Origin of the sequence: Enterobacter cloacae complex sp. I2, assembly GCF_014896205.1 — a bacterium.
Classification (GTDB): domain Bacteria; phylum Pseudomonadota; class Gammaproteobacteria; order Enterobacterales; family Enterobacteriaceae; genus Enterobacter; species Enterobacter quasihormaechei.
Map to the genome: position 1 here is coordinate 113,435 of NZ_JADBRA010000003.1, position 55,705 is coordinate 169,139.

At 55.7% G+C, this 55,705-nt stretch carries 60 protein-coding genes and 1 pseudogene (2 of these 61 cut by a window edge); 41 read left to right on the forward strand and 20 right to left on the reverse strand.

The features are described from left to right. The 6 genes and pseudogenes from IM300_RS03530 to ymdB all read left to right on the forward strand — a co-directional run. On the forward strand, positions 1-448 hold the 3' portion of the coding sequence (locus IM300_RS03530) for a phosphatase (RefSeq protein WP_193035338.1). It extends 290 nt beyond the left edge of the window; 448 of the gene's 738 nt are visible here — the last part of the coding sequence; its start codon lies beyond the left edge, outside the window; the stop codon is at positions 446-448. Positions 449-467: 19 nt separating this feature from the next. Then, positions 468-1,022, forward strand: a complete 555-nt coding sequence (locus tag IM300_RS03535; protein ID WP_063449098.1) for a molecular chaperone — start codon at positions 468-470, stop codon at positions 1,020-1,022. Positions 1,023-1,118: 96 nt separating this feature from the next. Continuing rightward, positions 1,119-1,601, forward strand: coding sequence for a DUF1097 domain-containing protein (locus tag IM300_RS03540; RefSeq protein WP_074177697.1), 483 nt, complete (start codon positions 1,119-1,121; stop codon positions 1,599-1,601). Positions 1,602-1,671: 70 nt separating this feature from the next. Next, positions 1,672-1,836, forward strand: a pseudogene (locus IM300_RS03545) (curli assembly protein CsgC); the annotation flags it as partial. A gap of 160 nt (positions 1,837-1,996) precedes the next feature. Beyond that, positions 1,997-2,317, forward strand: coding sequence for a type 1 fimbrial protein (locus tag IM300_RS03550; protein WP_063449096.1), 321 nt, complete (start codon positions 1,997-1,999; stop codon positions 2,315-2,317). Between the two features lie 80 nt (positions 2,318-2,397). After that, positions 2,398-2,934 (forward strand): O-acetyl-ADP-ribose deacetylase, encoded by a 537-nt coding sequence (ymdB, locus tag IM300_RS03555; RefSeq protein ID WP_107535098.1) that lies wholly within the window; start codon positions 2,398-2,400, stop codon positions 2,932-2,934. Between the two features lie 41 nt (positions 2,935-2,975). Here the strand turns inward: ymdB and mdoC are convergent, their stop codons facing one another. Then, positions 2,976-4,115, reverse strand: a complete 1,140-nt coding sequence (mdoC, locus tag IM300_RS03560; RefSeq protein ID WP_193035340.1) for a glucans biosynthesis protein MdoC — start codon at positions 4,113-4,115, stop codon at positions 2,976-2,978. 255 nt (positions 4,116-4,370) lie between these two features. Here mdoC and mdoG point away from each other — a divergent pair, with 255 nt between their 5' ends. From mdoG to IM300_RS03575, 3 genes are all read left to right on the forward strand, one after another. Continuing rightward, entirely contained in the window at positions 4,371-5,924 is a 1,554-nt protein-coding gene (mdoG, locus tag IM300_RS03565; RefSeq protein ID WP_193035342.1) for a glucans biosynthesis protein MdoG, read from the forward strand. Beyond that, entirely contained in the window at positions 5,917-8,445 is a 2,529-nt protein-coding gene (gene mdoH / locus IM300_RS03570; protein ID WP_193035344.1) for a glucans biosynthesis glucosyltransferase MdoH, read from the forward strand. Before mdoG ends, mdoH begins: the two co-directional genes overlap by 8 nt. A gap of 84 nt (positions 8,446-8,529) precedes the next feature. Further along, a complete protein-coding gene (locus IM300_RS03575) occupies positions 8,530-8,757 on the forward strand; it encodes a YceK/YidQ family lipoprotein (RefSeq protein ID WP_063866343.1) in 228 nt (75 codons plus the stop codon). Between the two features lie 7 nt (positions 8,758-8,764). Here IM300_RS03575 and IM300_RS03580 read toward each other — a convergent pair whose 3' ends face one another. The 3 genes from IM300_RS03580 to IM300_RS03590 all read right to left on the reverse strand — a co-directional run bounded on the left by IM300_RS03580 (position 8,765) and on the right by IM300_RS03590 (position 11,521). Continuing rightward, positions 8,765-9,139, reverse strand: coding sequence for a MysB family protein (locus IM300_RS03580; protein WP_107535100.1), 375 nt, complete (start codon positions 9,137-9,139; stop codon positions 8,765-8,767). A gap of 79 nt (positions 9,140-9,218) precedes the next feature. Then, the gene (mdtG, locus tag IM300_RS03585; protein ID WP_064910749.1) at positions 9,219-10,454 is read right to left on the reverse strand and encodes a multidrug efflux MFS transporter MdtG; all 1,236 of its coding nucleotides are present in this window, start codon (positions 10,452-10,454) and stop codon (positions 9,219-9,221) included. 140 nt (positions 10,455-10,594) lie between these two features. Continuing rightward, positions 10,595-11,521 carry a Kdo(2)-lipid IV(A) acyltransferase gene (locus IM300_RS03590; protein ID WP_193035346.1) on the reverse strand — a complete coding sequence of 309 codons (927 nt, stop codon included), beginning with the start codon at positions 11,519-11,521 and terminating at the stop codon, positions 10,595-10,597. 218 nt (positions 11,522-11,739) lie between these two features. Here IM300_RS03590 and IM300_RS03595 point away from each other — a divergent pair, with 218 nt between their 5' ends. Beyond that, complete coding sequence (locus IM300_RS03595; protein ID WP_063866346.1) at positions 11,740-12,789, forward strand: rhodanese-related sulfurtransferase; 1,050 nt, start codon at positions 11,740-11,742, stop codon at positions 12,787-12,789. A 39-nt stretch (positions 12,790-12,828) separates the two neighbouring features. Here the strand turns inward: IM300_RS03595 and IM300_RS03600 are convergent, their stop codons facing one another. The 9 genes from IM300_RS03600 to mdtH all read right to left on the reverse strand — a co-directional run bounded on the left by IM300_RS03600 (position 12,829) and on the right by mdtH (position 19,509). Then, on the reverse strand, positions 12,829-13,407 hold the full coding sequence (locus tag IM300_RS03600) for a YceI family protein (RefSeq protein ID WP_063449087.1): 579 nt from the start codon (positions 13,405-13,407) through the stop codon (positions 12,829-12,831). Position 13,408: 1 nt separating this feature from the next. After that, positions 13,409-13,975, reverse strand: coding sequence for a cytochrome b (locus IM300_RS03605; protein ID WP_193032940.1), 567 nt, complete (start codon positions 13,973-13,975; stop codon positions 13,409-13,411). Positions 13,976-14,200: 225 nt separating this feature from the next. Further along, on the reverse strand, positions 14,201-14,314 hold the full coding sequence (locus IM300_RS03610) for a YceO family protein (RefSeq protein WP_063449457.1): 114 nt from the start codon (positions 14,312-14,314) through the stop codon (positions 14,201-14,203). A 50-nt stretch (positions 14,315-14,364) separates the two neighbouring features. Beyond that, complete coding sequence (solA, locus tag IM300_RS03615) at positions 14,365-15,483, reverse strand: N-methyl-L-tryptophan oxidase (protein ID WP_193035348.1); 1,119 nt, start codon at positions 15,481-15,483, stop codon at positions 14,365-14,367. A gap of 111 nt (positions 15,484-15,594) precedes the next feature. Beyond that, complete coding sequence (bssS, locus tag IM300_RS03620) at positions 15,595-15,849, reverse strand: biofilm formation regulator BssS (protein WP_015570838.1); 255 nt, start codon at positions 15,847-15,849, stop codon at positions 15,595-15,597. Between the two features lie 274 nt (positions 15,850-16,123). Then, positions 16,124-16,369 (reverse strand): DNA damage-inducible protein I, encoded by a 246-nt coding sequence (dinI, locus tag IM300_RS03625; RefSeq protein WP_193035350.1) that lies wholly within the window; start codon positions 16,367-16,369, stop codon positions 16,124-16,126. Positions 16,370-16,443: 74 nt separating this feature from the next. Further along, positions 16,444-17,490 (reverse strand): dihydroorotase, encoded by a 1,047-nt coding sequence (pyrC, locus tag IM300_RS03630; RefSeq protein WP_193035352.1) that lies wholly within the window; start codon positions 17,488-17,490, stop codon positions 16,444-16,446. Between the two features lie 128 nt (positions 17,491-17,618). Then, the gene (locus tag IM300_RS03635) at positions 17,619-18,179 is read right to left on the reverse strand and encodes a lipoprotein (protein ID WP_063866351.1); all 561 of its coding nucleotides are present in this window, start codon (positions 18,177-18,179) and stop codon (positions 17,619-17,621) included. 121 nt (positions 18,180-18,300) lie between these two features. Continuing rightward, a complete protein-coding gene (gene mdtH / locus IM300_RS03640) occupies positions 18,301-19,509 on the reverse strand; it encodes a multidrug efflux MFS transporter MdtH (protein WP_193035354.1) in 1,209 nt (402 codons plus the stop codon). 236 nt (positions 19,510-19,745) lie between these two features. On the opposite strand from mdtH, the gene rimJ reads away from it, so the two are divergent. From rimJ to murJ, 4 genes are all read left to right on the forward strand, one after another. Continuing rightward, positions 19,746-20,330, forward strand: coding sequence for a ribosomal protein S5-alanine N-acetyltransferase (gene rimJ / locus IM300_RS03645; protein WP_003858007.1), 585 nt, complete (start codon positions 19,746-19,748; stop codon positions 20,328-20,330). A gap of 9 nt (positions 20,331-20,339) precedes the next feature. Beyond that, the gene (locus tag IM300_RS03650) at positions 20,340-20,990 is read left to right on the forward strand and encodes a YceH family protein (protein WP_193032938.1); all 651 of its coding nucleotides are present in this window, start codon (positions 20,340-20,342) and stop codon (positions 20,988-20,990) included. Positions 20,991-20,992: 2 nt separating this feature from the next. Further along, the gene (locus IM300_RS03655; RefSeq protein WP_112791707.1) at positions 20,993-21,916 is read left to right on the forward strand and encodes a Gfo/Idh/MocA family protein; all 924 of its coding nucleotides are present in this window, start codon (positions 20,993-20,995) and stop codon (positions 21,914-21,916) included. 129 nt (positions 21,917-22,045) lie between these two features. Next, positions 22,046-23,581, forward strand: a complete 1,536-nt coding sequence (gene murJ, locus IM300_RS03660; RefSeq protein ID WP_063449079.1) for a murein biosynthesis integral membrane protein MurJ — start codon at positions 22,046-22,048, stop codon at positions 23,579-23,581. A 58-nt stretch (positions 23,582-23,639) separates the two neighbouring features. Here murJ and flgN read toward each other — a convergent pair whose 3' ends face one another. From flgN to flgA, 3 genes are all read right to left on the reverse strand, one after another. Then, the gene (gene flgN, locus IM300_RS03665; RefSeq protein WP_112791708.1) at positions 23,640-24,065 is read right to left on the reverse strand and encodes a flagella biosynthesis chaperone FlgN; all 426 of its coding nucleotides are present in this window, start codon (positions 24,063-24,065) and stop codon (positions 23,640-23,642) included. Positions 24,066-24,069: 4 nt separating this feature from the next. Further along, positions 24,070-24,363 (reverse strand): flagellar biosynthesis anti-sigma factor FlgM, encoded by a 294-nt coding sequence (gene flgM, locus IM300_RS03670; protein ID WP_063449077.1) that lies wholly within the window; start codon positions 24,361-24,363, stop codon positions 24,070-24,072. A 93-nt stretch (positions 24,364-24,456) separates the two neighbouring features. After that, entirely contained in the window at positions 24,457-25,116 is a 660-nt protein-coding gene (gene flgA / locus IM300_RS03675) for a flagellar basal body P-ring formation chaperone FlgA (RefSeq protein WP_063449076.1), read from the reverse strand. Positions 25,117-25,273: 157 nt separating this feature from the next. Here flgA and flgB point away from each other — a divergent pair, with 157 nt between their 5' ends. The 11 genes from flgB to flgL all read left to right on the forward strand — a co-directional run bounded on the left by flgB (position 25,274) and on the right by flgL (position 35,131). Further along, positions 25,274-25,690, forward strand: a complete 417-nt coding sequence (gene flgB / locus IM300_RS03680) for a flagellar basal body rod protein FlgB (RefSeq protein ID WP_047353550.1) — start codon at positions 25,274-25,276, stop codon at positions 25,688-25,690. Positions 25,691-25,693: 3 nt separating this feature from the next. Beyond that, entirely contained in the window at positions 25,694-26,098 is a 405-nt protein-coding gene (gene flgC, locus IM300_RS03685; RefSeq protein ID WP_003857997.1) for a flagellar basal body rod protein FlgC, read from the forward strand. 11 nt (positions 26,099-26,109) lie between these two features. Continuing rightward, positions 26,110-26,820, forward strand: coding sequence for a flagellar hook assembly protein FlgD (gene flgD, locus IM300_RS03690; protein ID WP_102749679.1), 711 nt, complete (start codon positions 26,110-26,112; stop codon positions 26,818-26,820). Positions 26,821-26,846: 26 nt separating this feature from the next. Further along, complete coding sequence (flgE, locus tag IM300_RS03695) at positions 26,847-28,055, forward strand: flagellar hook protein FlgE (protein WP_063449074.1); 1,209 nt, start codon at positions 26,847-26,849, stop codon at positions 28,053-28,055. A 20-nt stretch (positions 28,056-28,075) separates the two neighbouring features. Beyond that, the gene (locus IM300_RS03700; protein ID WP_063449073.1) at positions 28,076-28,831 is read left to right on the forward strand and encodes a flagellar basal body rod protein FlgF; all 756 of its coding nucleotides are present in this window, start codon (positions 28,076-28,078) and stop codon (positions 28,829-28,831) included. Between the two features lie 11 nt (positions 28,832-28,842). Further along, positions 28,843-29,625 carry a flagellar basal-body rod protein FlgG gene (gene flgG, locus IM300_RS03705; protein ID WP_000625853.1) on the forward strand — a complete coding sequence of 261 codons (783 nt, stop codon included), beginning with the start codon at positions 28,843-28,845 and terminating at the stop codon, positions 29,623-29,625. Positions 29,626-29,682: 57 nt separating this feature from the next. Next, positions 29,683-30,381 (forward strand): flagellar basal body L-ring protein FlgH, encoded by a 699-nt coding sequence (gene flgH / locus IM300_RS03710; protein ID WP_003857987.1) that lies wholly within the window; start codon positions 29,683-29,685, stop codon positions 30,379-30,381. 12 nt (positions 30,382-30,393) lie between these two features. Then, complete coding sequence (locus IM300_RS03715) at positions 30,394-31,491, forward strand: flagellar basal body P-ring protein FlgI (protein ID WP_063449072.1); 1,098 nt, start codon at positions 30,394-30,396, stop codon at positions 31,489-31,491. Beyond that, on the forward strand, positions 31,492-32,445 hold the full coding sequence (gene flgJ / locus IM300_RS03720; RefSeq protein WP_193035356.1) for a flagellar assembly peptidoglycan hydrolase FlgJ: 954 nt from the start codon (positions 31,492-31,494) through the stop codon (positions 32,443-32,445). It begins immediately after the preceding gene. A 75-nt stretch (positions 32,446-32,520) separates the two neighbouring features. Next, a complete protein-coding gene (gene flgK, locus IM300_RS03725; RefSeq protein ID WP_107535114.1) occupies positions 32,521-34,161 on the forward strand; it encodes a flagellar hook-associated protein FlgK in 1,641 nt (546 codons plus the stop codon). A 16-nt stretch (positions 34,162-34,177) separates the two neighbouring features. Beyond that, on the forward strand, positions 34,178-35,131 hold the full coding sequence (gene flgL / locus IM300_RS03730) for a flagellar hook-associated protein FlgL (RefSeq protein ID WP_193035358.1): 954 nt from the start codon (positions 34,178-34,180) through the stop codon (positions 35,129-35,131). Between the two features lie 76 nt (positions 35,132-35,207). On the opposite strand, the gene IM300_RS03735 is transcribed toward flgL, so the two are convergent. Continuing rightward, on the reverse strand, positions 35,208-36,425 hold the full coding sequence (locus tag IM300_RS03735; RefSeq protein WP_193035360.1) for an MFS transporter: 1,218 nt from the start codon (positions 36,423-36,425) through the stop codon (positions 35,208-35,210). A 109-nt stretch (positions 36,426-36,534) separates the two neighbouring features. Here IM300_RS03735 and IM300_RS03740 point away from each other — a divergent pair, with 109 nt between their 5' ends. Beyond that, positions 36,535-37,473 carry a LysR family transcriptional regulator gene (locus IM300_RS03740; RefSeq protein WP_180979050.1) on the forward strand — a complete coding sequence of 313 codons (939 nt, stop codon included), beginning with the start codon at positions 36,535-36,537 and terminating at the stop codon, positions 37,471-37,473. A 40-nt stretch (positions 37,474-37,513) separates the two neighbouring features. Here the strand turns inward: IM300_RS03740 and rne are convergent, their stop codons facing one another. Further along, a complete protein-coding gene (gene rne, locus IM300_RS03745; RefSeq protein ID WP_193035362.1) occupies positions 37,514-40,645 on the reverse strand; it encodes a ribonuclease E in 3,132 nt (1,043 codons plus the stop codon). A gap of 570 nt (positions 40,646-41,215) precedes the next feature. Here rne and rluC point away from each other — a divergent pair. Then, positions 41,216-42,163: a 23S rRNA pseudouridine(955/2504/2580) synthase RluC gene (gene rluC / locus IM300_RS03750; RefSeq protein ID WP_193035364.1), complete on the forward strand. Its 948-nt coding sequence runs from the start codon at positions 41,216-41,218 to the stop codon at positions 42,161-42,163. A gap of 86 nt (positions 42,164-42,249) precedes the next feature. Here the strand turns inward: rluC and IM300_RS03755 are convergent, their stop codons facing one another. After that, positions 42,250-42,834: a nucleoside triphosphate pyrophosphatase gene (locus tag IM300_RS03755; protein WP_107535120.1), complete on the reverse strand. Its 585-nt coding sequence runs from the start codon at positions 42,832-42,834 to the stop codon at positions 42,250-42,252. A 140-nt stretch (positions 42,835-42,974) separates the two neighbouring features. Here IM300_RS03755 and yceD point away from each other — a divergent pair, with 140 nt between their 5' ends. The 14 genes from yceD to ptsG all read left to right on the forward strand — a co-directional run bounded on the left by yceD (position 42,975) and on the right by ptsG (position 55,302). Further along, a complete protein-coding gene (gene yceD / locus IM300_RS03760) occupies positions 42,975-43,496 on the forward strand; it encodes a 23S rRNA accumulation protein YceD (protein ID WP_003857966.1) in 522 nt (173 codons plus the stop codon). Positions 43,497-43,512: 16 nt separating this feature from the next. Beyond that, positions 43,513-43,686, forward strand: coding sequence for a 50S ribosomal protein L32 (rpmF, locus tag IM300_RS03765; RefSeq protein WP_003857964.1), 174 nt, complete (start codon positions 43,513-43,515; stop codon positions 43,684-43,686). 81 nt (positions 43,687-43,767) lie between these two features. Next, a complete protein-coding gene (gene plsX, locus IM300_RS03770; protein ID WP_203464446.1) occupies positions 43,768-44,802 on the forward strand; it encodes a phosphate acyltransferase PlsX in 1,035 nt (344 codons plus the stop codon). Positions 44,803-44,808: 6 nt separating this feature from the next. Then, entirely contained in the window at positions 44,809-45,762 is a 954-nt protein-coding gene (locus tag IM300_RS03775; RefSeq protein ID WP_063866364.1) for a beta-ketoacyl-ACP synthase III, read from the forward strand. Between the two features lie 15 nt (positions 45,763-45,777). Next, on the forward strand, positions 45,778-46,707 hold the full coding sequence (gene fabD / locus IM300_RS03780; RefSeq protein ID WP_193035366.1) for an ACP S-malonyltransferase: 930 nt from the start codon (positions 45,778-45,780) through the stop codon (positions 46,705-46,707). 12 nt (positions 46,708-46,719) lie between these two features. Beyond that, a complete protein-coding gene (fabG, locus tag IM300_RS03785; protein ID WP_023335278.1) occupies positions 46,720-47,454 on the forward strand; it encodes a 3-oxoacyl-ACP reductase FabG in 735 nt (244 codons plus the stop codon). 154 nt (positions 47,455-47,608) lie between these two features. After that, a complete protein-coding gene (acpP, locus tag IM300_RS03790; RefSeq protein ID WP_003857954.1) occupies positions 47,609-47,845 on the forward strand; it encodes an acyl carrier protein in 237 nt (78 codons plus the stop codon). A gap of 91 nt (positions 47,846-47,936) precedes the next feature. Beyond that, on the forward strand, positions 47,937-49,178 hold the full coding sequence (gene fabF, locus IM300_RS03795; protein WP_193035368.1) for a beta-ketoacyl-ACP synthase II: 1,242 nt from the start codon (positions 47,937-47,939) through the stop codon (positions 49,176-49,178). 120 nt (positions 49,179-49,298) lie between these two features. Then, positions 49,299-50,108: an aminodeoxychorismate lyase gene (gene pabC, locus IM300_RS03800; protein ID WP_112791718.1), complete on the forward strand. Its 810-nt coding sequence runs from the start codon at positions 49,299-49,301 to the stop codon at positions 50,106-50,108. Between the two features lie 2 nt (positions 50,109-50,110). Then, entirely contained in the window at positions 50,111-51,133 is a 1,023-nt protein-coding gene (yceG, locus tag IM300_RS03805) for a cell division protein YceG (RefSeq protein WP_102749687.1), read from the forward strand. Further along, entirely contained in the window at positions 51,123-51,764 is a 642-nt protein-coding gene (gene tmk, locus IM300_RS03810) for a dTMP kinase (protein ID WP_193032926.1), read from the forward strand. The genes yceG and tmk overlap by 11 nt, the downstream gene beginning before the upstream one ends. Beyond that, positions 51,761-52,765: a DNA polymerase III subunit delta' gene (gene holB, locus IM300_RS03815; RefSeq protein WP_063866370.1), complete on the forward strand. Its 1,005-nt coding sequence runs from the start codon at positions 51,761-51,763 to the stop codon at positions 52,763-52,765. The genes tmk and holB overlap by 4 nt, the downstream gene beginning before the upstream one ends. A gap of 10 nt (positions 52,766-52,775) precedes the next feature. Continuing rightward, entirely contained in the window at positions 52,776-53,570 is a 795-nt protein-coding gene (locus tag IM300_RS03820) for a metal-dependent hydrolase (protein WP_063449058.1), read from the forward strand. Positions 53,571-53,868: 298 nt separating this feature from the next. Beyond that, entirely contained in the window at positions 53,869-55,302 is a 1,434-nt protein-coding gene (gene ptsG / locus IM300_RS03825; protein WP_003857942.1) for a PTS glucose transporter subunit IIBC, read from the forward strand. 138 nt (positions 55,303-55,440) lie between these two features. Here ptsG and fhuE read toward each other — a convergent pair whose 3' ends face one another. Beyond that, on the reverse strand, positions 55,441-55,705 hold the final stretch of the coding sequence (fhuE, locus tag IM300_RS03830; RefSeq protein WP_193035452.1) for a ferric-rhodotorulic acid/ferric-coprogen receptor FhuE. Its footprint extends 1,922 nt past the window's final position; the window shows 265 of its 2,187 coding nt (coding positions 1,923-2,187); its start codon lies beyond the right edge, outside the window — the gene reads right to left on this strand; its stop codon occupies positions 55,441-55,443.

The following is a 55,705-nucleotide window of genomic DNA, read 5'->3' on the forward strand; positions in this document are numbered from 1 at the left end:
CGCCGGTTTCCATGAGCCGGTTTTTGCGCCGCAGGATAAAGAGACCAACACCGCAGCGATGATTGCCACCATCGCCAGCGGCAACGTTCACATTATCAGCCACCCGGGCAACCCTAAATACCCAATTGATATTCAGGCCGTGGCGCAGGCGGCGGCGAAGCACCGCGTGGCGCTGGAGATCAACAACTCTTCGTTCGTGCACTCGCGTAAGGGCAGTGAAGCCAACTGTCGCGACGTGGCGGCTGCCGTGCGTGACGCGGGCGGAATGGTGGCGCTGGGCTCTGATTCTCACACGGCCTTTACGCTGGGTGATTTCAGCGAATGTCTGAAAATATTGCAGGACGTGAATTTCCCGGAAGAACGCATCCTGAACGTCACGCCGCGTCGTATGCTCGACTTCCTTGAGTCGCGCGGCATGGCGCCGATTGATGAATTTGCCGATCTTTAATGACTAATGGAATAAAAACATGAATGAGTTTTCCATCCTTTGCCGCGTGCTGGGCACCTTATATTACCGCCAGCCGCAGGATCCGCTTCTGGTTCCGCTGTTTACCCTGATCCGTGAAGGTAAGCTGGCGCAGAACTGGCCGCTGGAACAGGATGAGCTGCTGGAACGCTTGCAAAAAAGCTGCGATATGCAGCAGATTTCCACCGATTATAACGCGCTGTTCGTGGGGGAAGAGTGTCGCGTGTCGCCGTATCGTTCTGCCTGGCAGGAGGGGGCAACTGAAGCGGAAGTGCGGGCATTTCTCTCAGAACGCGGTATGCCGCTGACGGATATGCCAGCCGATCATATCGGTACGCTGCTGCTGGCGGCCTCCTGGATTGAAGATAATGCAGGTGACGATGAGAACGAGGCGATTGAAACCCTGTTCGAAACGTATCTCCTGCCGTGGGTTGGAACCTTCCTGGGCAAAGTGGAGGCGCACGCTACGTCACCATTCTGGAGAACGCTGGCTCCGCTGACGCGTGACGCTATCGCTGCCATGTGGGATGAGCTGGAAGAAGAGAACGAAGAGTGACTTAGATCACAAAAATTCTGCAACGATACATTTCAACTTGCACGTAATGTGCTTCCGATCTCATTTCCCGGGTGCGCATCTGCTAAGATGCGCACCATGAATATATTACTTTGTATTGCAATCACGACTGGCATCCTTTCCGGCCTCTGGGGTTGGGTGGCGGTGTCGCTCGGTTTGTTGAGCTGGGCCGGTTTCCTTGGCTGCACGGCCTACTTCGCCTGCCCGCAGGGTGGTCTCAAAGGGCTGTTTATTTCAGGCTGCACGTTGCTAAGTGGCGTGGTCTGGGCGCTGGTCATTATGAAAGGCAGCGCGCTGGCACCGCATATGGAAATCCTGGGTTACGTCATGACCGGTATTGTGGCCTTCCTGATGTGCGTTCAGGCAAAACATCTGCTGTTGTCGTTTGTGCCCGGCACGTTCATGGGTGCCTGCGCGACCTTTGCAGGGCAGGGGGACTGGAAGCTGGTGGTTCCTTCACTCATGCTGGGTTTACTGTTTGGCTATGCCATGAAGAACAGCGGCCTCTGGCTGGCAGCCCGACGCGAGAAGAGCCAGAACGTTTCGGCGGTAAGTGAATAAAAAAAGGCGAGACGGAAATCTCGCCTTTTTGTTGCACTGTCGATCAACGTGAAACAGTTCGGCGGCGGCGCGGCAGAAAAATACCCTTCTTATACCCGTTAATCAGCCGATTGATTTAACGCGGATCGGTTTAAATATTTACTCAGGGGATGCGGTAAAAATGATTGTCACCGTTTCTGATGAAAATTCGCTCCATTTATCGCAGCAGTGGAATGCACCGGCCAGTACGCTTTAATCATTCATGAAATCAATCATTTATTAAAGTGGCGGCGCTGCGCAGGTAAGCTATGCTGATATCAAGAACCCGGTAATCGGGTTGCTTGAATTGATACTTCACAGGTCATAACGGAGCGTTTTTACCCCTCATGGACGAATTTCATTGAGGAGTACAAATAATGTTCAAATCCGCAGCGTGTATTATTTCTGGTCTGGGACTGATCCTGTCCTCTTTTTTTTCTCCGGCTTATTCCGCAACCATTGAAAATGGTGGGGTTATTCATTTTCGTGGCGCGGTGGTGGCCGATCCGTGCGAAGTCGCTCCTCAGCATCAGCAGTTTGCGATTTCCTGCCCGGAAAATAACCGCATGAAAACGCATACCATCAGTTATGACGAGGCGCTCCGGGGACATCATCCTCATTCAAACCTGGCCGCTGTCACCATGAAATACCTGAATGAAGAGAAAACGCTCGCGGTTGTTCAGGTGGACTACCGCTAGCAGTCGTATCTTTCACGACGGTTTTTCTCCCTCTCCCTCTGCGATACACTTAAGAAAAGGGCGGGTTGCAGAGGGTGTTTATGAGACCGCAAATCGACGTTATTCATGGCGATATCACGACGGTGCACGTTGACGTGATCGTCAACGCTGCCAATTCCTCCTTGCTGGGCGGAGGGGGAGTGGACGGCGCCATTCACCGGGCCGCAGGCCCACAGCTTCTGGAAGCATGCAAAACCGTGCGCCAGCAGCAGGGAGAGTGCCCCCCGGGGCATGCCGTCATTACGCTGGCGGGGGATCTCCCGGCCAAAGCGGTGATCCATACCGTTGGCCCCGTCTGGCACGGCGGCGACCATCATGAAGCTGAGATTCTGGAGCAGGCGTATCGTAACTGCCTGCGGCTTGCGGCCGATAACGGTTATAAGACCATGGCGTTTCCCGCCATCAGCACGGGGGTTTACGGTTATCCAAAGGAAGCGGCAGCAAATATCGCCGTGAATACCGTTTATCACTACCTTTCCCTTAAGCCCATGCCGGAAAAAGTTATTTTTGTCTGTTTCGACGAGCACACCGCCGACCTGTATCAACGGATTTTAACCGAGCGCAGCCAGCTATTTTGATGTCTGAGATGTAAAAACGGCGCCCTGATGGCGCCGTTTTGTTATCCCGCTTTAACCTGAGGTTTGCCTGAAAACAGGAAACGCAAAAGCGGGATCCGCAGGTGGATTTCATACAGCACGATGGCAATGCCAACCACAAAGACCAGACCGGTGAAGAAGCCCAGCGCATTCGAGGCAATATGCGGCGTAATGTATGCCCCGAAAAACAGCGTCAACGGATGGTGAACCAGGTAGATAAACAGCGAAGCATTAACGAAATAGGTTACGCGGCTGGATTTAAAATTCAGCAGGCGATGGCCCAGCGCGAACACCACGTTCACCATCCACAGGCCCATCAGCATCGTTATCACGCTCTCGGTTTCATACATCCACGCGTCCCCGCTGCCGTAGCGCTGATTGAGAAGATAGGCTGCAAAGGCCAGCGTAGCACCCACTGCACACCAGGGGGAGGGGGTGGTAAACAGCGCTTTAAGCCGCGGATGAATAAACGCCAGCGCGCCAATCAGGAAGAAGGGAATGTAGAACAGCGTCTGCATCACCACGAAATTAAACAGCCCATCGCTCAGAACAGGGGGATAGACAATGAACAGGGTACGCCTGACGGCGGCATACGCAATCCCCAGCGCAAGAAACAGCAGCGACAGCTTGCCCAGAGTGATGTTGGCGAAAAAGGCAGAGGATGTTGAGCTCGCGCGCTGGCGCAGCCGGCTGAAGATCAGCAAGCTCACCGTGGTTAACACCACCAGAACCAGCAGGAACCAGAGGTGGGAAATCAGCTCCCAGACCAGGGTGTTGTATTTCTCGTAAAGGGAGAGATTAGACCAGGTTTCCGTCTTGCCTTTAACATACTGCAACATAATGAACTGCGGCAGCGTCAACAGCGGGATGGCCGTCAACATCGGTATGCCCACGCGCTCCACGCGCACTTTCCACCATCGCTTCAGCGGATAGCGCAAAAAGAGCATGTAGGAGAAATATCCAGAAATGACAAAAAACACCTGCATGCGGAAGGCATGAATAAAATCATTAAACAGCGTAAGCCACCAGGAAGGCATCTGACTGTTGACGTGCCAGGTGTGGCTGGAATAAATCAGTGAAATATGAAAAGGGATCCCCAATAGCATGAGCCATGCGCGGATCGAGTCGAGGAAATATTCACGTTGTACAGGGGTTGTGCTCATATAACTTTGCGCATTCTCAGACTTTTCGCCTTATCCCTAAGGCTCATAATGGTTACATTCGGAGCCAACCCTACACCAAGACCGACACCCTGTCTCCAGGATAAGCACGCAAAGTGAAAAGCGGGTTCTTTCATTTGCTTAATCCATGAGCCAGCGAGCTGAACAAAGCAGTGATAATGTTGTCGGATTGCCTGAGTTTCCATTAAAATGGATCGGATCGATATAAGCACACAAAGGGGGAAGTGCTTACTTATTATGAAACATAAACCACAAATGATGAAAATGCGTTGGTTGGGTGTTGCAGTGCTGTTGTCACTGTATACCTCATCTGCACTGGCCTTTAACATCGATGATGTCGCAAAACAGGCAAAATCGATGGCGGGCAAGAGCTATGAAGCGCCAAAAAGTAACCTGCCCTCCGTTTTCCGCGACATGAAATACGCGGACTATCAGCAGATCCAGTTCAATCACGATAAAGCGTACTGGAACAATATTAAAACCCCGTTCAAGCTTGAATTTTACCACCAGGGTATGTACTTCGACACGCCGGTTGCCATCAATGAAGTGACGGCGACCGCGGTACGCAAAATCAAGTACAGCCCGGATTATTTCAATTTTGGCGGTGTGCAACACGATAAAGACACGGTGAAAGACCTCGGCTTCGCAGGCTTCAAGGTGCTTTATCCGATTAACAGCAAAGATAAAAACGACGAAATCGTCAGCATGCTTGGCGCCAGCTACTTCCGCGTGATTGGCGCGGGGCAGGTGTACGGGCTTTCTGCGCGCGGTCTGGCGATTGATACCGCGCTGCCATCAGGTGAAGAATTCCCTCGTTTTCGCGAGTTCTGGATCGAACGTCCAAAACCAACCGACAAACGTCTGACAATTTATGCGCTGCTGGACTCCCCTCGTGCGACCGGCGCTTATCGCTTCGTGATCATGCCTGGGCGTGACACGGTGGTTGACGTGCAGTCTAAAGTTTACCTGCGCGATAAAGTGGGCAAGCTGGGCGTTGCGCCACTGACCAGTATGTTCCTGTTTGGGCCGAATCAGCCGTCTCCGGCAACCAACTTCCGTCCTCAACTTCATGATTCTAATGGCCTCTCCATCCATGCCGGTAACGGCGAGTGGATCTGGCGCCCGCTGAACAACCCGAAACACCTCGCGGTCAGCAGCTTTGCGATGGAAAACCCGCAGGGCTTTGGTCTGCTGCAACGTGGCCGTCAGTTCTCCCGCTTTGAAGATCTGGATGACCGCTACGATCTGCGCCCAAGCGCCTGGGTTACGCCGAAAGGCGACTGGGGTAAAGGCAAGGTTGAGCTGGTTGAAATTCCAACCAACGATGAAACCAACGACAACATCGTGGCGTACTGGACACCGGATCAGCTGCCGGAAGCCGGTAAAGAGATGAACTTCAAGTATGCGATCACCTTCAGCCGTGACGAAGACAAACTGCACGCGCCGGATAACGCGTACGTGATGCAGACGCGTCGTTCGACGGGTGACGTGAAGCAGTCCAACCTGATTCGTCAGCCGGATGGCACGCTGGCGTTTATCGTGGACTTCACCGGGCAGGATATGAAAAAACTGGCGCCGGATACTGCCGTGACGTCACAGGCGAGCATTGGCGATAACGGTGAAATCGTTGAGAACGCCGTGCGCTACAATCCGGTGACCAAAGGGTGGCGTTTGACCCTGCGCGTGAAGGTGAAAGATCCGAAACAGACCACTGAAATGCGCGCCGCGCTGGTCAGTAACGATAAGCCGCTGAGTGAAACCTGGAGCTATCAGCTACCTGCCAATGAATAATACATCTGAATATATTGATGCCATGCCGCTGACGGACATTGAAAAAGCGGCACTCCCTGCGAGCGACATCCGCGCGGTTCACACCGCGCTGGATGGTGAACACCGTCACTTTTCCCGTGATGATGATACGCCGCTGGGGTCAGTGAAGGCACGTCTGGAGCAGGCATGGCCGGACTCGCTGGCTGAAGGGCAGTTGATCAAGGATGACGAAGGGCGTGACCAGCTACAGGCAATGCCGAAGGCCACGCGTTCCTCTATGTTCCCCGATCCGTGGCGCACCAACCCGGTGGGCCGCTTCTGGGATCGCCTGCGTGGGCGTGACGTAACGCCGCGCTATCTGTCGCGTCTGACCAAAGAACAGCAGGCGTCCGAGCAGAAATGGCGTACCGTGGGAACGATTCGTCGTTACATTCTGCTGCTGCTGACGCTGGCGCAAACGGTCGTCGCCACCTGGTACATGAAAACCATTCTGCCGTACCAGGGCTGGGCGCTGATAAACCCTGCTGACATGATTGGCCAGGATATCTGGGTCTCCTTCATGCAGCTGCTGCCGTACATTTTACAGAGCGGCATCCTTCTGCTGTTCGCCGTGCTGTTCTGCTGGGTCTCCGCCGGGTTCTGGACCGCGCTGATGGGCTTCCTGCAACTGCTGATGGGACGTGACAAATACAGCATTTCCGCGTCAACGGTCGGGGATGAACCCCTGAATCCCGAGCACCGTACCGCGCTGATCATGCCTATCTGTAACGAAGACGTTGACCGCGTATTCGCAGGGCTGCGTGCAACCTGGGAGTCCGTGAAGGCGACCGGTAACGCGGCGCATTTCGACGTCTACATCCTGAGCGACAGCTACAACCCGGATATCTGCGTGGCAGAGCAAAAAGCCTGGATGGAGCTGATTGCCGAAGTGCAGGGCGAAGGACAGATCTCCTACCGTCGTCGTCGTCGCCGCGTGAAGCGTAAAAGCGGGAACATCGATGACTTCTGTCGTCGTTGGGGTAACCAGTACAGCTATATGGTGGTACTGGATGCAGACTCCGTCATGAGCGGCGATTGCCTGAGCGGTCTGGTGCGTCTGATGGAAGCTAACCCAAACGCGGGTATCATTCAGTCTTCGCCAAAAGCCTCCGGTATGGACACGCTGTATGCGCGCTGCCAGCAGTTTGCGACCCGCGTCTATGGGCCGCTGTTTACCGCCGGTCTGCACTTCTGGCAGCTGGGCGAGTCTCACTACTGGGGCCACAACGCCATTATCCGCGTGAAGCCGTTCATCGAGCATTGTGCGTTGGCGCCGCTGCCGGGTGAAGGGTCATTTGCCGGGTCCATTCTGTCGCATGACTTTGTGGAAGCCGCGCTGATGCGCCGTGCAGGGTGGGGCGTCTGGATTGCCTACGATCTGCCGGGCTCGTATGAAGAGCTGCCGCCGAACCTGCTGGATGAGCTCAAGCGTGACCGCCGCTGGTGTCACGGTAACCTGATGAACTTCCGCCTGTTCCTGGTGAAGGGGATGCACCCTGTTCACCGGGCGGTGTTCCTGACGGGCGTGATGTCCTATCTCTCTGCACCGCTGTGGTTTATGTTCCTCGCGCTCTCGACCGCGTTGCAGGTCGTGCATGCCCTGACGGAGCCGCAGTACTTCCTGCAACCGCGCCAGCTGTTCCCGGTGTGGCCGCAGTGGCGTCCGGAGCTGGCGATTGCGCTGTTCGCGTCGACCATGGTGCTGCTGTTCCTGCCGAAGCTGCTCAGTATCGTTCTGATCTGGTGTAAAGGTTCAAAGGAGTACGGTGGTTTCTGCCGCGTAACCCTTTCACTGCTGCTGGAAGTGCTGTTCTCGGTCCTGCTGGCACCGGTGCGTATGCTGTTCCACACGGTATTCGTGGTGAGCGCGTTCCTGGGTTGGGAAGTGGTGTGGAATTCACCGCAGCGTGACGATGACTCCACGCCGTGGAGTGAAGCCTTTATGCGCCACGGCTCTCAGCTGCTGCTGGGGCTGGTGTGGGCTGTCGGGATGGCCTGGCTGGATCTGCGTTTCCTGTTCTGGCTTGCGCCAATCGTCTTCTCGCTGATCCTGTCGCCGTTTGTGTCGGTGATCTCCAGCCGTTCGACGGTGGGCCTGCGTACCAAACGCTGGAAGTTGTTCCTGATCCCGGAAGAGTATTCTCCGCCGCAGGTGCTGGTGGATACCGATACCTACCTGGAGCAGAACCGCAAACGCACGCTGGATGATGGCTTTATGCACGCCGTGTTCAACCCGTCATTCAACGCCCTGGCAACTGCAATGGCGACCGCGCGTCACCGCGCCAGCCAGGTGCTGGAGATCGCCCGCGATCGCCACGTTGAGCAGGCGCTGAACGAGACGCCAGAAAAGCTTAACCGCGATCGTCGTCTGGTGCTGCTGAGCGATCCGGTGACGATGGCAAGGCTTCACTACCGCGTGTGGTCCGCGCCGGAGAGATACTCTTCGTGGGTGAACTACTATAAAGACGTGAAGCTGAACCCGCTGGCCCTGAAAGCGAAATAAGTTGTTAAGTAGGGCGGGTAAGCGAAGCGCCACCCGCCAAATAAAATACCGGCTTAATCGCCGGTATTTTTTTAGAGGTTACTCATGAGAATATTCATTGTCGTGATGATGGCATGCCTGCTCAGCGGCTGCGGCAGCATTATCAGCCGCACCATACCCGGACAGGGCCACGGAAATCAGTACTATCCCGGCGTACAGTGGGATGTGCGTGATTCCGCGTGGCGCTATCTCACCGTGCTCGATCTGCCGTTTTCGCTGATTTTCGATACGCTATTGCTGCCCATCGATGCCAGCCACGGCCCGTACGAGTAGCGGGAGCTTAACGCTCGTCCCATTCATCCGCTGCGGCCTGACCTTCTTCCGTATCCAGCGGCGGTTCGAGCTGAAACTCACCTTCGTCCCATTCGTGCAGCGTATTTTCTTCGAGCCACTCCTGACGTAACTCAATTTCGTCATAGTCGCCGTCGAATACGGCCTGCGCACCTTCACCACTCAGCATCGGCAGACATTCTCCGTCTTCACCTTCATCAGCAAAGAACTCGGCCTGCCACATAATATCTCCGTCCTGTAGGACATATTTTTGGATATTGAGTTGTTGCACGTCAGCATCTTCTTCCTCAATGCCGGGATTATCGGCGAGGAATTCTTCGCGAGCGGCATCAATTGCTTCTTCCAGCGTGGCGTACATGGTCATTAGTGTCTCCCTGTTTTTCGTGAAGGTATTCAGGGAAAGAATAGCTGATTATATGATTTTGCAAGTATGAATAAGAAAATTAGCCGTCACGATGTTGTGTTATGCGCGCCGGGCGTAGCGCCCGGGACAAGCTGAGCCAGGAATAGACGGCGTTGAACAGCACGACGCCTGCCGTCACGATAAAAACGGCCCGGAAACCAAAACTGGCCGAAACCCCCGCCCCGACCAGCGGCCCGGTGACGTTACCCAGATCGCGAAACGACTGGTTGTAGCTAAAGATACGCCCGGCAATCTGGTTGGTGGAGTTATAAACCAGCAGCGTCTGCACCGCCGGGAGCAACGCGCCATCCGCAGCCCCCAGCAGGAAGCGCAGCACCCCGAGTTGCCACGGCGATTGCACCATCGACATGGGGATAAGCAGCAGAACGGAGACGATCAGGGCACAGATGAGGATCTTCTCCGGGCCGATGCGGTCTCCCAGCTTGCCGAGCCGCGGCGCGCTCAGCAGCGCGGCCACGCCGGGCACGGAGGCGATCAGTCCGCTGATAAAGGCAATGTTTCCGACGTTTCCGGCCAGATCACGCACATAAAGCGTCAAAATAGGCGCAATGGAGCCGGTAGCCACCTGAATAATCATGGTGGTTACAAACAGGCTCAGCACCAGCTTTGGGTTTTTCAGCGAGGCCAGCACGTCACGGGCGTGCAGCATCTCTTTTTTGGCCACGGGGGTGAAATTCTCGCGGATGCAGATAAGCGTCACGAGGAAGCAGAGGAACAACACGCTGGCGGTAATGAAGAAGACCGGCCGCAGTCCGTAGTGGTCGGCCAGCAGCCCGCCTGCCAGCGGACCGAGCAGCGCGCCGCTTACGCCGCCAGTGGAAAGCGTACCCAACGCCCAGCCGCTTTTCTGGCGCGGGATTTGGGTGGCAATCAGAGCGTTAGCATTCGGGATAAACCCTCCGAGCAGGCCCAGGAGCGCGCGTAAGATCAGGAACTGCCAGACGTTCTGCGCCACGCCCATCAGCAGCATAATGATTGCCATCCCGAGCGCGGAGCGCAGCAGCATGATTTTGCGGCCTTTACGGTCGGCCAGGCCACCCCAGAACGGCGACGCAATGGCGGAGAACAGGAACGTAATGCTGAACACCAGCCCGGACCACATATTCAACGCGCTGTGGCCGGTCACGCCGAGCTGTTCAACGTAAAGCGGCAGGAAGGGCATGACCAGGCTGAAGGCGGCGCCGGTAAGAAAACAGCCCAGCCACGCAACCGTCAGGTTACGTTTCCAGTTTATGGGAGCATCTGAGGGGGACATAACTATCCGCATTATGGGGTGCAGGGCACCGTGACCAGTGAGGTAATAAGCCTGCTAATTATGCGCCAGGGTTATGATTGCCGCAATGACGGGAGCTTTTAAAGCTAAAACAACATGCGACCCGGAAGGCCGCATGTCGATTAATAACGAGAAGGGACGCCCTGAGGCCGGGTTTTGAAACGGCGATGCAGCCACATGTACTGCTCCGGGGCGAGCATAATGCATTTCTCCACAATGCCGTTCATCCAGCGCGCGGTAGTTTCTGCGTCGTCGAGCGGCGGAGCGAGTTCCGGCTCCAGCATGATGAGCTGATAGCCTGAACCGTCCGGCTTACGGCGCGGCACAAACGGCACGATAGCGGCTTTGGACATTCGCGCCAGCATCCAGGTCCCGGTGGTCGTCGCGGCCTCTTCCACCGCAAAGAACGGGACAAACACGCTGGATTGCGGGCCGTAGTCATGATCCGGGGCATACCAGACCACCTCACCTGATTTCAGGGCGCGGATCATCCCCTTCAGGTCTTTGCGGTCGATCATGCTTTTGTTGGAGCGCATGCGTCCGTTGGTCTGGATCAAATCGATCACCGGATTGTCGTTAGGACGATAAACGCCAATACCCGGCGCCTGCATGCCGAACATGCGTGCGCCAATTTCGAGGGTCAGGAAATGAACGCCTATCAGCAGGACGCCAGTCTGGTTGGCCTGGAGATGATGCACGGGATCCATGCCGGTGCCGGCCACTTCCGTCCAGCGCGCCATGCGCTTATCCGACCAGAACCAGGCCATGCCGGTCTCCATCAGCCCCATACCGACCGATTCGAAGTTTTTCACCACCCTGTCGTGGCGCTCAGATTCACTCATCTGAGGAAAGCAAAGCTCAAGGTTGCGATACGCGATCCTGGCGCGACGCTTCATAAACTGTTGAGCAATGCGGCCCAGTCCTTTACCCATGCGGAAAATGATCGGATAAGGCAGCTGTACAATGAGCCACAACAAGCCAATCCCTGACCAGGTTAACCAATAGCGGGGGTGCAAAAGCGCGGCAGTAAATTTCGGTAACTGGGTCATGTCTGTCCTGTGTTCTTACGTCCTGAAGGGCTATTGTCTCATTTTTTAATGGATAGCCAAAATATCTGTCATCGAAACATGAAAGAGTCTGCAAGTGTTAAGTCTGATAAATCAGATTGACTGAAATGTAGCGTAAATTGTGTGGATGTAAATTGTCTTTGTTTGCTATATCATGCCGACCGATTTTTATTTCTCAACGATTGCAGGACTTGTACACCATGCCAGTGTTACACAACCGCGTTTCGAATGAGATGTTGAAAGCGCGCATGTTGGCCGAAACCGAACCGCGCACAACGATCTCTTTCTATAAATATTTCACCATCAACGATCCACAGGCGACCCGCGATGCGCTTTACCAGGCTTTCACCGCCCTGAACGTGTTTGGCCGCGTCTATCTGGCGCGAGAGGGGATTAACGCGCAGATCAGCGTGCCTGAAAGCAAGGTCAGCGCCTTCCGCGATCTCCTCTACGGGTTTGATCCCGCGCTTGATGGGGTTCGCCTGAACATTGCGCTGGATGATGACGGTAAATCATTCTGGGTGCTGCGCATGAAGGTGCGTGAGCGTATTGTGGCGGATGGTATTGACGATCCGAGCTTCAATGCCGGCAATGTGGGTGAGTACCTTAAGGCCGCTGAAGTGAATGCGATGCTCGACGATCCGGACGCGGTATTCATCGATATGCGTAACCACTATGAATATGAAGTGGGCCACTTTGAAAATGCGATGGAGATCCCTGCCGACACCTTCCGCGAGCAGTTGCCGAAAGCCGTAGAGATGATGCAGGAGCATAAAGACAAAAAGATCGTGATGTACTGCACCGGGGGGATCCGCTGCGAAAAAGCCAGTGCCTGGATGAAGCACAACGGTTTTAATAAAGTCTGGCACATTGAGGGCGGGATCATTGAGTATGCCCGCCGCGCCCGCGAGCAGGGTTTACCGGTGCGTTTTATCGGTAAGAACTTTGTGTTTGACGAGCGTATGGGCGAGCGAATTTCAGAGGATGTGATCGCGCACTGCCACCAGTGCGGTACGCCGTGCGATACGCATACCAACTGCAAAAACGACGGTTGTCATCTGCTGTTTATTCAGTGTCCTGCCTGTGCCGAGAAGTACAATGGCTGCTGTAGCGAGCTGTGCAGTGAAGAGAGTCTGCTGCCTGAAGAAGAGCAACGCCGCCGCCGTGCCGGCCGCGAGAACGGGAATAAGATCTTTAATAAATCCCGGGGTCGACTGAATACCAAACTGGGTATTCCGGACCCGGAGTAAAACGATGCCCGGCGGCGCAAAAGCCTGCCGGGCCTTTTTTTATGACTTCTGCTGAACGCCTTCCACCGAAATAATCAGCTCCACGTCCTGCGATGCCGGGCCTAAATCCGTGGTGATATTAAAATCTTTCAGATGAATTTTGCCTGCGGCTTCAAAACCAGCGCGTTTGCCGCCCCACGGGTCGTCGCCCTGGCCGATTAATTTCGCTTCCAGCGTTACCGGTTTTGTTACGCCGTTCAGCGTCAGATTACCGGTAATATTCAGCTCATCACCGTCTTTCTTCACCGCTGTCGACGCGAAGGTGGCTTGCGGGAATTTCGCCACGTTCAGGAATTCAGCGCTGCGCAGATGTTTATCACGCTCGGCGTGGTTAGTATCGACGCTGTTGGTATTAATGGTGACATTCACTTTATCGGCAGCAGGATTTTTCTCGTCGAAAGTGAAAGTGCCATCGAAATCATTGAACGTGCCATATAACCAGCTGTAACCCAGATGCTGAATACGGAAATTGACGAAGGCATGCTGACCCTCTTTATCAATTTTATAGTCAGCAGCGACAGCCGAACCGGTGGTGAATAACAGCGAACCTAATGCGATACCCAACAGGCGTTTTTTCATTTTATGCTCCAGAGTCAACTGACGAACGGCCAAGCATGCGCTTCAGCGTATCGTCTTTATCAATAAAGTGGTGTTTCAGGGCCGCAAGGCCGTGCAGAACCGATAAGATCACCACGCTCCATGCCAGCCACAGATGAACCACACCTGCGGTGTCAGCCTGTGAACCGGCGTCAGCCAGCGTGGCAGGGACGTCAAAAAGTCCAAACACGCTGATCGGCTTGCCGTCTGCGGTCGAAATGAGATAGCCGCTGATCAGAATGGCGAACAGCAGGGCATAGAGTGCGATATGTGCGCCTACAGCGCTGATGCGGGTAAAACGACCATGGCTCCTGGGGGCAGGTGGGGGTGGAGAGATATGTCGCCAGATCACGCGAATAACCAGACCCATCATCAGCAGAACCCCAATGCTTTTGTGCAATTCGGGAGCCTGATGATACCAACCGTCATAATAGCTTAATGTCACCATCCAGAGGCCGAGACCAAACATGGCATAGACGGCAAGCGCAAATAGCCAGTGTAAACACATGGATATTATTCCGTAGCGGCTGGAGGAGTTACGCCATTGCATATGAATTTCCGTTCTCAAATGTCTGTGCACTAAAAATGAACGGGTTAAATAAATAATGCAACTGAAAAAAAAGAATAATGATTTTTATTTAATTTATTTCAGCGAATTTGAATGTGTTTGCGCGATGTAATTCAATCGCTTCGTTCAATAAATTTGAGATGAGTTTTTATAAAAAAAGAAGTTAAATAAGCTTAAAGGAGTGTCAGTAAATGTCAGCGAGTATTCTCAAAAGAATACGATATAGATGACGTCAACGATCGCCAGCAGAGACCAGAGCACAATGTAGAGCATGAAATGCTCGCGAATGTTATTGATCAGATAATTCACCAGTCTGCGCATCATGCCCCTCTCGCTAAACAGGCTCCGGTTATTCGGAGCCTGTGGAGGTATTATCTGTCAAAGCGCGAGAGCGCGAAGGGGGTGAGATCAAACGAAGGCGCGATCCCCTGCGCAAACTGGGCGGCGATTTCGCCTAGCACCGACGCAAATTTAAACCCGTGACCGCTGAGCCCGGTTACGATCAGGGTATTGTCGTGTTCGGGCAGCGTGTCGATGATGAAGTCTTCATCCGGCGTGTTGTCGTAGGTGCACGCTGCGCCGTAAAGCAATCCGCCTACGCCCGGCAGAATATTACGCAGGAACGTGAAGGCTTCGGAACCATCCTGCGGATAGGCTCCGTACGGCTTGCGCTCTTGTGCAGAGGAAATAACCTGCCCGCCGTTGTGTTTGCCTATCTTGAGCGCGTCTTTTTCCGAAGGGAAACCGTAGAATTGATCGCCATTGGGTAATTCGCCCGTAAACGCCGGGAATTTGTTCTGGCTGCTGTAACGCCCGTCAGACTGGAACCACGAGAAGACTTTGCGCACCGGCTGGATGGGCAGGTCCGGCAGCAGTTTTGTCACCCACGTTCCCGTACTGACCAGCAGGCGTGCGGCGGTATATTCACCCTCAGACGTGGTGACGGTTGAACCATCGGCATGGTGGGTTATGCCCGTGACCGGACAGTTGAACAACTGCGCGCAGCCCGCTTTGGCAGCGAGATCGATCCAGGTCTTGATGGCCGTTTCGCTGTGCAGCACGCCGGAGTTGGCTTCAAACAATCCAATATAATCTTCAGGGACAGAAATTTCCGGCCAGCGCGCCATAATGCCGTTCGCATCCAGACGCTCAACGTCCAGGCGGTAGGCTTTCGCGCTCTCCTCGACGTTCGCCAGAAACGTGGAGTTGGCAGGCCCGAGGTTAATGACCCCGGTGCGCTCAAAAATGCGCTCCTCGGTGCGTGTCGCCAGTTCGTCCCACAGCGTCTGAGCCCGAAGCACCAGCGGTACATAGCGTTCACCTTCACCGTAAGCGTGACGGATCAAACGGGTATCGCCGTGATGGCTTCCTTCAGAATGGGGGGGAAGGTGGGCGTCAATCATCAGCACATTCAGACCCGCCTGCGTGGCGTAATAACCGGCGGCAGATCCTACGGAGCCGCTTCCGATAATGATCAAATCGTATTTCATAGGCTTCTCTTTACTAACGCTTTGTTAGCAGAGTAATTAACTATGTGGGCTTATACAAGAACGAAATAAATAAGGCACCGCGAGGGTGCCTGTTGAGTGAAGGGCATAAGATTAATGCCGTTTATACTCATTTTCCTGATAGTCGCCAGATTCTATTTTTGCGATGCCTGCTTCCAAAATAGAGATAAACTGACGGGCGACGTCTGTTGTAAGCCACAGCGTCTGTCCAACTTCCGCTTCATCACGGTTTTGCTGATTTGGGGTCTGGTAGTGCAAACGCAGCATCAGCGCATCGTAGCTGTCTACGGTGCTGATATCCCAGCCAACAAGCGGATGGGTCTGGATCACTTCACTATTCTTTTCCATTATAACCCCCTTAATGCGTGTTAGAAGACAACGACTTTGAGGTTCAATGCATGTTTTTCTGAAAGCAATTTCAGTATATCAATTAATAAGGGTTCAGAAGGAAAAAATAAACGGGTAGCAACACATTTTTATGCTTTTTAGGATTGTTCGAGCAATAAAACACCATCTTGTTCACGATTTTCTAAGAAGATGCTGAAATATTTTGAACTTACAGGAGACGAAACGAAAAAAAGCCGGGGCGACCCGGCAAAAAAACACAATGAGGGAGCAAATTTTAATCTGTGATGAACCAGTCGTCGGCGCTTTCCCAGGTTTCCTGCAAAATTTCGCTGATGCGGTCTTTGTCTTCTTTCGCGCCGCCGATGACGGAAAGATGGTTTGCCGTTGCATAACGTACCGTTACGGCGCCATCGTTTTCAGGAAAAGTGCTGTTAATACGTCGGGATAGCTCACCCGCCAGCGCGTCGAGTGCGCCAGCAGGCAGGACGGTGCTTTTGGCAATGGTGACTTCAATACGCATAAATGCCCCCTGTGTAATATACTGTTTATTTATACAGTTATATTGTCGGTTTGACAACAGGGGGCGACAGTTTTTTAGCGTTTTACCGTCCAGCTTACGGTTTCACCGGCGAGGAACGGGATCAGCGTATCATCGGTGAGCGCAATCGACTCTTCAACCTGGCTTTCTTTACGCTCCAGCTCAATGAAGGTGTCATTGACCGGCAGACCGTAGAAACGTGGACCGTTGAGAGAGCAGAAGGCTTCGAAATGCTCTAGCGCGTTCATCTCTTCAAACACGGTTGCGTAACTTGCGAGTGCGGTCGGCGCGTTGAAGCAGCCTGCACAGCCGCAGCTCGCCTCTTTCCGGTGACGGGCATGCGGGGCGGAATCCGTGCCAAGAAACGCGCGAGGGAAGCCGCTGGCCACCAGCTCACGCAGCGCCTGCTGGTGGATATTGCGCTTAAGGATCGGCAAACAGTACAGATGTGGGCGAACCCCGCCCACCAGCATGTGGTTACGGTTAAACATCAGGTGCTGCGGGGTGATGGTGGCGGCAATCAGTTCGTTTCCATCCCGGACGTACTCTGCGGCATCTTTGGTCGTGATATGTTCAAACACCACCTTCAGCCCCGGAAGACGCTGGCGCAGCGGCTCCATTACCGTTTCAATAAAACGCGCTTCACGATCGAAAATATCAATGTCAGCGTGGGTCACTTCCCCGTGCACCAGCAGCGGCATCCCCAGTTTTTGCATACGCTCCAGAACAGGCATGATGGCGTCAACGCTGGTCACCCCATGGCTGGAGTTGGTGGTGGCGTTTGCCGGGTAGAGCTTCGCGGCGGTGAACACACCTTCGTTAAACCCGCGTTCAACCTCATTGGGATCCAGCGAGTCCGTCAGGTAGCAGGTCATCAACGGGGTAAAATCGTGCCCGGCCGGAACGGCGTCAAGGATACGCTGGCGATAGGCGATCGCGGCCTCGACGGTGGTGACTGGTGGAACCAGGTTAGGCATTACAATCGCACGGCCATAAATTTCGCTGGTATACGGCACGACGGTTTTCAGCATATCGCCATCACGAAGATGGATATGCCAGTCGTCTGGGCGGCGGATTTTGAGAACCTGGGATTGTACAGTCATGGAAGCTCCGGCTTGAAAGAGATCAGTCATAAGATGGCTGTTTTTGCCGGACACAAATCATAAGCGGAAACGTTTTCGTTTGCACACACTTCCGTTAAAAAAAACGGGCGCCTGAGCGCCCGGAGTCTTTAGTCGGTAAAAGGAATGATGATTTCACCCGGCTTCACCTCTATCCCTTTGGCATATTTTTTCGCCAGAGATTCGCCCTTACTCTTGTCTTCGCTCAGAACGTAGGCGGGCTGCTGGTTAAAGTAGTTCTGCAACGACTGGTTGAGATAAGGCATCAGCGTTTGCAGCACCGGTTTCATTTTGTCCGGCGTCACAACCGCGTCCACAATTTCCATCTCTTGCAGGAAAATTGCCCCTTTCTCTTTATTAAAGACCGGCAGCGCCTTGAGCTTCAGCTTAATGTCCGCTTTCTGATTGCCGAACAGCGAGGTCATGTCCAGGCTGGCATCGCCGGAAAGGGTGACTTTGTTAGGCTCCTCGCGACCAATCTGACTGGCGAGATTCGTCAGAACGATATGCGCATCCGCAAGGCCGGGTACGCCGATATCTTTTGAAAAGTTATTATGTTTTTCCAGCGCCTGATTAATTTCCTGCTCACTGACGGTGTACTGCGTAAGCTGGTTACATCCCACCAGCAGACCACTGACAACTAACGCAGCGGCAATAACGATCTTTTTCATGGCGTTCCTCAACATAAAATCGGCGCATCTGTCCTGATACGCCAGTATGTCAGGGTGATCCAGCAGAAACCAGCAGAAAAAACTGATAGTGGAGGGAGGCAAATTTCCTCCCGCCAGAAGGTCAGGCGCCGGGCTCCAGCATCCCGCGCGTGCTGCGTTTATCGCTGAACTGCCACCAGAGGGCAATCAGCGTCATAAAGCCGACCATGCCGAGCATGACCCACGGCAGCTCCGGCTGATGGAGCGCTTTTCCGGCATCAAACAGCCAGCCGCCGCCGGTGTAACCCAGTGCGCCGCCAAGCGCCAGCCCAAGACGGCTGAACCCCATGTAGCTGCCCCGGGCGCGAGCGTCGGCAAGCGACGCGCTCAGCGTTTCACGGGCTGGCTCGGCAATGATGGAGCCAATATAGAAGGAGCAGATCAGCATAAACAGCTGCTGGAGTGAGCTCACCAGGCCGATGGGCATCATGCTCAGCGTCATCAGCAACAGCCCGGCCATCAGACGGTGCTCAAGCCGGAAACGGCGCTCGCTCCAGCGGGCAATCGGATAAAGCAGCGTCAAAGAGAGGCAGGCCTCAATGGCATACATCCATTTCACCGCCGCCGGCGTGCCGGCAATATCATTAACCATGATCGGCAGCATCAGCATGACCTGCACGGCAAGCATGTAGTAGCCGGTCAGGGTTAACACATACGTGACGAAGCGTTTATCGCTCAGCACGCGGTCAAGCCCTTCCCGCACTGGCGCTTTAACTGTCGACAGTTTCCACGCAGGCAGAAAAAGACCGTTAAACAGCGCGCAGAGAATAAACAACACCGCGCCGGTGGCGCAGACCAGGCGGAAATCGTATTGCAGCAGCCAGCTTCCCAGCAGGGCGCCCACGACCGCGCCGGCGCTGTCCTGCATCATTAAAATTGAGAAGAAGCGACCCCGGTGTTGCGGGCGGATCAGCTTAACCACCAGCGCGGTACGCGGCGGGTCGAAAAGGGTGCCGCCAATGCCGGAAAGGAAACAGGAGAACCACAGCAGCCAGGGTTCATGCGCGATGGCCATCGTGGCGAAGCCCGCCGCACGTAACAGCATGCCGGTGACAATCATCGGTTTTGCGCCGAAGCGGTCGGCAATGGCGCCGCCAAACACGCCCAGGCCCTGTTGGACAAACTGGCGTAAGCCCAGCGCGATCCCGACCATCAACGCCGCCCAGCCCATTTGATCGACAAAACGAATCGATATAAGCGGAAAAACGACAAAAAAGCCGAGCACGACCAGCATGTTATCGACGAGCAGGAAATATTTACCCAGGCTCCTGGCCTGTGATACGCGGGACATTTTCCCTCCAGGGAAAACAGAAGGTGAGCACGCTAACATTCTGCGGTGCCGCCACGCTTTTTCCCATACCCGCTGGCGACAATATTTTTTTATCAAAAAGGTGCTTTGATAGAGAGTTCTCATCGAAAAATGTGAAAAGCGATCAAAATGGTATGTCACTGTTTTCACAGAAGGCACAGGCACAGGTATAGTAAAGCTAACTGGCAGAGCAGAATCGACGGGAAGGAGTGGTATCGATGTTTGGCTATCGCAGTAATGTGCCAAAAGTGCGTCTGACGACGGACAGGCTGGTCGTTCGTCTGGTGCATGAGCGTGATGCCTGGCGTCTGGCGGATTATTACGCCGAGAATCGCCAGTTTTTAAAACCCTGGGAACCCGTTCGGGACGAGAGCCACTGCTACCCCTCCGGCTGGCAGGCGCGCCTCAGTATGATTGCGGAATTTCACAAGCAGGGAAGCGCGTTTTATTTCGCGCTTCTCGATCCGGAAGAGAAAGAGATCGTTGGCATTGCCAATTTTTCAAACGTGGTGCGCGGGTCGTTTCACGCCTGTTACCTTGGGTATTCCATTGGCCAAAAATGGCAGGGGCAGGGGCTTATGTTTGAGGCGCTGACGGCGGCGATCCGCTACATGCAGCGCACGCAGCATATCCATCGCATTATGGCGAACTATATGCCGCACAATAAGCGCAGCGGCGATCTGCTGGCCCGTCTGGGGTTTGAAAAAGAGGGCTATGCCAAAGATTACCTGCTGATTGACGGCGAGTGGCGGGACCATGTCCTCACCGCGCTCACCACGCAGGAGTGGACCGCAGGTCGTTAAGGAGAAAAGATGAAATATCAGTTAAATGGCGCCGAGGCGCGCGTGATTGGCTGCCTGCTGGAAAAGCAGGTCACGACGCCGGAACAGTATCCCCTTTCCGTCAATGCCGTCACGATGGCCTGCAACCAGAAGACGAACCGTGAGCCGGTGATGAACCTGGGCGAACACGAGGTGCAGGATATCCTCGACGAGCTGGTGAAACGCCACTACCTGCGTACCGTCAGCGGCTTCGGCAATCGCGTCACTAAATATGAACAGCGCTTTTGTAATTCTGAATTTGGCGATTTAAAACTCAGCGCTGCGGAAGTGGCTGTTATCACCACGCTGCTGCTGCGCGGGGCGCAGACGCCGGGGGAACTGCGTACGCGCGCCTCTCGCATGCATGAATTTCGTGATATGCAGGACGTTGAACAGACGCTGGAGGGGCTGGCGTCACGTGAGGACGGTCCTTACGTGGTGCGCTTACCCCGCGAGCCGGGCAAGCGCGAAAGCCGCTATATGCACCTGTTCAGCGGCGACGTGGATACCTCTGCGCTGGCCGCTGACTCCGACGCGCCAGCGTCAAACGACAGCCTGACCGCGCGCGTGGCAGCCCTGGAAGAAGAGGTTGCCGGGCTGAAGCAGCGTCTGGATGCTTTACTCGCACACCTGGGAGATTAAACGTGACAACATTACGCATTGGCGTTGTGGGCCTGGGCGGGATTGCGCAAAAAGCCTGGCTGCCCGTTTTAGGCGCAGCGTCAGACTGGACGCTGCAAGGGGCGTGGTCGCCTACCCGTGAAAAAGCAGAGCGCATCTGCGAAACCTGGCGCATCCCTTATGCCGGTTCGCTACAGGATTTAGCCCGTGAATGTGATGCGGTATTTGTGCATACCTCTACGGCAACGCACTACCAGGTGGTGAGCGAGCTGCTGAACGCGGGCGTTCACGTCTGCGTGGATAAGCCGCTGGCGGAAAATGTGCAGGATGCTGAACGTCTGATTGAGCTGGCTGCGCGTAAAAAGCTGACGCTGATGGTCGGTTTCAACCGCCGTTTCGCCCCGCTCTATCAGCAGCTCAAGGCTCAGTCCGGCTCGTTTGCCTCTCTGCGAATGGATAAGCACCGTACCGACAGCGTGGGGCCGAACGATCTGCGCTTCACGCTGCTGGATGATTATCTCCACGTTGTGGATACGGCGCTGTGGCTGAGTAACGGAAATGCACGCCTGCAAAGCGGCACGCTGCTGACTAACGAGCAGGGCGAGATGGTCTACGCCGAGCATCATTTTGCCGTTGAACATGTGCAGGTGACGACCAGCATGCACCGCCGGGCGGGCAGCCAGCGCGAGTCCGTGCAGGCCGTTACGGATGGGGCGCTGTATGACGTCACCGATATGCGTGAGTGGCGGGAAGAGAAGGGCAACGGCGTGGTCGCGTTACCCGTTCCCGGCTGGCAGAGCACGCTGGAGCAGCGCGGCTTTGTAGGCTGCGCGCGTCACTTCATCACCTGCGTGCAAAATCAGACGGTGCCTGAAACGTCCGGCGAGCAGGCAATTCTGGCGCAACGCATTGTGGAACGACTCTGGCGCGACGCGATGTCGGAATAACCCGCTGTAACATCTGCCGATAGTAATTCCTTAAAATCCGGTTAGACTAAGCGCCGCTTGTTGGCTTTGCCGGGTGGCGCTAACGCTTACCCGGCCTACAAATCCGTAGGGTTGTGGAACTTCACGTTAATGAACTTATTAAAATCGCTGGCAGCCGTCAGCTCGATGACCATGTTTTCCCGCGTGCTTGGCTTTGCGCGCGATGCCATTGTGGCAAGGGTTTTTGGCGCAGGGATGGCAACGGACGCCTTTTTCGTCGCGTTTAAGCTGCCGAACCTGCTGCGCCGTATTTTTGCCGAAGGGGCCTTTTCACAGGCGTTTGTCCCGATCCTCGCGGAATATAAAAGCAAGCAGGGCGAAGATGCCACCCGTGTTTTTGTGGCCTACGTTTCCGGTTTACTGACCCTGGCGCTGGCGATCGTCACCGTTCTTGGGATGCTGGCAGCGCCCTGGGTAATCATGGTAACGGCACCGGGCTTTGCCGACACGGCGGATAAATTTGCCCTGACGACGCAGCTGCTGCGTATCACCTTCCCCTATATCCTGCTGATTTCACTGGCGTCACTGGTGGGTGCCATCCTGAATACCTGGAACCGCTTCTCCGTTCCGGCTTTTGCCCCCACGTTCCTCAACGTCAGCATGATTGGCTTTGCGCTGTTCGCCGCGCCGCATTTTAACCCGCCGGTGCTGGCGCTGGCCTGGGCCGTGACCGTCGGCGGCGTACTACAGCTTGCCTACCAGCTTCCGCATCTGAAAAAGATCGGCATGCTGGTTCTGCCACGCATCAATTTCAAAGACGCGGGGGCAATGCGCGTTATCAAACAGATGGGACCGGCGATCCTCGGCGTCTCCGTCAGCCAGATCTCGCTCATCATCAATACCATCTTTGCCTCCTTCCTGGTGTCGGGCTCGGTCTCCTGGATGTATTACGCCGACCGCCTGATGGAGTTTCCGTCCGGGGTGCTGGGCGTGGCGCTGGGGACTATTCTGCTGCCGTCGCTGTCGAAAAGTTTTGCCAGCGGCAATCATGATGAATATTGCCGCCTGATGGACTGGGGCCTGCGTCTCTGTTTCCTGCTGGCGTTACCCAGCGCGGTGGCGCTGGGGATCCTGGCGAAACCGCTGACGGTGTCGCTGTTCCAGTATGGAAAATTCACCGCCTTTGATGCCGCCATGACGCAGCGTGCGCTTGTGGCCTATTCGGTGGGGCTGATGGGGCTGATTGTCGTGAAGGTGCTAGCGCCCGGCTTCTATTCACGTCAGGACATCAAAACGCCGGTTAAGATTGCCATTGTGACGCTGATCATGACTCAGCTGATGAACCTGGCGTTTATTGGTCCGCTGAAACACGCGGGTCTGTCACTGTCGATTGGTCTGGCGGCCTGTCTCAACGCCGGGCTGCTGTACTGGCAGCTGCGCAAGCAGGATATCTTCACCCCGCAGCCGGGCTGGGCAAGCTTCCTGCTGCGCCTGGTGATCGCGGTACTGGTGATGGCGGCAGCGCTGGTTGGCATGCTGTACGTGATGCCTGACTGGGCGCAGGGCACTATGCCATATCGCCTGATGCGTCTGATGGCCGTGGTGGCCGTGGGCGTAGTGGCATATTTTGCCACGCTGGCGGTGCTTGGCTTCAAGGTGAAAGAGTTCACCCGCCGCACGGTATAAACGCCAAAAGGGGAGTCACCAGACGGTGCTCCCCGTTTCATGACGTGCCGCTACTGCGTCAAATCGAAATCTTTTTCCCGCCCGTAATACGTGCAGTAGACGTCTGACCATCCGCACCGTACAGTCCCGGCTCTTTATAGGGCTTCAACACCTCAAGCGCCTGCTGATTACGGATAATCTGACCTTCCAGCAGCCAGCCGTTATGCTGGTTGAGATCGCGTAGATGCTGGGTTTTTTCTGTAATGGTCTGCCAGCGTTCGTTGATCTCGTCATTGGCGCTGCGTTTCGCGTCTTGCTCAGCGCGTCGCTGTTTTTCCAGATAATCCAGGGTCGCCAGCAGCGAGCTTTTGTCTTCAGTAATGCGTTGCAACGCGCTGCCGTTGATTTGACCAGAAGAGAGGTGGTGCTGTTCTGCGTCCATCACCGTTTTCAGGTCGTTCAGGACCACCGTCATCTGATCCAGTATTTCTGACAGTCGACTCATACGGTTAGTTACTCTGGAGGAAACTCTGTGCGTCCTGAATCAGCGCATCAGCGATTTTGCTGGTATCCATTTTCAGTTCGCCGTTACGAATAGCCGTTTTCAGCGCTTCAACACGTTCCATGTTGATATCGCTGCTGCCCGGCTGCATCAGCTTCGACTGCGCATCGCTCAGCGTGACGCTGGTGCTGTTAGCGGTCGACGTTTTTTCCAGACGCGCTTTCTGCGGGGCAGCCTCGTTCGTTTCGCGAGGTTGTACAGTGCTAACCGGCTTCAGGGCTGATGTACGATCAATGCTCATAGTGTTGTCCTCATCGAGGGTTCGCGGCGTTTGCGCCTGACATCATCATTTGTTGAATATTTATCGGCAGTCGCCGCGAAATCTTTAAAAAGATTACAGGTTAATCAGAATATTCCCATCAGGACCGACCGTGCCGCTGACCACCTGGCCTGAGGACATTCTGACCCGGGCATTTTGCGCCACTGCGGCGTTATTCAGCGCCTTTCCTTCACTGTTGATGCTAAAGCCGTCGCCATTGGCGACCACCATCACCTGTTGTCCGGCTTTTACCCGCCATGCCTGGCGCAGCATAGAGAGCTGTATCGCCTGTCCAGGGGCGACATCTCGCAGGCTGACCGCTTCCTGAGCCTGGTTAATGTCCAGCATAGTCCGCGGAGGAAGCTGATCCAGCCGGCCACGCTTCAGCGTTACGCTGTCAGGTTGCAGCAGGCTGCCTCGCGGAATCGGAACGGCGGCGACAACATAATTGCCCGTCGCCTGTACCGCAACCTGTAAATACCGTTTTTCGTTGGCGCAACGCGCCAGCACGTTCACGTTGCCCCATAACTTTGTGCTGCCGGTCACGCTAAATGACGGGGCTTCGCAGGACGGGTAAAGGTTAGGCGGGGTGCGCACGGTCACGCGTACGTCATCGCTGAAGCCGGCCAGCTTCTGCGCAAAGAAAGCATTGAGCTGGTCCTCTAACCCTTCAGCCTGCACCAGAGGGCTCAAAAGCAACAGGGTCGCCGCCAGGCCACGTTTAAAAGTCCGCATCGCACGTTCCACCATGTCCAGAATTAAGCAAATTCTACCCGCAGTGGTTTTGCATCAACGCAATAAATAGCGACGCATTTTGCGCTTATTCCGTCGATAGGGGAGACGGGGTGAGATTTAAGCTGTGAACTGAAATTTTCTCATCAGCGGAGGAGACATGCTCGATAAACTCGACGCCGCGTTACGTTTTCAGCAGGAAGCGCTCAACTTACGCGCCCAGCGGCAGGAGATTTTAGCCGCCAATATCGCCAACGCGGATACTCCCGGGTATCAGGCGCGCGATATTGATTTTTCCAGTGAACTTAAAAAAGTGATGGAGCGTGGACGTGCCGAAGGAACGGGTGTCTCACTTGCCCTGACATCCTCACGGCATATTCCCGCTCAGGCGATGACCGCGCCATCAACCGACTTACTTTACCGTATTCCCGATCAACCTTCGCTTGATGGTAACACCGTCGACATGGACCGGGAGCGCACTCAGTTTGCCGATAACAGTCTGCAATACCAGACCGGCCTGACGCTTCTCGGCGGGCAAATCAAAGGCATGATGACCGTCCTACAGGGGGGCAATTAGTAAATGGCCTTGCTGAATATTTTTGATATCGCCGGTTCGGCATTAACGGCGCAGTCCAAACGACTGAACGTGGCGGCCAGCAACCTGGCCAACGCCGACAGCGTGACCGGCCCGGACGGACAACCGTATCGCGCTAAACAGGTCGTCTTCCAGGTGGATGCTGCACCGGGTGCGGCAACGGGCGGCGTGAAGGTGGCGGATGTGGTTGAGAGCCAGGCACCTGACAAGCTGGTTTACGAGCCAGGCAATCCGCTCGCGGATGCCAGCGGTTACGTGAAAATGCCAAACGTGGACGTGGTCGGGGAGATGGTGAACTCCATGTCCGCGTCACGCAGCTACCAGGCAAACGTCGAAGTGCTTAATACCGTGAAGAGCATGATGCTCAAAACACTCACTCTCGGCCAGTAAAGGAGACACGCATGTCCATCGCCGTAAACGTGAATGACCCGACCAATACCGGCGTCAGCAGCACCAGCAGTGCGACCGGTTCCAGTTCCCTTACCGGGAGCAATGCCTCCGATTTACAGAGCAGCTTTCTGACCCTGCTGGTGGCGCAGCTGAAAAATCAGGATCCAACCAACCCGATGCAGAACAACGAACTGACCACGCAGCTTGCGCAGATCAGCACCGTCAGCGGCATTGAGAAACTAAACACCACGCTGGGCTCTGTCTCCGGTCAAATCGATAACAGCCAGTCCTTACAGGCCGCCAACCTGATCGGTCATGGAGTGATGATCCCGGGGACCACGATCCTGGCGGGTACCAGCACCACCGAAGGCACATCCACCACAACCACGACGCCGTTTGGCGTTGAGTTGCAGCAGCCGGCCGACAAAGTCACCGCCACAATCAAAGACGCCAGCGGCAACGTGGTGCGCACGATTGAGATTGGCGAGCTTAAGGCGGGCGTACATACCTTTACCTGGGATGGCAGCCTGACCGACGGCACCAAAGCCCCTAACGGCTCGTATCAGGTTGCGATTAGCGCCAGCAGCGGCACCACTCAGCTGGTGGCGCAGCCGCTACAGTTTGCCCTGGTTCAGGGCGTCATCAAGGGTAGCGATGGCAACAAACTGGATTTGGGTACTTCCGGTACCACCACACTCGACGAAGTTCGGCAGATTATCTAAGCCTTCATACTTATCAGGAGTAAGTCATGGCCTTTTCTCAAGCGGTCAGCGGCCTGAATGCTGCGGCCACCAACCTGGACGTCATTGGCAACAACATCGCCAACTCCGCGACCTATGGTTTTAAATCCGGTTCTGCGTCTTTTGCAGATATGTTTGCAGGCTCTAAAGTGGGTCTGGGCGTGAAGGTTGCGGGTATCACCCAGGACTTCACCGACGGCACGACCACCAACACCGGTCGCGGCCTGGACGTCGCCATCAGCCAGAACGGTTTCTTCCGCATGGTGGACGCTAACGGTTCCGTGTTCTACAGCCGTAACGGCCAGTTCAAGCTGGATGAAAACCGTAACCTGGTGAACATGCAGGGGCTTCAGTTAACCGGTTACCCGGTTGCAGGCACGCCTCCTACGGTGCAAACCGGTGCGAATCCGCAGGCGATCTCCATTCCCACGACGCTGATGGCGGCGAAGTCCACCACCACGGCCTCTCAGCAGATCAACCTGAACTCCACCGATACCGCGCCAACCGTCGCCTTCGATTCGACCAACCCTGACTCTTACAACAAGAAAGGCACCGTGACGGTGTTTGACAGCCAGGGTAATGCGCACAACATGAACCTGTTCTATGTCAAAAACGCGACTCCGGCAAACTCATGGAAAGTGTATGCGCAGGACGGCAGCGTAGCGGGAGATACCGCTAAGCTGGCAACAACGCTGACCTTTAACGCGAGCGGCGTACTGACGGGTGGCGATGATATCAAGATCACAACAGGCACCGTTCCGGGTGCGACGCCAGCCACGTTTGACATGAGTTTCGCGAACTCCATGCAGCAGAACACCGGTGCGAACAACATCGTGGCGACGAGCCAGAACGGCTATAAGCCGGGCGACCTGGTGAGCTACCAGATCAACGATGACGGCACCGTTGTCGGTAACTACTCGAACGAACAGACCCAGGTGCTGGGCCAGATCGTGCTGGCTAACTTCGCCAACAACGAAGGCCTGAAGTCCGAAGGGGATAACGTCTGGTCTGCCACGCAGTCTTCCGGTGTTGCCCTGCTGGGCACCGCGGGCTCCGGTAACTTCGGCACGCTGACCAACGGCGCGCTGGAAGCGTCCAACGTCGATCTGAGTAAAGAACTGGTGAACATGATCGTCGCGCAACGTAACTACCAGTCGAACGCGCAGACCATCAAAACCCAGGATCAGATCCTCAACACGCTGGTTAACCTGCGTTAAGCAGCTGACGGGAAAGCGCAATGGATCACGCAATATATACAGCGATGGGCGCGGCAAGCCAGACGCTCAATCAGCAGGCTGTTACCGCCAGCAACCTGGCAAACGCCTCCACGCCAGGTTTTCGCGCGCAGCTCAACGCGCTGCGTGCGGTGCCGGTTGAAGGGCTGTCATTGCCTACGCGTACGCTGGTCACCGCCTCCACGCCGGGTGCCGACATGACGCCAGGCCAGATGGATTACACCGCGCGTCCGCTGGACGTGGCCCTTCAGCAGGACGGCTGGCTGGCGGTGCAAACGGCTGACGGCGCGGAAGGGTATACCCGCAACGGTAACATTCAGGTGAGCGCCACCGGACAGCTTACGATTCAGGGGCATCCGGTGATGGGCGAAGCCGGTCCGCTGACGGTGCCTGAAGGGTCAGAGCTGACCATTGCGGCAGACGGGACCATCTCGGCGTTGAATCCGGGCGACCCGGCCAACACCGTTGCGCCTGTCGGTCGTCTGAAGCTGGTGAAAGCGGAAGGCAATGAGGTGCAGCGTGGCGATGACGGGATGTTCCGTCTGACCCAGGCCGCGCAGGCCACTCGCGGCGCCACCTTACAGGCCGACCCGACCATCCGCGTGATGTCCGGCGTGCTGGAAGGCAGTAACGTCAAACCGGTCGAAGCCATGACCGACATGATCGCCAGCGCCCGCCGCTTCGAAATGCAGATGAAAATCATCAGCAGCGTAGATGAAAACGCGAGCAAGGCTAACCAACTTCTGGCTATGAGTTAACAGGACTCCCTATGATCAGTTCCTTATGGATCGCGAAAACCGGTCTGGACGCACAGCAAACCAACATGGATGTGATTGCCAACAACCTGGCAAACGTCAGCACCAACGGTTTCAAGCGCCAGCGTGCGGTTTTTGAAGATTTGCTTTATCAAACGATTCGTCAGCCGGGGGCGCAGTCTTCTGAGCAAACCACGCTGCCGTCCGGTCTGCAAATTGGTACCGGCGTGCGCCCTGTCGCCACCGAGCGTCTGCACAGCCAGGGCAACCTGTCCCAGACCAACAACAGTAAAGACGTGGCAATTAAAGGCCAGGGCTTCTTCCAGGTGCAGCTGCCGGACGGAACCTCTGCCTATACCCGCGACGGCTCGTTCCAGGTGGATCAGAACGGCCAACTGGTGACGGCGGGCGGCTTCCAGGTGCAGCCTGCCATCACCATTCCGGCGAACGCGCTGAGCATTACCATTGGCCGTGACGGTATCGTCAGCGTTACCCAGCAGGGTCAGGCGGCGCCGGTTCAGGTTGGCCAGCTCAACCTGACGACCTTCATGAACGATACCGGACTGGAAAGCATCGGCGAGAATCTCTACACCGAAACGCAGTCTTCCGGTACGCCAAATGAGAGTACGCCGGGCCTGAACGGTGCGGGGCTGCTGTACCAGGGTTATGTGGAAACCTCTAACGTCAACGTGGCGGAAGAGCTGGTGAACATGATCCAGGTTCAGCGCGCGTATGAAATTAACAGTAAAGCAGTGTCGACGACCGACCAGATGCTGCAAAAACTGACGCAACTCTAAGGTGTAGCCCGGTGCGGTAAACGTCGCACCGGCTCCCTGTTTTCGAAGATGAAGGCAATGCAAAAAAACGCGGCGTTTCGTTATCCGATCCTGACTGTTCTGGCCGTCACCCTCAGCGGGTGTGCCTGGATCCCGTCTAAACCATTGGTACAGGGTGCGACTACCGCCCAACCCGTTCCCGGCCCCGCGCCGGTGGTGAACGGCTCCATTTTCCAGACCGCGCAGCCGATTAACTACGGTTATCAGCCGCTGTTTGAAGACCGTCGTCCGCGTAACGTCGGCGATACGCTGACCATCGTGTTACAGGAAAACGTCAGCGCGAGCAAGAGCTCGTCGGCGAACGCCAGCCGCGACGGCAAAACCAATTTTGGCTTCGACACCGTACCGCGCTATCTGCAAGGGCTGTTCGGCAACGCCCGTGCGGATGTGGAAGCCTCTGGCGGCAACACCTTTAACGGTAAAGGCGGCGCGAACGCCAGCAACACCTTCAGCGGCACGCTGACGGTCACGGTTGACCAGGTTCTGGTGAACGGCAACCTGCACGTGGTGGGTGAAAAACAGATCGCCATTAACCAGGGCACGGAATTTATTCGCTTCTCCGGTGTGGTTAACCCTCGCACCATCAGCGGCACCAACACCGTACCGTCCACCCAGGTGGCGGATGCGCGCATTGAGTACGTCGGCAACGGCTATATCAACGAAGCGCAGAATATGGGCTGGCTGCAACGCTTCTTCCTTAACCTATCGCCGATGTAAGCGAGGTGACCTATGTATAAATTTCTCTTCGCCGTGGCGCTGTCGCTGGTGGCTACCGTTGCCCAGGCCGATCGCATTCGCGATCTCACCAGCGTGCAGGGCGTGCGTGAAAACTCCCTGATCGGCTACGGCCTGGTGGTGGGGCTGGACGGTACGGGTGACCAGACTACCCAGACGCCGTTCACCACCCAGAGCCTGAATAACATGCTCTCTCAGCTCGGTATTACCGTCCCGGCCGGGACCAATATGCAGCTGAAAAACGTGGCGGCGGTGATGGTGACCGCGTCGTACCCGGCGTTTGCGCGCCAGGGGCAGACCATTGACGTGGTTGTCTCGTCGATGGGTAACGCCAAAAGTTTGCGCGGCGGTACGCTGCTGATGACCCCGCTGAAAGGCGTCGACAGCCAGGTGTATGCGCTGGCGCAGGGCAACATTCTGGTGGGCGGGGCAGGCGCGTCGGCAGGCGGCAGCAGCGTGCAGGTAAACCAGCTGAACGGGGGACGTATCACCAACGGCGCCATCATTGAACGTGAACTGCCGACCCAGTTCGGCACCGGCAACACCATTAACCTGCAACTGAATAACGAAGACTTCACGATGGCGCAGCAGATTGCTGACACCATCAACCGCAGCCGGGGCTACGGCAGCGCCACCGCGCTGGATGCCCGCACCGTACAGATCCGCACGTCAACCGGCAGCAGTAACCAGGTGCGAATGCTGGCCGAAATCCAGAATATGGACGTGAACGTGCCGCTTCAGGATGCGAAAGTCATTATCAACTCCCGTACCGGCTCGGTGGTCATGAACCGCGAAGTAACGCTGGACAGCTGCGCCGTGGCGCAGGGCAACCTCTCCGTGACGGTTAACCGTTCGGCCAACGTCAGCCAGCCGGATACGCCGTTTGGTGGCGGTCAGACGGTGGTGACGCCGCAAACGCAGATTGATTTGCGACAGAGCGGCGGTTCGTTGCAGAGCGTGCGCTCCAGCGCCAACCTGAACAGCGTGGTGCGTGCCCTGAACGCGCTGGGCGCAACGCCGATGGATCTCATGTCCATTCTGCAATCCATGCAAAGTGCAGGCTGTCTGCGCGCCAAACTGGAAATCATCTAAATGCTGACCGATAGCAAGCTGTTGACCAGTGCCGCCTGGGATGCCCAGTCGCTCAACGAGCTGAAAACCAACGCGGGTAAGGATCCGTCGGCGAATATCCGCCCGGTTGCCCGCCAGGTGGAAGGCATGTTCGTGCAGATGATGTTGAAAAGCATGCGTGAAACGCTGCCGAAAGATGGCATGTTCAGCAGCGATTCCACGCGGCTTTACACCAGCATGTACGATCAGCAGATTGCCCAGCAAATGACCGCCGGAAAGGGGCTCGGCCTGGCGGACATGATTGTGAAACAGACCGCAGCCGCTCAGGGGCTGCCGCCTGAAGAGGCCCCGCAGCAGGTGCCAATGAAGTTTGATCTGGAAAAGGTGACCAGTTATCAAAATCAGGCGCTGACGCAGATGGTACGTAAGGCGATGCCGAAGCCGGCAGAAACGCGTGACGAGCCGCTCTCCGGCGACAGCAAAGTCTTCCTGGCGCAGCTCTCCCTGCCGGCGCGTCTTGCCAGTGAAGAGAGTGGCGTCCCGCACCATCTGATTCTGGCGCAGGCGGCGCTGGAGTCGGGCTGGGGGCAACGTCAGATCCGCAGGGAAAACGGCGAGCCGAGCTTCAACATCTTTGGCGTGAAGGCCACCTCCAACTGGAAGGGGCCGACCACGGAAATCACCACGACCGAATATGAAAACGGTGCGGCAGTGAAGGTGAAAGCCAAATTCCGTGTTTACAGCTCCTATCTTGAAGCGTTATCGGATTATGTCGGGCTGCTGAGCCGGAACCCGCGCTACACCGCCGTGACCCAGGCCGCCACGCCAGAGCAGGGCGCTCAGGCGTTGCAGAATGCCGGCTACGCCACCGATCCAAACTATGCCCGCAAGCTGACCAGCATGATCCAGCAGCTGAAATCCATGTCTGAGAAGGTCAGCAAAGCCTATAGCACAGATCTCGAAAATCTGTTCTGAAAGTTCTCAAGTCCCGGTGGAGGTTGCCGATAACCTTCATCAGGACTTGTGTCTGAACGTATAAAAGGAACCCCCATGTCCAGTTTGATTAACAGCGCCATGAGTGGCCTCAGTGCTGCGCAGTCGGCACTCAATACCGTCAGTAATAATATTTCAAGCTACAACGTGGCAGGTTATACCCGCCAGACCACCATTCTGGGCGCATCAAACAGCACCCTGACCGGCGGCGGCTGGGTGGGTAACGGGGTTTATGTCTCCGGCGTTCAGCGTGAATATGATTCATTTATCACCAACCAGCTGCGCGCGGCGCAGAACCAGAGCAGCGGGCTGACCACGCGCTACCAGCAGATGTCAAAAATTGACGACGTGCTTTCGGATACCACTAACTCGCTCTCTGCCAACCTCCAGGATTTCTTTAAAAGTCTGCAAACGCTGGTGAGTAACGCAGAAGATCCGGCTGCACGCCAGACGGTACTCGGGAAGGCGGATGGTCTGGTAAACCAGTTCAAAACCAACGATCAGTATCTCCGCGATCAGGATGCGCAGGTGAATACGGCGATTTCTACCAGCGTCGATCAGATCAATAACTACGCGAAGCAGATTGCCAACCTCAACGACCAGATTTCCCGACTGACTGGCGTAGGGGCGGGCGCATCCCCGAACGAACTGCTCGATCAGCGCGATCAGCTGGTAAGTGAGCTGAACAAGATTGTCGGCGTGGACGTGACCGTGCAGGACAGCGGCACCTATAACATCTCTATCGCCAACGGTTACACCCTGGTTCAGGGCAGCAACGCAAGCCAGCTTGCTGCGGTGAAATCCAGTGCGGATCCCGCGCGTACCACGATTGCCTATGTGGATGCCGCCGCGGGCAACGTGGAGATCTCGGAAAAACAGATCACCACGGGGTCGCTTGGCGGGCTGTTAACGTTCCGTTCTCAGGATCTGGATCAGGCGCGAAATACGCTTAACCAGATGGCGCTGGCGTTTGCCGATGCCATGAATACCCAGCACCAGGCGGGCTTTGATGCGAACGGGGATGCTGGCGGTAAGCTGTTTGATTTTGGCTCCCCGGCGGTGCTGAGTAACGGCAAAAACACCGGGAACGCGGCCGTTACGGCAACGATGACGGACAGTACGAAGGTGCAGGCGACAAACTACAAAGTTGAGTACAACGGTACCGACTGGACCATCACCCGTCTGTCAGACAACACCAGCTTCACGGCCAAGCCGGATACTGGCGGTAACCTGTCGTTCGATGGTCTCAACGTCAACATTAGCGGTTCGGCCAATAATAAAGACAGCTTTATCGTGAAGCCGGTGAATGACGTCATCGTGAATATGGACGTGGCGATCAGCGACGAGTCCAAACTGGCGATGGCTTCCGCGAAAGGAAGCGGCGAAAGCGACAATACCAACGGTCAAAAGCTTCTGGATTTGCAGAGCGCCAAGCTGGTCGGTGGGAACAAAACCTTTAACGACGCGTATGCCGCCCTGGTCAGTACGGTGGGCAGCACCACGGCGTCCCTGAAAACCAGCAGCGAAACCAAGGTGAACGTGGTGACGCAGCTGACCAAACAGCAGCAGTCAATCTCCGGGGTTAACCTGGATGAAGAGTATGGCAACCTGCAACGCTATCAGCAGTACTATCTGGCGAATGCGCAGGTGCTGCAAACGGCGAGCGCGCTGTTTGATGCATTGATCAATATCCGCTAAGGCTGAGGCATAAAAAATGCGTATTAGTACTCAAATGATGTATGAGCAAAGCATGCGCGGCGTGACGAACTCCCAAAGCCTCTGGCTCAGCTACGGCGAGCAGATGTCTACGGGTAAGCGCATCAACCGTCCGTCTGACGATCCGATTGCCGCTTCGCAGGCCGTTGTGCTCTCTCAGGCTCAAACGCAAAACAGCCAGTATGCACTGGCGCGCTCCTTCGCTACGACGAAAGTCTCGCTGGAAGAGAACGTGTTATCGCAGGTGACAACCGCAATCCAGGCGGCTCAGGAAAAGATTGTCAATGCGGGCAACGGCACGTTAAGCGACGATGACCGCGCTTCGCTGGCAACGAACCTGCAAGGTATTCGCGATCAGCTGATGAACCTGGCTAACAGCACGGACGGTAACGGTCGCTATATCTTTTCAGGATACAAAACCGAAGCGGCGGCGTTCGACCAGGCGACCGGTACGTATCAGGGCGGCGGTACGCCAATCAGCCAGCAGGTTGACTCCGCGCGGACGATGCAAATCAGCCATACGGGCGCTGAAGTTTTCGATAGCTTCACCAGCAATGCAAAGCCGGAGCCGGCGGGGAGCACTCAGGAAACGAATTTGTTCAAGATCCTCGACGCTGCCATCGGTGCGCTGAATACGCCGGTTGGCGATGACGAAACGAAGGCCGAAGCGTTTACCGCGGCAATTGATAAAGCCAACCGTGGCCTGAGCAACTCCCTCAACAACGTGCTGACCGTGCGCGCCGACCTTGGCATCAAGCTGGACGAGCTGGGCAAGCTGGATTCTCTGGGTGAGGATCGCGCGCTGGGCCAGACCCAGCAGATGAGTGACCTGGTGGACGTGGACTGGAACTCGGTGATTTCGTCCTACACCATGCAGCAGGCGGCGTTGCAGGCCTCGTATAAAGCCTTTAGCGATATGCAGGGTATGTCGTTGTTCCAGATGAACAGATAATACTCAGACCTTTTGGAACATGTCTTGAAACTGGGCATGTTTTGTCTGCCCAACCCGTCCGGGTTGGGCATTTTTTTTACACGCTTTCCGCCTGTGCGGACAGCACCCGGGCGCTTTCAATCACTCTGATAGCCAGCGCAATGGCGCCACACAGGGTCGCCAGCCCAACCACGCCCGTCCAGCCCGCCAGCGTATAGATATTGCTGCCTAATGCCGAACCCAGCGCCATTCCGATGAAAATGACGGTAAACAGCAGGGCGTTAAGACGTCCGCGTGCCTGCGGCTCAAGGCCGTAGACCAGGTTCTGGTGCGCCACGAGGCTGGACTGCAAGCCGAGATCGAAACCCACCGCGGAGATCGCTATCAGGATCAACTGACCGTGTACACCCAGCGCCGGCATCAGGAACATCAGGGCAAACGACACGGTGACCAGTGCGGCACCCAGCTGGGTCACTTTACCGGCGCCCAGCTTATCGGCCAGGCCACCCGCCAGCGGTGCGGCCAGCGCGCCTGCGGCACCGGCAATACCAAACCCACCCGCCACGGCGCTGCCAAGGTGATAACGTTCCAGCAGCATGACCGCCAGCGTTGACCAGAACGCGCTGAAGGCAATCGACAGAAAACCCTGAGCCAGCGCGGCCCGACGCAGCGCCGGGTAGCGACGCCACAGGTGTTCCATGGAGCGCATCAGCGCCGGGTAGCTGAGCGTGGAGTGAACAGCGAAGCGGGGAAGCACGGCCCACATGGCTACGCCGACAAGCGCAATACTTGCGGCGGCCAGCTGATACATCACCCGCCAGCCGAAGGCTTCACCCACCACGCCGCTTACGGTTCTGGAGAGCAAGATGCCCAGCAGCAGGCCGGTCATCACCGTGCCGACAGTTTTACCCTGTTTCCCTTCCGGTGCCAGGATCGCTGCCGCCGGGACGATATCCTGAGCCATGGTAGCGGCCATGCCAATCAGCAGGCTGGTGAGCAGCAGGGAGTGCAGTTGTCCGGTCAGGCTACAGCCCAGCAAGAACAGCGCCAGGGCCGCACTTTTTATCAGGATCAAGGTCCTGCGGTCATGACGATCGCCGAGCGGGAGCAGAAACAGGATGCCTAAGGCGTAACCCGCCTGGGTGAGCGTCGGGACCATACCCATGCCTTCGATACTCAGGTGCAGGTCTGTGCCCATCAACGGCAGCAGAGGCTGGGCATAATAGATGGATGCCACGCTGAAGCCAGCGCCAAGCGCCAGCATAACGATTACCCAGTGGCTCACGGCCTGGGTGGTGGTTGTGGTGGTGTTCATAAGATGTTCCTCATTCGTCGTGTGCGGCTATTTTTTATCAGGACGGCTTGCGACGGTAGCGGGCGCAGTGGTAAAACGCTTATACGTTGAACGTATGATAATAAAACCTATGAAAAGAGCTGAGCGTATAGACAGGGTAGAGCTGATGCGCACGTTCGTTCGCATCGTTGAGGCAGGGTCACTCTCTGCGGCGGCTCGCCAGCTGGCAACAACCCAGGCGACGGTAAGCCGACGGTTGCAGTCGCTTGAGACCATGCTGGGTGTGCGCCTGATGCTGCGTACAACCCATACAGCCCGTCTTACCGATGACGGCGAACGCTGCTATCAGCATGCCCGACGGGTGATTGACAGCTGGCTGGCGCTGGAAGACGAGGTGGGGCAGAAAGAGGATGAGCCGGTCGGTGTCCTGCGGGTGAGGGCTCCCCACGCGTTTGGCCAGGATCAGCTTCTGAAGCCGTTAACCGAATTTTTGCAGCGCTATCCGCTGCTCTCAATCGAATGGATGCTCAACGATCGTTCAGTTGATTTTCTCGGCGACAACCTGGACTGTGCTATCCGGGTAGGCGCTGAAGTCGATCCGGCGACCGTGTCCGTGCTGCTGGCTGAAGTGCCGCGCTCGGTGGTGGCGTCGCCGGCGCTGCTGGCCCGTTTTCCCGCCGTTAACACGCCGGACGATCTGCAACACCTCCCCTGGATTGCCATCAGCTCTTTTTACCAACGTCATGTGGAGCTTTTTCATGAGGCATCACCAGCCACGGCGCGAGTGACTATTACGCCACGTCTGAGTACCGACAGCCTGTATGTGGCCCGCAATACGGCGCTCACCGGACTTGGCGTGGCAGTGGTATCCAGCTGGACGGTGCAGGATGATATTCAGGAAGGGCGGCTGGTGCACTTGCTGCCGGAGTGGCAGCCGGCAGCGTTACCGGTGCATCTGGTTTACCCCTGGTCCCGCTATTATCCGGCGCGCTTGCGGCGTTTTCTGGAAATGATGCGGCAGATCATGCCGGAGGTCACCGGAATGAGAAAGCCCGTGCAGCAGCCATAAAAAAAGCCGACCCGGAGGTCGGCTTTCATCTTAGGGTGTGTTATTCCACAGACTGCGGACGGGTAGCAGGCGCAGTAGCCATGTGCGTTGCACTGTGACCACCGGCAGCACCTTTACCTTCGAAGTTGAATTCCGGACGTACCCAGTCGCTATGGCGAGGCGCTTCAGGCACATACTCTGGTGCCGGGGCGCGGGTCATAGGTGCTGTAGCAACGTGCGCAGGCGCTGGGGCGGCAACTGCCTCAACCGGCGCAGGCTTCACTTCAGGCGCTTTCACTTCTTCGACAACAGGTTCAACCTGAATCTCGACGTCCTGAACCACCTCTTCGGTAACCGTTTCGACGGCAACGTCTGCGGTTTCTTCCACTGCTGGTGCAGGTTCAGCGTGTTCCACAACCTCTTCAGCCACTACGGCATCTTCTTCGGCGATAATCTGTGGCTCGGCATCAACCGGTGCAGCAATCACTTCAGGATGGGTCGTTTCCACTTCCACAGCCTGTGGTGCCGCCGTTTCTACAGCCTGAGGCTCAACAACCTGCGGCTCTGCCACGGTTGCCGCTTCAGTCACGACGTTTTCTGCCGCGGCTACCGGTGCAATCACCTCTTCGGTTACAGCCTGCTCTTCAACAGCCTGCTCAGGGCGAGCAACCGGATAGCGGATCCAGACTTTACCGGAGGCCATCTCTGGTGACGCGCACGCCACGGTCAGCGGCATTGGCGACTGAGTCGGGTAACGCTCGTCACGGTAGCGACGACGACGCTGGCCGCTCACGCGCAGGTGACGTGGAGAACGGCGGGAGCGACGCGGCATGCCTGCGTTGTCACGGTTTTCGCTGCTCTCGTCCTGCTCAACCTGATTTTCCACCACGGCTGGCAGATCAACTTTCGCAACCTGTGTACCCGTTGTGCTTTCTGGCGCTTCGACCGCGATGACTTCGCTTTCTTCCGCCTGAACAGCACCGACACGTACTTTCTGGGTCAGCTGACGCTGCTTGCGACGCGGCATAACCTGGGTGCGCTCTTCCTGCTCAGCGTCCTGCTGTTCTACAGGCGCTTCGCGATTCAGGTTTTTGACTTCCTGCTGAGCCTGGCGCTTCTCGTCGTTACGACGACGGCTACGCTCGCGGCGAGGCTGCTGCTCGTCACGCTGTTTGCTCTTCTCGGACTCATCGCCCGCCTGCTGGCGAATTTCACGATCTTCAACGTTCTGCTGTTGCTTCTCGCGACGGTTGCGACGGTTGTCCTCGCGTTGCTCACGACCTTCGTTGTTCTCGGAACGATTATCACGGCGCTCATTACGATCGCCACGCTCGTTGCGGTCGTTACGATCGCGACGATTGTTCTGACGCTTACGACGGTCCTGCTGACGCTCTGGTTTCGCTTCTTTTGGCGCTTCTTTTGGCTGCTCAGGCTGAACTTCTTCGCCGGCAAACATTTTTTTCAGCGCACCGATGATGCGGCTCAGGAGACCCGGTTGCTCAGGCTGCGCTTTTGGCGCGGCAGGGGCCGCTTTCTGCACGGCAGGTTTTTCCGCTGGTTTTTCCAGCGTCGCTTCCGGCGGTGCTTCCGGCATGATGAAGGTTGCTAAAGCTGGCTGCTCAGGCAGTTTACGCTCGGCAGGCTCTTCATCAGATGGCAGCGCCATTTCTTCTTCATGCAGCTTCGGCAGCAGGTAGCTAAGGGTGCTTGTCTCTTCGCCTTTACGGACGCGCAGCACGTGATAGTGCGGGGTTTGCATCTCGTCGTTTGGCACGATGATGCAGCGAACGCCACCCTGACGCGCTTCGATTGCGCTGACCGCTGCACGTTTTTCGTTCAGCAGGTAGGAGGCAATTGGCACCGGCACAATGGCGTGAACCTCTTTGGTGTTCTCTTTCAGCGCTTCTTCTTCAATCAGGCGCAGAATAGAGAGGGAGAGAGATTCATTGTCACGCACGGTACCCGTACCGGAACAGCGTGGACACACGTGATGGCTGGACTCACCCAGTGACGGGCTGAGGCGCTGACGGGACATCTCCAGCAGGCCAAAGCGAGAAATATGGCTGATCTGGATACGGGCACGATCCTGACGCACCGCTTCACGCAGGCGGTTTTCAACCGCGCGCTGGTGGCGAACCGGGGTCATGTCGATGAAGTCGATAACAATCAGACCGCCCAGGTCGCGCAGGCGGAGCTGGCGGGCGATTTCATCAGCGGCTTCAAGGTTGGTGTTGAAGGCTGTCTCTTCGATATCGCCGCCGCGGGTTGCACGCGCGGAGTTGATATCGATGGCGGTCAGCGCTTCGGTGGTATCGATAACGATAGAACCGCCGGACGGCAGACGCACTTCACGCTGGAAGGCAGACTCGATCTGGGATTCGATCTGATAGTGGCTGAACAGCGGGATTTCACCGGTGTACAGTTTAATTTTGCTGGTGAAATCCGGGCGACCCAGTGCGGCGATGTGCTGGCGAGCCAGCTCGAGCACTTTCGGGTTATCAATCAGAATTTCACCGATGTCCTGACGCAGGTAGTCACGGAAGGCACGCACGATGACGTTGCTTTCCTGGTGGATCAGGAACGGCGCTGGACGGCTTTCTGCCGCTTTCTTGATGGCTTCCCAGTGCTTCAGGCGGAAGCTCAAGTCCCACTGCAAGGCTTCGGCAGATTTGCCGACGCCCGCGGTGCGCACGATGAGACCCATGCCGTCTGGCAGCTCAAGACTTGCCAGCGCTTCTTTCAGCTCGGTACGGTCATCACCTTCGATACGGCGAGAGATACCCCCGGCACGCGGGTTGTTTGGCATCAATACCAGATAGCTTCCTGCCAGACTGATAAAGGTGGTCAGTGCGGCACCTTTGTTGCCACGCTCTTCTTTATCGATCTGAACGATAACTTCCTGACCTTCACGCAGAACATCTTTAATGTTCGGACGGCCATGGGAGTTGTAGTTGGCAGGAAAATATTCGCGGGCGATCTCTTTGAGAGGAAGGAAACCGTGACGCTCAGCACCGTAATCGACAAATGCAGCTTCAAGGCTTGGTTCAATGCGGGTGATTTTGCCTTTGTAAATGTTCGCTTTTTTCTGTTCGTGTCCAGGACTTTCGATATCCAGATCGTACAGGCGCTGCCCATCCACAAGGGCGACACGCAACTCTTCTTGCTGAGTTGCGTTGATTAACATTCTTTTCATCGTAACTTACTCGTTATTCTTACATTGACGACAAAGCTGCGGGCAAGGTGACGCTTTCCGGGGTATGAACCGATGGCCTCGTGTCTATTCACGTCGCCAACCTCACGGTTGTCGCTCGCTTAAGAGGCGCAGAGTGTCGGTTGCCTGTATTTCATACGGAAACACAGCGCAATTATCAGGGGAATTGCCTGGGAAAACTCTCCAGAGAACAATCCTTATACCGGGAAGTACTGCAACCCGCAGCCCGCTAACTGCCTGAAAGATCAATACGTCTTACGCCATTGCTGCGTGGATGATCGGTCAGACAAAATTGGTCATTCCGTCGAGATCCTTACAAAACCCGGATTTAACGCGGAAAACGGATTCATTATTCCACTGCTCGCCGGGTTATAGCAAGATGACTTTTACCAATTATCACCCGGTTACTCACAGTTTCTTCACTTCAACGGGGTGATTGGTTTAATAACCACCAAATCGATTGCGCGAAAGCGGAGTGTTCCGGATAAAAGTAAATATAAGCATAGAAAAATGAGTGGCGCTATTGCCTGACGCTATTTAGAATCGCCAACCATGAAAACAGAGACTCCAGCCGTAAAAATGGTTGCCATCGCCGACGATGACGCGGGGCAACGTATCGATAATTTTTTGCGCACCCAGCTGAAGGGCGTGCCAAAAAGTATGATTTATCGCATCCTGCGTAAGGGCGAGGTGCGGGTGAATAAAAAACGCGTTAAGCCTGAGTATAAGCTCGAGGCGGGCGATGAAGTCCGCATTCCACCGGTACGCGTTGCAGAGCGTGAAGAAGAGGTCGTTTCTCCGAAGCTGCAAAAAGTCGCGGCCCTGAGCGAGGTTATCCTTTATGAGGACGACCACATTCTGGTGCTGAATAAACCGTCCGGAACGGCGGTACACGGGGGGAGCGGTCTGAGCTTCGGCGTGATCGAAGGTTTACGCGCGCTTCGCCCGGAAGCGCGTTTCCTCGAGCTGGTTCACCGTCTTGACCGTGATACCTCCGGCGTGCTGCTGGTGGCGAAAAAGCGTTCTGCCCTGCGTTCCCTGCATGAGCAGCTTCGCGAAAAAGGGATGCAAAAAGATTACCTGGCGCTGGTGCGCGGCCAGTGGCAGTCCCACGTGAAGGGGGTGCAGGCACCGCTGCTGAAAAATATTCTGCAAAGCGGCGAGCGCATTGTGCGTGTTAATCAGGAAGGGAAACCGTCTGAGACCCGCTTTAAAGTAGAAGAGCGCTACGAATTCGCCACGCTGGTGCGCTGTAGCCCGGTGACGGGGCGTACGCACCAGATTCGCGTGCATACCCAGTTTGCGGGCCATCCGATTGCGTTTGACGACCGCTATGGCGATCGCGAATTTGATAAGCAGCTGGCGGGTACGGGACTGTCGCGTCTGTTCCTGCATGCGGCAGCGCTGAAGTTTACCCATCCTAATACCGGGGAAGTTATCCGTATTGAAGCGCCGCTGGATGAGCAGCTCAAACGCTGTCTGAAAGTTCTGCGTGGCTGATTTTGTGCCGGGTGGCGCTGCGCTTACCCGGCCTACATGTATTTCTCCCTCTCCCTGTGGAAGAGGGCCGGGGTGAGGGCATCAGGTCACATCGTCAGCGGATTACATTCTTCTCGTCTTAACATCTGGCACAGCGCTATCAGCGGCAGTCCCACCAGCGTGTTGGGATCCCGACCGTCCAGCTTGTCGAACAGCGCAATCCCCAGCCCCTCACTTTTGAAACTGCCCGCGCAGTTCAGAGGACGTTCCCGGCGCACGTAATCCATAATCTCCTGCTCGCTAAGATGACGAAAGTGCACGTCGAACGGCTCGCATTCGCTTTGCAGATGACCGCTGGCCGAATTATAAAGCGCCAGGCCCGTATAAAAGGTCACAATACTGCCTCGCGCACGCAGAAGTTGCTGGCAGGCGTTTTCTTCCGTATGCGGTTTGCCGGTGATTTCGCCGTCCAGCACGCAAACCTGATCGGAGCCTATAATCAGATGAGCGGGGTAGCGTTCGGCCAGCGATTGCGCTTTCTCCTTTGCGAGACGGGTCACCAGATGACGCGGTGACTCTCCCGGCTGTGGGGTCTCATCAACGTTGGGTGCGGCGCATTCAAACGGGATCCCGAGCTTTTCCAGCAGCATTCGGCGATAGGGTGAAGTGGAAGCAAGTACGAGATTTGGCATATTTTTATCACCAGATATAGCGTATCGATGCCAGCCATTTTAAACTACAGGCCGCAATGTGTGCGAATAATTGGCAAAAGGCAGCTCTGGTTGCCTTTTTCTTTGACTCTATGACGTTACAAAGTTAATATGCGCGCCCTATGCAAAAGGTAAAATTACCCCTGACTCTTGATCCGGTTCGTACGGCTCAAAAACGCCTCGATTACGAAGGAATTTATTCTTCGGATCAGGCCGAGCGTATTGCCGAGTCTGTAGTCAGTGTGGACAGTGATGTAGAATGCTCCATGTCGTTCGCTATCGATAACCAGCGTCTCGCCGTCTTAACCGGTGATGCAAAGGTAACGGTAACGCTCGAATGTCAGCGTTGCGGGAAACCGTTCGTACAGCATGTTCACACAACGTATTGTTTTAGTCCGGTTCGTTCTGACGAACAGGCTGAAGCACTCCCGGAAGCGTATGAGCCGATTGAGGTTAACGAATTCGGTGAAATCGATCTTCTGGCTCTGGTTGAAGATGAAGTCATCCTCTCCTTGCCAGTGGTTCCGGTGCATGATTCTGAACACTGTGAAGTGTCCGAGGCGGACATGGTCTTTGGGGAACTGCCTGATGAAGCGCAAAAACCAAACCCATTTGCCGTATTAGCCAGCTTAAAGCGTAAGTAATTGAGGAGTAAGGTCCATGGCCGTACAACAGAATAAACCAACCCGTTCCAAACGTGGCATGCGTCGTTCCCATGACGCGCTGACCGCAGTTACCAGCCTGTCTGTAGACAAGACTTCTGGTGAGAAACACCTGCGTCACCACATCACCGCTGACGGTTTCTACCGCGGCCGCAAGGTTATCACTAAGTAATCACGCGTCAGCGTGATTAGGCTTAGTGAGGAACTTCCCCGTGCAAACGGGGAGTTTACCGAACCAGGCTGCGACGATACCTTGACACGTCTAACCCTGGCGTTAGATGTCATGGGGGGCGATTTTGGCCCTACCGTGACAGTGCCTGCAGCATTGCAGGCACTGAATTCTAATTCGCAACTCACACTTCTATTAGTCGGTAATCCCGACACAATCACGCCATTACTTGCAAAAGCTGACTTTGAACAACGTTCGCGTCTGCAGATTATTCCTGCGCAGTCAGTTATTGCCAGTGATGCCCGGCCATCGCAGGCTATTCGTAATAGCCGTGGCAGCTCTATGCGCATGGCGCTGGAGCTGGTGAAAGAAGGGCGAGCGCAGGCTTGCGTCAGCGCGGGAAATACGGGCGCGCTGATGGGGCTGTCGAAATTATTGCTCAAGCCGATTGAGGGCATTGAGCGTCCGGCGCTGGTGACGGTGTTACCGCACCAGCAGAAGGGCAAAACGGTGGTGCTCGATCTGGGCGCTAACGTAGATTGTGATAGTACAATGCTGGCTCAGTTTGCCGTGATGGGGTCGGTGCTGGCAGAAGACGTGGTCGGGATTAACAACCCCCGCGTTGCGTTATTGAATATTGGTGAAGAAGAAACCAAAGGCCTGGACAGTATCCGCGACGCTGCGGAAATACTCAAACAGGTTCCCTCCATCAACTATATTGGTTATCTCGAAGCCAATGAGTTGCTGACGGGCAAAACGGACGTATTAGTGTGTGATGGCTTCACCGGAAACGTAACGTTGAAGACCATGGAAGGGGTCGTACGAATGTTCCTTTCCCTGCTGAAATCGCAGGGAGACGGTAAAAAAAGGTCCTGGTGGCTGATTTTATTAAAGCGTTGGTTACAAAAAAGCCTGACGCGGCGATTCAGTCACCTCAACCCCGACCAGTATAATGGCGCCTGTCTGTTAGGATTGCGCGGCATCGTGATTAAGAGTCATGGCGCCGCCAATCAGCGAGCCTTTACCGTCGCGATTGAACAGGCAGTGCAGGCGGTGCAGCGACAAGTTCCTCAGAGGATTGCCGCTCGCCTGGGATCTGTATTAGCTAAAAGTGACTGAGCGTACATGTATACGAAGATTTTAGGTACCGGCAGCTACCTGCCAAAACAAGTGCGTACCAACGCCGATCTTGAAAAAATGGTAGATACGTCTGACGAGTGGATTGTCACGCGCACAGGTATCCGTGAACGTCGTATCGCCGCGCCAGACGAAACTGTGTCCACCATGGGCTACGAAGCCGCTCAGCGCGCGCTTGAGATGGCAGGCATTGATAAAGAACAGATCGGGCTTATTGTGGTGGCGACAACGTCTGCCACGCATGCCTTCCCAAGCGCGGCGTGCCAGGTGCAGAACATGCTCGGCATTAAAGGCTGCCCGGCGTTTGACGTTGCCGCAGCGTGTGCGGGCTTCACCTATGCGCTGAGCATCGCCGATCAGTACGTGAAATCGGGCGCGGTAAAATATGCGCTGGTGATCGGCGCTGACGTGCTGGCGCGTACCTGCGATCCAACCGATCGCGGCACGATCATTATTTTTGGCGACGGTGCGGGCGCGGTACTGCTGGGGCAGTCCGACGAGCCGGGCATCATCTCCACGCATCTGCATGCTGACGGTCGCTACGGCGAACTGTTAACGCTGCCTAACGCCGATCGCGTTAACCCGGACAGCGCGATCTACCTGACGATGGCGGGTAACGAGGTGTTTAAGGTGGCCGTCACTGAACTGGCCCACATCGTTGACGAGACGCTGGAAGCAAATAATCTGGACCGCGCCGCGCTCGACTGGCTGGTGCCGCACCAGGCTAACCTGCGTATTATCAGCGCGACGGCGAAGAAGCTGGGCATGTCAATGGATAACGTTGTGGTGACGCTCGATCGCCACGGCAATACCTCTGCGGCATCGGTACCGTGCGCATTTGACGAAGCGGTACGCGATGGACGAATTAAACGGGGCCAACTGGTCTTGCTTGAAGCCTTCGGTGGTGGGTTCACCTGGGGTTCCGCGCTGGTTCGTTTCTAGGATAAGGATTAAAAAATGACGCAATTTGCTTTTGTGTTCCCGGGACAGGGCTCGCAAACCGTTGGGATGTTGTCTGAAATGGCGGCAAACTATCCGGTTATCGAAGAGACTTTCCGTGAAGCTTCTGACGCGCTGGGTTATGATCTGTGGGCGCTGACCCAGCAGGGTCCGGCCGAAGAGCTGAACAAAACCTGGCAGACCCAACCGGCACTGCTGGCTGCCTCCGTTGCGCTGTGGCGCGTATGGCAGCAGCAGGGCGGCAAAGCGCCAGCGTTGATGGCGGGCCACAGCCTCGGCGAATATTCTGCGCTGGTCTGTGCGGGCGTTATTGCCTTTGCTGATGCGGTTCGTCTGGTTGAATTGCGTGGTAAATTCATGCAGGAAGCGGTGCCAGAAGGCACGGGCGGCATGTCTGCCATCATCGGTCTCGATGATGCTTCTATTGCGAAAGCGTGTGAAGAATCTGCTGAAGGTCAGGTGGTTTCTCCGGTAAACTTCAACTCGCCGGGCCAGGTGGTTATTGCCGGTCATAAAGAAGCGGTTGAACGTGCCGGTGCCGCCTGTAAAGCTGCGGGCGCGAAGCGCGCGCTGCCGCTGCCGGTGAGCGTGCCGTCTCACTGTGCTCTGATGAAGCCTGCCGCCGATAAGCTGGCGATTGAGCTGGAAAAAATGACCTTTAACGCACCGACGATTTCCGTTGTGAATAACGTCGATGTGAAATGCGAAACCGCACCCAACGCTATCCGTAACGCGCTGGTTCGCCAGCTTTACAGCCCGGTGCAGTGGACCAAAACCGTTGAGTTTATGGCGTCTCAGGGCGTTGAGCATCTGTACGAAGTCGGCCCTGGTAAAGTTCTCACCGGCCTGACGAAGCGTATTGTTGACACCCTGACGGCCTCGGCGATTAACGAGCCGGAAGCAATGAAAGCGGCACTCTCGCAATAAAAGAGGAATACCATGAGTTTTGAAGGAAAAATTGCCCTGGTGACCGGCGCAAGCCGCGGTATCGGGCGTGCTATTGCTGAAACACTGGTTGCGCGCGGCGCGAAAGTGATCGGGACTGCGACCAGTGAGAAGGGCGCAGAGGCCATCAGCGAGTATCTGGGTGCGAACGGTAAAGGTCTGGTACTGAATGTGACTGAGCCAGCATCTATCGAATCTGTTCTGGAAAATATTCGCGCAGAGTTTGGCGAAGTGGATATTCTGGTCAATAATGCCGGGATCACTCGCGACAACCTGCTGATGCGAATGAAAGATGATGAGTGGAACGATATTATCGAAACCAACCTGTCATCTGTATTCCGTCTGTCAAAAGCGGTAATGCGCGCTATGATGAAAAAGCGTCATGGTCGTATTATCACTGTGGGTTCTGTGGTTGGTACCATGGGAAATGCTGGTCAGGCTAACTACGCTGCGGCGAAAGCAGGTCTGATCGGTTTCAGTAAGTCGCTGGCGCGTGAAGTCGCGTCCCGCGGAATTACTGTAAACGTTGTTGCTCCGGGCTTTATTGAAACGGACATGACGCGTGCGCTGACGGATGATCAGCGTGCGGGTACGCTGGCGGCAGTTCCGGCGGGTCGTCTTGGCGACCCTAAAGAAATCGCCAGCGCGGTTGCATTTTTAGCCTCTGACGAAGCGGGTTACATCACTGGTGAAACCCTCCACGTCAACGGCGGGATGTACATGGTTTAATCACGATCGAAAATATTTGCGTTATTTGGGCAAATGGCCTCAAAATAACGTAAAATCGTGGTAAGACCTGCCGGGATTTAGTTGCAAATTTTTCAACATTTTATACACTACGAAAACCATCGCGAAAGCGAGTTTTGATAGGAAATTTAAGAGTATGAGCACTATCGAAGAACGCGTTAAGAAAATTATCGGCGAACAGCTGGGCGTTAAGCAGGAAGAAGTTGTGAACTCCGCTTCCTTTGTTGAAGACCTGGGCGCAGATTCTCTTGACACCGTTGAGCTGGTAATGGCTCTGGAAGAAGAGTTTGATACTGAGATTCCGGACGAAGAAGCTGAGAAAATCACCACCGTTCAGGCTGCCATTGATTACATCAACGGTCACCAGGCGTAAGTGAACATCTCCAGGCGGTCATTCGACCGCCTGAGTTTTATCTTTTGTAGTCCCACGAATCTCTTTTTTTATCCCTCCCTGGAGGACAAACGTGTCTAAGCGTCGTGTAGTTGTGACCGGACTTGGCATGTTGTCTCCTGTCGGCAATACCGTAGAGTCCACCTGGAAAGCTCTCCTTGCCGGTCAGAGCGGCATCAGCCTAATCGACCATTTCGATACTAGCGCCTATGCAACGAAATTTGCTGGCTTAGTAAAGGATTTTAACTGTGAAGAGATCATCTCGCGCAAAGAACAGCGCAAGATGGATGCCTTCATTCAATATGGAATTGTCGCTGGCGTTCAGGCCATGCAGGATTCTGGCCTTGAGATTACGGAAGAGAACGCTACCCGTATCGGCGCTGCTATCGGCTCCGGGATTGGCGGTCTTGGCCTGATTGAGGAAAACCATACGTCTCTGATGAATGGCGGCCCGCGTAAAATCAGCCCGTTCTTCGTTCCGTCTACGATTGTAAACATGGTGGCAGGTCACCTGACCATTATGTTCGGCCTGCGTGGCCCAAGCATCTCAATCGCGACAGCCTGTACGTCTGGCGTGCATAACATCGGCCAGGCCGCGCGTATTATCGCGTACGGCGATGCAGATGCTATGGTTGCGGGCGGTGCTGAAAAAGCCAGTACCCCGCTGGGTGTCGGTGGCTTCGGTGCAGCGCGTGCGCTCTCAACCCGTAACGATAACCCGCAGGCGGCAAGCCGTCCGTGGGATAAAGACCGTGACGGTTTCGTGCTGGGTGACGGTGCGGGCATGATCGTACTGGAAGAGTACGAACACGCGAAAAAACGTGGCGCGAAAATTTATGCTGAAATCGTTGGCTTTGGTATGAGCAGCGATGCGTATCACATGACGTCACCACCAGAAAATGGTGCGGGCGCCGCGCTGGCTATGGCTAACGCGATCCGTGATGCGGGCATTACTCCGGCACAGATTGGCTACGTTAACGCACACGGGACGTCTACTCCTGCGGGCGATAAAGCAGAAGCGCAGGCTGTTAAGTCTATCTTCGGCGAATCTGCCAGCCGTGTACTGGTGAGCTCCACGAAATCCATGACCGGTCACCTGTTGGGTGCGGCGGGCGCGGTAGAGTCAATCTACTCTATCCTGGCGCTGCGCGATCAGGCTGTACCGCCAACCATCAACCTGGATAACCCGGATGAAAGTTGCGATCTGGACTTCGTTCCTCACGAGGCACGCCAGGTGAGCGGTATGGAGTACACCCTGTGTAACTCCTTCGGTTTCGGTGGAACTAACGGTTCTCTGATCTTCAAAAAGGTCTGAGTCTGATCAGTCACTGACGTTAAAAAAGGTCCGCTTGCCGGGCCTTTTTTATTAGGTGAAATCCACTTGTCCGGCTATCAACATCCTGCCAGACTGTGCCTCCACGCATAAGGAGCCACCATGTTTTTAATCAATGGCCTTGAGCAAGAAACGCTGCCGGCAAGCGACAGGGCGACCCAGTTTGGCGATGGCTGTTTCACGACCGCGCGTATTCTCGACGGTGGCGTGTGCCTGCTCGAAGCCCATATCCTTCGTTTACAAAAAGCCTGCGAAACGTTACTGATCCCCTTCTCAGCGTGGGGCATTCTCGAAAGCGAGATGCGTCGGCTGGCATCAGCGAAAACAAGCGGAGTTTTGAAAGTGATCATCAGCCGCGGCAGCGGCGGGCGAGGGTACAGCGGCTCTGCCTGCCTGCATCCTACGCGGATCCTTTCCGTTTCAGATTATCCTTCCCACTACGCGCACTGGCGTGAAGAAGGCGTAGCGCTGGCGCTGAGCCCGGTACGCCTGGGGCGAAACCCGATGCTTGCCGGAATAAAACATCTTAACCGCCTTGAACAGGTGCTTATTCGTACTCATCTTGAGCAGACGGAGGCCGGGGAGGCGCTGGTTCTTGACAGCGAAGGGTACATTACGGAATGCTGTGCGGCTAATTTACTCTGGCGGAAGGGCAGTGACGTATTCACGCCTTCGCTGGAGCAGGCCGGCGTCAACGGCATAATGCGACAGTTTTGTTTGCAACAGCTGGCACGCGCTGACGTTCGCGTTGTCGAAGTTAACGCTAAGGAAGAGGCGCTACTGGCCGCGGATGAAGTTGTTATCTGCAATGCGCTAATGCCCGTTGTCCCCGTTCGCGCTTATGGCCACACGTGCTGGTCATCCCGCGAGCTGTTCCAGTTTCTGGCCCCGTTATGTGAGCAAACCAGGTAGTCATGAAGAAAATGTTACGCTTTGTCCTCCTTCTTATCGTTGCGTTCGGTATTGCCGGCGGAGCGGGAGTGTGGAAAGTCCGTCAGCTGGCGGACAGCAAGATCCTGATTAAAGACGAGACGATTTTTACCCTGAAAGCGGGTACCGGGCGGCAGGCGCTTGGTCAGCAGCTGTATGGCGACAAAATCATCAACCGCCCACGTGTCTTCCAGTGGCTGCTGCGTATTGAGCCTGAACTGTCCCACTTTAAGGCCGGGACCTATCGCTTTACCCCTGGCATGACCGTGCGCGAGATGCTGCAACTGCTGGAGAGTGGTAAAGAAGCCCAGTTCCCGCTGCGTTTTGTTGAGGGTATGCGTCTGAGCGATTACCTCAGGCAGCTGCGCGACGCGCCGTATATCAAGCATACGCTCAAGGATGATCGCTACCAGACGGTTGCGGAAGCCTTAAAATTCGACCATCCCGAGTGGATCGAAGGCTGGTTCTGGCCCGACACCTGGATGTACACGGCAGGCACAACGGACGTGGCAATCCTGAAGCGCGCGCACAACAAAATGGTCGCGGCGGTAGAGTCTGCCTGGAAAGGGCGAGCTGAAGGCCTGCCGTATAAAGATCAAAACCAGTTCATGACGATGGCCTCTATCATCGAGAAAGAGACGGCCGTCGCTGCCGAACGCGATCAGGTTGCCTCGGTGTTTATTAACCGTTTGCGCATCGGCATGCGTTTGCAGACCGATCCTACCGTCATCTACGGCATGGGCGAAAACTACAGCGGCAAGATTTCCAGAAAAGATCTGGAGACGCCAACGGCGTATAATACCTACGTCATTAGCGGTTTGCCGCCTGGACCGATCGCAACACCAGGTGAAGCCTCGTTGAAGGCTGCCGCGCACCCGGCCAGGACACCGTATCTCTATTTTGTGGCTGATGGAAAAGGGGGGCATACCTTTAACACCAACCTGGCCAGCCATAATCGCTCTGTTCAGGACTATCTGAAGGCACTTAAGGAAAAAAATGCGCAGTAAATACATTGTCATTGAGGGACTCGAAGGGGCGGGAAAAACCACCGCCCGTAACGTGGTGGTTGATACGCTGACATCGCTTGGCGTCGCCGACATGGTCTTCACCCGCGAGCCGGGCGGTACGCAGCTGGCGGAAAAACTGCGCAGTCTGGTTCTGGATATCAAATCCGTCGGCGATGAAGTTATTACCGACAAAGCGGAAGTGCTGATGTTCTATGCAGCGCGCGTTCAGCTGGTGGAGACGGTGATCAAGCCCGCGCTGGCAGAAGGGAAATGGGTAATTGGCGATCGCCACGATCTCTCAACCCAGGCGTATCAGGGCGGTGGCCGAGGTATCGATCAGGCTATGCTGGCTACGCTTCGCGACGCGGTTCTGGGCGATTTCCGTCCTGACCTGACGCTGTATCTCGACGTGACCCCTGAGGTGGGCCTGAAGCGCGCCCGGGCGCGCGGCGAGCTGGACCGAATTGAACAGGAATCTTTTGACTTCTTTAACCGCACCCGCGCGCGTTATCTGGAACTGGCCGGACAGGACAGTACCATTCGTACCATCGACGCGACGCAATCCCTGGATAACGTGACGCGTGATATTCAGCAGACCGTTACGCAGTGGGTACAGGAGCAGCAGGCATGAAATGGTATCCATGGTTGCGCCCGCACTTTGAACAGCTGATCAACAGCTATCAGGTTGGTCGGGGGCATCATGCGTTACTGATCCAGACCCTGCCGGGCATGGGCGATGATGCGTTGATCTACGCCATCACGCGCTTTCTGATGTGCCAACAGCCGGAAGGGCATAAAAGCTGCGGCAAATGCCGTGGCTGCCAGCTCATGCAGGCGGGCACGCATCCTGACTATTACACCCTCGAACCCGAGAAGGGCAAAAATACGCTCGGCATCGACGCGGTGCGTGAGGTCAGTGAGAAACTGTACGAATATGCGCGTCTGGGAGGGGCGAAAGTGGTGTGGCTGAAGGACGCCGCGCTGCTCACGGAAGCCGCTGCCAACGCGCTGTTAAAAACGCTGGAAGAGCCGCCAGAGAATACCTGGTTTTTCCTCTCCTGCCGCGAGCCGGGCCGACTGCTGGCGACGCTGCGTAGCCGCTGCCGTCTTCACCACCTTGCAGCCCCCCAGGAGTCGTGGGCGCTCGCCTGGCTGGAGCGTGAAGTGACGGTGTCACAGGATGCGGCGCTCTCGGCGTTGCGCCTGTGCAGCGGTGCGCCTGCGGCTGCGCTGGCCTTATTGCAGCCGGAGGTGTGGTCCCAGCGTGAAACGCTTTGTCGTGCGGTTGAATCAGCCCTCGATAACCATGACTGGCTGAGCGTCCTGCCAGCGCTGAACAGCGATCAGGCTCCGGAACGGCTCCACTGGCTGGCCGCACTGCTGCTGGATGCGCTCAAAATCCAGCAAGGGGCGACGCTTCTGACTAACCCTGACGTGTGGACGCTGGTCACCACGCTGGCGAATCGCCTGTCCGGGTCGTCGCTGCACGCTATCCTTCATGATATCTGCCAGAGTCGTGAACAACTTTTGACGGTAACGGGTCTTAATCGCGAGCTTTTACTGACTGACCAGTTACTGCGTATCGAACACTACCTGCAACCGGGTGTTATACCGCCGGTTTCCCACCTCTGAGAGAGACATTATGTTTTTAGTCGACTCACACTGCCATCTTGATGGCCTGGATTATCAATCCCTGCATAAAAATGTGGACGACGTGCTGGCGAAAGCCGCCGAGCGCGATGTGAAATTTTGCCTGGCCGTGGCGACCACGCTGCCGGGCTACCGCACCATGCGTGAACTGGTTGGCGAGCGTAACAACGTTGTCTTCTCCTGCGGCGTGCATCCGCTGAATCAGGATGAAGCGTACGAGGTTGAGGATTTACGCCGCCTTGCCGCAGAAGAGGGCGTCGTGGCGATGGGCGAGACCGGCCTCGACTACTTCTACACGCCAGAGACGAAACCTCGTCAGCAGGAATCCTTCCGCAACCATATCCGTATTGGCCGTGAACTGAATAAGCCGGTTATCGTTCATACCCGCGACGCACGCGCCGACACGCTGGAGATCCTGCGGGAAGAAAAGGTGACGGATTGCGGTGGCGTACTACACTGTTTCACAGAAGACAGAGAAACGGCGGGTAAGCTGCTTGATTTAGGCTTTTATATCTCGTTTTCGGGGATCGTTACGTTCCGTAATGCTGAACAGCTGCGTGATGCCGCGCGCTATGTTCCGCTGGATCGTATTCTGGTGGAAACCGATTCCCCGTACCTGGCGCCGGTGCCTCATCGCGGCAAAGAGAACCAGCCGGCGATGACCCGTGACGTTGCTGAGTATATGGCCGTTCTGAAAGGTGTCAGTATTGACGAGCTGGCTCGCGTGACCACGGAAAACTTCGCCAGCCTGTTCCATATCGACCCCGCCCGCCTGCAATCTGTCTGATACGCCTGTTTTTTTTTAGGCTCGTAATTAATAAGCAAAACGAGTAAAGTTCACCGCCTCATTCAGGGCGGTGATGGCGTTTTTAGACACATCCAGACATGCTTTATGTAAATATCTGCAAGTTTTTTGGTCGTCTTGAACTGAAACGTGATAGCCGTCAAACAAACTCAGAGGGAATTATTTTACTCTGTGTAATAAATAAAGGGCGCTTAGATGTCCTGTCCACGGCGCGGTACTCCCCCCGGGCCAATGCGTGAAAGCGTAAAAAAAGCACAAATACTCAGGAGCACTCTCAATTATGTTTAAGAATGCATTTGCTAACCTGCAAAAGGTCGGTAAATCGCTGATGCTGCCAGTATCCGTACTGCCTATCGCAGGTATCCTGCTGGGCGTCGGTTCTGCAAACTTCAGCTGGCTGCCAGCCGTAGTTTCCCACGTAATGGCCGAAGCAGGCGGTTCTGTTTTTGCTAACATGCCGCTGATCTTCGCTATCGGTGTTGCGCTGGGCTTCACCAATAACGACGGTGTATCCGCTCTGGCGTCCGTTGTTGCTTACGGCATCATGGTGAAAACCATGGCTGTGGTTGCGCCGCTGGTCCTGCATTTACCTGCTGAAGAGATTGCCGCTAAGCACCTGGCAGACACCGGTGTTCTCGGTGGTATCATCTCCGGTGCGATTGCAGCGTACATGTTTAACCGCTTCTATCGCATCAAGCTGCCTGAGTATCTGGGCTTCTTCGCGGGTAAACGTTTTGTGCCGATCATTTCGGGTCTGGCCGCGATTTTCACCGGTGTGGTCCTGTCCTTCATCTGGCCACCAATCGGTACGGCTATCCAGACCTTCTCTCAGTGGGCGGCTTACCAGAACCCGGTTGTGGCGTTCGGTATCTACGGCTTCATTGAGCGCTGCCTGGTACCATTTGGTCTGCACCACATCTGGAACGTTCCATTCCAGATGCAGATTGGTGAATACACCAACGCAGCAGGTCAGGTGTTCCACGGTGACATCCCACGCTACATGGCGGGCGACCCAACGGCAGGTAAACTGTCTGGTGGCTTCCTGTTCAAAATGTACGGTCTGCCAGCCGCTGCGATTGCTATCTGGCACTCTGCTAAACCAGAGAACCGTGCAAAAGTGGGCGGTATCATGATCTCCGCAGCGCTGACCTCGTTCCTGACCGGTATCACCGAGCCGATCGAGTTCTCCTTCATGTTCGTTGCGCCGATCCTGTACATCATCCACGCGGTACTGGCAGGTCTGGCATTCCCAATCTGTATCCTGCTGGGTATGCGTGACGGTACGTCCTTCTCTCACGGCCTGATCGACTTCATCGTTCTGTCCGGTAACAGCAGCAAGCTGTGGCTGTTCCCAATCGTGGGTGCGGGCTACGCAGTGGTGTACTACACCGTCTTCCGCGTGCTGATCAAAGCACTGGACCTGAAAACTCCGGGTCGTGAAGATGCAACTGAAGACAGCAAAGCCGGTGCGACCAGCGAAATGGCACCTGCACTGGTTGCGGCCTTCGGCGGTAAAGAAAACATCACTAACCTGGACGCGTGTATCACTCGTCTGCGTGTGAGCGTTGCCGACGTGGCGAAAGTAGACCAGCCGGGTCTGAAAAAACTGGGCGCAGCGGGCGTCGTTGTTGCAGGTTCTGGTGTTCAGGCAATCTTCGGAACAAAATCCGATAACCTGAAAACCGAAATGGATGAGTACATCCGCAACAACTAAGCTGTGACCTGGGGAGACTAAGGCAGCCGAATGGCTGCCTTTTTTATTGCTGCGGTTTGTGGTGCGGGGTGGCGGCTACGCCTGACCGGTCCTGGATGAGGGGTAGGCCCGGTAAGCGTAGCGCCACCAGGCTTAAACTCAGAAGTCGTAGCTCGCGCTCACCGAAACGTTCAGCGGTGCGCCATACACCACATACGATCCGACGTAGTCGTAATACTCTTTGTCGAACAGGTTGTTGACGTTAGCCTGAACGGCAAAGTCTTTGGTGACCTGATAGCGGCTGAACAGGTTCACCAGCCCATAGCTGCCTTGCTCCGCGCGGGAACGTCCTGCCGGACCGCCTTCCACGTCCGTCCATACCTTGTTCTGCCAGTTTACACCACCGCCCACGGTCAGCGCCGGC

What these genes read in the sequence shown, in the direction of transcription:
- IM300_RS03535 (WP_063449098.1), top strand. Translation starts at nt 468, where the DNA reads ATGAATGAGTTTTCCATCCTTTGCCGCGTGCTGGGCACCTTATATTAC.
- IM300_RS03540 (WP_074177697.1), top strand. Translation starts at nt 1,119, where the DNA reads ATGAATATATTACTTTGTATTGCAATCACGACTGGCATCCTTTCCGGC.
- IM300_RS03550 (WP_063449096.1), top strand. Translation starts at nt 1,997, where the DNA reads ATGTTCAAATCCGCAGCGTGTATTATTTCTGGTCTGGGACTGATCCTG.
- ymdB (WP_107535098.1), top strand. Translation starts at nt 2,398, where the DNA reads ATGAGACCGCAAATCGACGTTATTCATGGCGATATCACGACGGTGCAC.
- mdoC (WP_193035340.1), bottom strand. Translation starts at nt 4,115, where the DNA reads ATGAGCACAACCCCTGTACAACGTGAATATTTCCTCGACTCGATCCGC.
- mdoG (WP_193035342.1), top strand. Translation starts at nt 4,371, where the DNA reads ATGAAACATAAACCACAAATGATGAAAATGCGTTGGTTGGGTGTTGCA.
- mdoH (WP_193035344.1), top strand. Translation starts at nt 5,917, where the DNA reads ATGAATAATACATCTGAATATATTGATGCCATGCCGCTGACGGACATT.
- IM300_RS03575 (WP_063866343.1), top strand. Translation starts at nt 8,530, where the DNA reads ATGAGAATATTCATTGTCGTGATGATGGCATGCCTGCTCAGCGGCTGC.
- IM300_RS03580 (WP_107535100.1), bottom strand. Translation starts at nt 9,139, where the DNA reads ATGACCATGTACGCCACGCTGGAAGAAGCAATTGATGCCGCTCGCGAA.
- mdtG (WP_064910749.1), bottom strand. Translation starts at nt 10,454, where the DNA reads ATGTCCCCCTCAGATGCTCCCATAAACTGGAAACGTAACCTGACGGTT.
- IM300_RS03590 (WP_193035346.1), bottom strand. Translation starts at nt 11,521, where the DNA reads ATGACCCAGTTACCGAAATTTACTGCCGCGCTTTTGCACCCCCGCTAT.
- IM300_RS03595 (WP_063866346.1), top strand. Translation starts at nt 11,740, where the DNA reads ATGCCAGTGTTACACAACCGCGTTTCGAATGAGATGTTGAAAGCGCGC.
- IM300_RS03600 (WP_063449087.1), bottom strand. Translation starts at nt 13,407, where the DNA reads ATGAAAAAACGCCTGTTGGGTATCGCATTAGGTTCGCTGTTATTCACC.
- IM300_RS03605 (WP_193032940.1), bottom strand. Translation starts at nt 13,975, where the DNA reads ATGCAATGGCGTAACTCCTCCAGCCGCTACGGAATAATATCCATGTGT.
- IM300_RS03610 (WP_063449457.1), bottom strand. Translation starts at nt 14,314, where the DNA reads ATGCGCAGACTGGTGAATTATCTGATCAATAACATTCGCGAGCATTTC.
- solA (WP_193035348.1), bottom strand. Translation starts at nt 15,483, where the DNA reads ATGAAATACGATTTGATCATTATCGGAAGCGGCTCCGTAGGATCTGCC.
- bssS (WP_015570838.1), bottom strand. Translation starts at nt 15,849, where the DNA reads ATGGAAAAGAATAGTGAAGTGATCCAGACCCATCCGCTTGTTGGCTGG.
- dinI (WP_193035350.1), bottom strand. Translation starts at nt 16,369, where the DNA reads ATGCGTATTGAAGTCACCATTGCCAAAAGCACCGTCCTGCCTGCTGGC.
- pyrC (WP_193035352.1), bottom strand. Translation starts at nt 17,490, where the DNA reads ATGACTGTACAATCCCAGGTTCTCAAAATCCGCCGCCCAGACGACTGG.
- IM300_RS03635 (WP_063866351.1), bottom strand. Translation starts at nt 18,179, where the DNA reads ATGAAAAAGATCGTTATTGCCGCTGCGTTAGTTGTCAGTGGTCTGCTG.
- mdtH (WP_193035354.1), bottom strand. Translation starts at nt 19,509, where the DNA reads ATGTCCCGCGTATCACAGGCCAGGAGCCTGGGTAAATATTTCCTGCTC.
- rimJ (WP_003858007.1), top strand. Translation starts at nt 19,746, where the DNA reads ATGTTTGGCTATCGCAGTAATGTGCCAAAAGTGCGTCTGACGACGGAC.
- IM300_RS03650 (WP_193032938.1), top strand. Translation starts at nt 20,340, where the DNA reads ATGAAATATCAGTTAAATGGCGCCGAGGCGCGCGTGATTGGCTGCCTG.
- murJ (WP_063449079.1), top strand. Translation starts at nt 22,046, where the DNA reads ATGAACTTATTAAAATCGCTGGCAGCCGTCAGCTCGATGACCATGTTT.
- flgN (WP_112791708.1), bottom strand. Translation starts at nt 24,065, where the DNA reads ATGAGTCGACTGTCAGAAATACTGGATCAGATGACGGTGGTCCTGAAC.
- flgM (WP_063449077.1), bottom strand. Translation starts at nt 24,363, where the DNA reads ATGAGCATTGATCGTACATCAGCCCTGAAGCCGGTTAGCACTGTACAA.
- flgA (WP_063449076.1), bottom strand. Translation starts at nt 25,116, where the DNA reads ATGCGGACTTTTAAACGTGGCCTGGCGGCGACCCTGTTGCTTTTGAGC.
- flgB (WP_047353550.1), top strand. Translation starts at nt 25,274, where the DNA reads ATGCTCGATAAACTCGACGCCGCGTTACGTTTTCAGCAGGAAGCGCTC.
- flgC (WP_003857997.1), top strand. Translation starts at nt 25,694, where the DNA reads ATGGCCTTGCTGAATATTTTTGATATCGCCGGTTCGGCATTAACGGCG.
- flgD (WP_102749679.1), top strand. Translation starts at nt 26,110, where the DNA reads ATGTCCATCGCCGTAAACGTGAATGACCCGACCAATACCGGCGTCAGC.
- flgE (WP_063449074.1), top strand. Translation starts at nt 26,847, where the DNA reads ATGGCCTTTTCTCAAGCGGTCAGCGGCCTGAATGCTGCGGCCACCAAC.
- IM300_RS03700 (WP_063449073.1), top strand. Translation starts at nt 28,076, where the DNA reads ATGGATCACGCAATATATACAGCGATGGGCGCGGCAAGCCAGACGCTC.
- flgG (WP_000625853.1), top strand. Translation starts at nt 28,843, where the DNA reads ATGATCAGTTCCTTATGGATCGCGAAAACCGGTCTGGACGCACAGCAA.
- flgH (WP_003857987.1), top strand. Translation starts at nt 29,683, where the DNA reads ATGCAAAAAAACGCGGCGTTTCGTTATCCGATCCTGACTGTTCTGGCC.
- IM300_RS03715 (WP_063449072.1), top strand. Translation starts at nt 30,394, where the DNA reads ATGTATAAATTTCTCTTCGCCGTGGCGCTGTCGCTGGTGGCTACCGTT.
- flgJ (WP_193035356.1), top strand. Translation starts at nt 31,492, where the DNA reads ATGCTGACCGATAGCAAGCTGTTGACCAGTGCCGCCTGGGATGCCCAG.
- flgK (WP_107535114.1), top strand. Translation starts at nt 32,521, where the DNA reads ATGTCCAGTTTGATTAACAGCGCCATGAGTGGCCTCAGTGCTGCGCAG.
- flgL (WP_193035358.1), top strand. Translation starts at nt 34,178, where the DNA reads ATGCGTATTAGTACTCAAATGATGTATGAGCAAAGCATGCGCGGCGTG.
- IM300_RS03735 (WP_193035360.1), bottom strand. Translation starts at nt 36,425, where the DNA reads ATGAACACCACCACAACCACCACCCAGGCCGTGAGCCACTGGGTAATC.
- IM300_RS03740 (WP_180979050.1), top strand. Translation starts at nt 36,535, where the DNA reads ATGAAAAGAGCTGAGCGTATAGACAGGGTAGAGCTGATGCGCACGTTC.
- rne (WP_193035362.1), bottom strand. Translation starts at nt 40,645, where the DNA reads ATGAAAAGAATGTTAATCAACGCAACTCAGCAAGAAGAGTTGCGTGTC.
- rluC (WP_193035364.1), top strand. Translation starts at nt 41,216, where the DNA reads ATGAAAACAGAGACTCCAGCCGTAAAAATGGTTGCCATCGCCGACGAT.
- IM300_RS03755 (WP_107535120.1), bottom strand. Translation starts at nt 42,834, where the DNA reads ATGCCAAATCTCGTACTTGCTTCCACTTCACCCTATCGCCGAATGCTG.
- yceD (WP_003857966.1), top strand. Translation starts at nt 42,975, where the DNA reads ATGCAAAAGGTAAAATTACCCCTGACTCTTGATCCGGTTCGTACGGCT.
- rpmF (WP_003857964.1), top strand. Translation starts at nt 43,513, where the DNA reads ATGGCCGTACAACAGAATAAACCAACCCGTTCCAAACGTGGCATGCGT.
- IM300_RS03775 (WP_063866364.1), top strand. Translation starts at nt 44,809, where the DNA reads ATGTATACGAAGATTTTAGGTACCGGCAGCTACCTGCCAAAACAAGTG.
- fabD (WP_193035366.1), top strand. Translation starts at nt 45,778, where the DNA reads ATGACGCAATTTGCTTTTGTGTTCCCGGGACAGGGCTCGCAAACCGTT.
- fabG (WP_023335278.1), top strand. Translation starts at nt 46,720, where the DNA reads ATGAGTTTTGAAGGAAAAATTGCCCTGGTGACCGGCGCAAGCCGCGGT.
- acpP (WP_003857954.1), top strand. Translation starts at nt 47,609, where the DNA reads ATGAGCACTATCGAAGAACGCGTTAAGAAAATTATCGGCGAACAGCTG.
- pabC (WP_112791718.1), top strand. Translation starts at nt 49,299, where the DNA reads ATGTTTTTAATCAATGGCCTTGAGCAAGAAACGCTGCCGGCAAGCGAC.
- yceG (WP_102749687.1), top strand. Translation starts at nt 50,111, where the DNA reads ATGAAGAAAATGTTACGCTTTGTCCTCCTTCTTATCGTTGCGTTCGGT.
- tmk (WP_193032926.1), top strand. Translation starts at nt 51,123, where the DNA reads ATGCGCAGTAAATACATTGTCATTGAGGGACTCGAAGGGGCGGGAAAA.
- holB (WP_063866370.1), top strand. Translation starts at nt 51,761, where the DNA reads ATGAAATGGTATCCATGGTTGCGCCCGCACTTTGAACAGCTGATCAAC.
- IM300_RS03820 (WP_063449058.1), top strand. Translation starts at nt 52,776, where the DNA reads ATGTTTTTAGTCGACTCACACTGCCATCTTGATGGCCTGGATTATCAA.
- ptsG (WP_003857942.1), top strand. Translation starts at nt 53,869, where the DNA reads ATGTTTAAGAATGCATTTGCTAACCTGCAAAAGGTCGGTAAATCGCTG.